This is a genomic window from Desulfofustis glycolicus DSM 9705, from assembly GCF_900130015.1.
Classification (GTDB): Bacteria; Desulfobacterota; Desulfobulbia; order Desulfobulbales; family Desulfocapsaceae; genus Desulfofustis; species Desulfofustis glycolicus.
Genome location: NZ_FQXS01000002.1, coordinates 56,051 through 113,721 on the forward strand (window position 1 = coordinate 56,051; position 57,671 = coordinate 113,721).

The 57,671-nt window shown below is 58.7% G+C and carries 45 protein-coding genes, 1 tRNA gene and 1 pseudogene (2 of these 47 running past the window's edge); 25 read left to right on the forward strand and 22 right to left on the reverse strand.

Going from position 1 to position 57,671, the window contains the following annotated elements; translation table 11 throughout:
* From BUC26_RS02550 to BUC26_RS02570, 5 genes are all read left to right on the forward strand, one after another.
* On the forward strand, positions 1-176 hold the end of the coding sequence (locus BUC26_RS02550) for a sigma-54-dependent transcriptional regulator (RefSeq protein ID WP_073373267.1). Its footprint begins 1,171 nt before the window's first position; the window shows 176 of its 1,347 coding nt (coding positions 1,172-1,347); its start codon lies beyond the left edge, outside the window; it ends in the stop codon at positions 174-176.
* A gap of 327 nt (positions 177-503) precedes the next feature.
* Positions 504-3,056: a molybdopterin-dependent oxidoreductase gene (locus BUC26_RS02555; protein WP_073373268.1), complete on the forward strand. Its 2,553-nt coding sequence runs from the start codon at positions 504-506 to the stop codon at positions 3,054-3,056.
* Between the two features lie 20 nt (positions 3,057-3,076).
* Positions 3,077-3,841 carry a 4Fe-4S dicluster domain-containing protein gene (locus BUC26_RS02560; RefSeq protein WP_073373269.1) on the forward strand — a complete coding sequence of 255 codons (765 nt, stop codon included), beginning with the start codon at positions 3,077-3,079 and terminating at the stop codon, positions 3,839-3,841.
* 72 nt (positions 3,842-3,913) lie between these two features.
* Positions 3,914-4,573 carry a TorD/DmsD family molecular chaperone gene (locus BUC26_RS02565; protein WP_073373270.1) on the forward strand — a complete coding sequence of 220 codons (660 nt, stop codon included), beginning with the start codon at positions 3,914-3,916 and terminating at the stop codon, positions 4,571-4,573.
* Entirely contained in the window at positions 4,570-5,550 is a 981-nt protein-coding gene (locus tag BUC26_RS02570; RefSeq protein WP_073373271.1) for a 4Fe-4S binding protein, read from the forward strand. The genes BUC26_RS02565 and BUC26_RS02570 overlap by 4 nt, the downstream gene beginning before the upstream one ends.
* An 85-nt stretch (positions 5,551-5,635) precedes the next feature.
* Here BUC26_RS02570 and arsB read toward each other — a convergent pair whose 3' ends face one another.
* The 6 genes and pseudogenes from arsB to BUC26_RS02600 all read right to left on the reverse strand — a co-directional run bounded on the left by arsB (position 5,636) and on the right by BUC26_RS02600 (position 14,856).
* A complete protein-coding gene (arsB, locus tag BUC26_RS02575) occupies positions 5,636-6,823 on the reverse strand; it encodes an ACR3 family arsenite efflux transporter (protein WP_143165887.1) in 1,188 nt (395 codons plus the stop codon).
* Between the two features lie 70 nt (positions 6,824-6,893).
* A pseudogene (locus BUC26_RS02580) lies at positions 6,894-7,339 on the reverse strand (arsenate reductase ArsC).
* Entirely contained in the window at positions 7,336-7,704 is a 369-nt protein-coding gene (locus BUC26_RS02585; protein ID WP_073373272.1) for an ArsR/SmtB family transcription factor, read from the reverse strand. The pseudogene BUC26_RS02580 and the gene BUC26_RS02585 overlap by 4 nt, the downstream one beginning before the upstream one ends.
* A gap of 256 nt (positions 7,705-7,960) precedes the next feature.
* Positions 7,961-9,196, reverse strand: coding sequence for a hypothetical protein (locus BUC26_RS02590; RefSeq protein ID WP_073373273.1), 1,236 nt, complete (start codon positions 9,194-9,196; stop codon positions 7,961-7,963).
* Positions 9,197-9,325: 129 nt separating this feature from the next.
* Entirely contained in the window at positions 9,326-11,209 is a 1,884-nt protein-coding gene (locus BUC26_RS02595; RefSeq protein ID WP_073373274.1) for a tetratricopeptide repeat protein, read from the reverse strand.
* A gap of 251 nt (positions 11,210-11,460) precedes the next feature.
* A complete protein-coding gene (locus BUC26_RS02600; protein WP_073373275.1) occupies positions 11,461-14,856 on the reverse strand; it encodes a transglycosylase domain-containing protein in 3,396 nt (1,131 codons plus the stop codon).
* A 439-nt stretch (positions 14,857-15,295) separates the two neighbouring features.
* Here BUC26_RS02600 and BUC26_RS02605 point away from each other — a divergent pair, with 439 nt between their 5' ends.
* The 3 genes from BUC26_RS02605 (at position 15,296) to yhbY (ending at position 18,577) form a co-directional block, all read left to right on the forward strand.
* Entirely contained in the window at positions 15,296-16,945 is a 1,650-nt protein-coding gene (locus BUC26_RS02605; protein ID WP_073373276.1) for a LysM peptidoglycan-binding domain-containing protein, read from the forward strand.
* 66 nt (positions 16,946-17,011) lie between these two features.
* Positions 17,012-18,208 carry a TraB/GumN family protein gene (locus BUC26_RS02610; RefSeq protein ID WP_073373277.1) on the forward strand — a complete coding sequence of 399 codons (1,197 nt, stop codon included), beginning with the start codon at positions 17,012-17,014 and terminating at the stop codon, positions 18,206-18,208.
* 36 nt (positions 18,209-18,244) lie between these two features.
* Entirely contained in the window at positions 18,245-18,577 is a 333-nt protein-coding gene (gene yhbY, locus BUC26_RS02615; protein WP_073373278.1) for a ribosome assembly RNA-binding protein YhbY, read from the forward strand.
* Between the two features lie 159 nt (positions 18,578-18,736).
* Here yhbY and BUC26_RS02620 read toward each other — a convergent pair whose 3' ends face one another.
* A complete protein-coding gene (locus tag BUC26_RS02620; protein WP_263577201.1) occupies positions 18,737-19,132 on the reverse strand; it encodes a rhodanese-related (seleno)protein in 396 nt (131 codons plus the stop codon).
* A gap of 239 nt (positions 19,133-19,371) precedes the next feature.
* Here BUC26_RS02620 and BUC26_RS02625 point away from each other — a divergent pair, with 239 nt between their 5' ends.
* Positions 19,372-20,586 (forward strand): CaiB/BaiF CoA transferase family protein, encoded by a 1,215-nt coding sequence (locus BUC26_RS02625; protein WP_073373280.1) that lies wholly within the window; start codon positions 19,372-19,374, stop codon positions 20,584-20,586.
* 351 nt (positions 20,587-20,937) lie between these two features.
* Here the strand turns inward: BUC26_RS02625 and BUC26_RS02630 are convergent, their stop codons facing one another.
* The 12 genes from BUC26_RS02630 to BUC26_RS02685 all read right to left on the reverse strand — a co-directional run bounded on the left by BUC26_RS02630 (position 20,938) and on the right by BUC26_RS02685 (position 32,686).
* Entirely contained in the window at positions 20,938-21,711 is a 774-nt protein-coding gene (locus BUC26_RS02630; RefSeq protein WP_073373281.1) for an MBL fold metallo-hydrolase, read from the reverse strand.
* Positions 21,711-22,184 (reverse strand): dUTP diphosphatase, encoded by a 474-nt coding sequence (dut, locus tag BUC26_RS02635; protein WP_073373282.1) that lies wholly within the window; start codon positions 22,182-22,184, stop codon positions 21,711-21,713. Before dut ends, BUC26_RS02630 begins: the two co-directional genes overlap by 1 nt.
* 65 nt (positions 22,185-22,249) lie before the next feature.
* Positions 22,250-24,331 (reverse strand): polyribonucleotide nucleotidyltransferase, encoded by a 2,082-nt coding sequence (gene pnp, locus BUC26_RS02640; RefSeq protein ID WP_073373283.1) that lies wholly within the window; start codon positions 24,329-24,331, stop codon positions 22,250-22,252.
* Positions 24,332-24,651: 320 nt separating this feature from the next.
* Positions 24,652-24,921, reverse strand: coding sequence for a 30S ribosomal protein S15 (gene rpsO / locus BUC26_RS02645; RefSeq protein WP_073373284.1), 270 nt, complete (start codon positions 24,919-24,921; stop codon positions 24,652-24,654).
* 127 nt (positions 24,922-25,048) lie between these two features.
* Positions 25,049-25,825: a tRNA pseudouridine(55) synthase TruB gene (gene truB / locus BUC26_RS02650; protein ID WP_073373285.1), complete on the reverse strand. Its 777-nt coding sequence runs from the start codon at positions 25,823-25,825 to the stop codon at positions 25,049-25,051.
* 16 nt (positions 25,826-25,841) lie between these two features.
* The gene (locus BUC26_RS02655; RefSeq protein ID WP_073373286.1) at positions 25,842-26,852 is read right to left on the reverse strand and encodes a DHH family phosphoesterase; all 1,011 of its coding nucleotides are present in this window, start codon (positions 26,850-26,852) and stop codon (positions 25,842-25,844) included.
* A complete protein-coding gene (gene rbfA, locus BUC26_RS02660) occupies positions 26,830-27,255 on the reverse strand; it encodes a 30S ribosome-binding factor RbfA (RefSeq protein WP_073373287.1) in 426 nt (141 codons plus the stop codon). Before rbfA ends, BUC26_RS02655 begins: the two co-directional genes overlap by 23 nt.
* 12 nt (positions 27,256-27,267) lie before the next feature.
* Entirely contained in the window at positions 27,268-30,000 is a 2,733-nt protein-coding gene (gene infB / locus BUC26_RS02665; protein WP_073373288.1) for a translation initiation factor IF-2, read from the reverse strand.
* A 78-nt stretch (positions 30,001-30,078) separates the two neighbouring features.
* Positions 30,079-30,291: a DUF448 domain-containing protein gene (locus BUC26_RS24485; protein WP_208609697.1), complete on the reverse strand. Its 213-nt coding sequence runs from the start codon at positions 30,289-30,291 to the stop codon at positions 30,079-30,081.
* A gap of 8 nt (positions 30,292-30,299) precedes the next feature.
* A complete protein-coding gene (gene nusA, locus BUC26_RS02675; protein ID WP_073373290.1) occupies positions 30,300-31,844 on the reverse strand; it encodes a transcription termination factor NusA in 1,545 nt (514 codons plus the stop codon).
* Between the two features lie 77 nt (positions 31,845-31,921).
* A complete protein-coding gene (locus BUC26_RS02680; protein ID WP_073373291.1) occupies positions 31,922-32,377 on the reverse strand; it encodes a ribosome maturation factor RimP in 456 nt (151 codons plus the stop codon).
* Between the two features lie 233 nt (positions 32,378-32,610).
* Positions 32,611-32,686: transfer RNA gene (locus tag BUC26_RS02685), tRNA-Gly, on the reverse strand.
* 726 nt (positions 32,687-33,412) lie between these two features.
* Between BUC26_RS02685 and BUC26_RS02690 the strand changes: the two genes are divergently transcribed.
* The 10 genes from BUC26_RS02690 to BUC26_RS02735 all read left to right on the forward strand — a co-directional run bounded on the left by BUC26_RS02690 (position 33,413) and on the right by BUC26_RS02735 (position 46,139).
* Positions 33,413-35,875: a DNA topoisomerase III gene (locus BUC26_RS02690; RefSeq protein WP_073373292.1), complete on the forward strand. Its 2,463-nt coding sequence runs from the start codon at positions 33,413-33,415 to the stop codon at positions 35,873-35,875.
* A 32-nt stretch (positions 35,876-35,907) separates the two neighbouring features.
* A complete protein-coding gene (gene rsfS / locus BUC26_RS02695; protein ID WP_073373293.1) occupies positions 35,908-36,294 on the forward strand; it encodes a ribosome silencing factor in 387 nt (128 codons plus the stop codon).
* 83 nt (positions 36,295-36,377) lie between these two features.
* Complete coding sequence (thrC, locus tag BUC26_RS02700; RefSeq protein ID WP_073373294.1) at positions 36,378-37,775, forward strand: threonine synthase; 1,398 nt, start codon at positions 36,378-36,380, stop codon at positions 37,773-37,775.
* Positions 37,775-38,626, forward strand: coding sequence for a purine-nucleoside phosphorylase (locus BUC26_RS02705; RefSeq protein ID WP_073373295.1), 852 nt, complete (start codon positions 37,775-37,777; stop codon positions 38,624-38,626). The genes thrC and BUC26_RS02705 overlap by 1 nt, the downstream gene beginning before the upstream one ends.
* Before the next feature lie 10 nt (positions 38,627-38,636).
* A complete protein-coding gene (locus BUC26_RS02710; protein WP_073373296.1) occupies positions 38,637-39,986 on the forward strand; it encodes an amidohydrolase family protein in 1,350 nt (449 codons plus the stop codon).
* 167 nt (positions 39,987-40,153) lie between these two features.
* Positions 40,154-40,348: a twin-arginine translocase TatA/TatE family subunit gene (tatA, locus tag BUC26_RS02715; RefSeq protein WP_073373297.1), complete on the forward strand. Its 195-nt coding sequence runs from the start codon at positions 40,154-40,156 to the stop codon at positions 40,346-40,348.
* A 36-nt stretch (positions 40,349-40,384) separates the two neighbouring features.
* Positions 40,385-40,630 carry a Sec-independent protein translocase subunit TatA/TatB gene (locus tag BUC26_RS02720; RefSeq protein WP_073373298.1) on the forward strand — a complete coding sequence of 82 codons (246 nt, stop codon included), beginning with the start codon at positions 40,385-40,387 and terminating at the stop codon, positions 40,628-40,630.
* Positions 40,631-41,001: 371 nt separating this feature from the next.
* Positions 41,002-42,144, forward strand: a complete 1,143-nt coding sequence (locus BUC26_RS02725; protein WP_073373423.1) for a class II glutamine amidotransferase domain-containing protein — start codon at positions 41,002-41,004, stop codon at positions 42,142-42,144.
* Positions 42,102-43,742 (forward strand): glutamate synthase-related protein, encoded by a 1,641-nt coding sequence (locus BUC26_RS02730; RefSeq protein WP_073373299.1) that lies wholly within the window; start codon positions 42,102-42,104, stop codon positions 43,740-43,742. Before BUC26_RS02725 ends, BUC26_RS02730 begins: the two co-directional genes overlap by 43 nt.
* Positions 43,743-43,802: 60 nt before the next feature.
* Positions 43,803-46,139, forward strand: a complete 2,337-nt coding sequence (locus BUC26_RS02735; protein ID WP_208609699.1) for an FAD-dependent oxidoreductase — start codon at positions 43,803-43,805, stop codon at positions 46,137-46,139.
* Between the two features lie 240 nt (positions 46,140-46,379).
* On the opposite strand, the gene BUC26_RS02740 is transcribed toward BUC26_RS02735, so the two are convergent.
* Positions 46,380-46,655 carry a hypothetical protein gene (locus BUC26_RS02740; RefSeq protein ID WP_073373300.1) on the reverse strand — a complete coding sequence of 92 codons (276 nt, stop codon included), beginning with the start codon at positions 46,653-46,655 and terminating at the stop codon, positions 46,380-46,382.
* 202 nt (positions 46,656-46,857) lie between these two features.
* Here BUC26_RS02740 and BUC26_RS02745 point away from each other — a divergent pair, with 202 nt between their 5' ends.
* The 3 genes from BUC26_RS02745 (at position 46,858) to BUC26_RS02755 (ending at position 51,369) form a co-directional block, all read left to right on the forward strand.
* Positions 46,858-49,029, forward strand: a complete 2,172-nt coding sequence (locus BUC26_RS02745; protein WP_244155766.1) for a metallophosphoesterase — start codon at positions 46,858-46,860, stop codon at positions 49,027-49,029.
* Between the two features lie 375 nt (positions 49,030-49,404).
* Positions 49,405-50,091 (forward strand): TIGR00153 family protein, encoded by a 687-nt coding sequence (locus BUC26_RS02750; protein ID WP_073373301.1) that lies wholly within the window; start codon positions 49,405-49,407, stop codon positions 50,089-50,091.
* A 12-nt stretch (positions 50,092-50,103) separates the two neighbouring features.
* The gene (locus BUC26_RS02755; RefSeq protein WP_073373302.1) at positions 50,104-51,369 is read left to right on the forward strand and encodes an inorganic phosphate transporter; all 1,266 of its coding nucleotides are present in this window, start codon (positions 50,104-50,106) and stop codon (positions 51,367-51,369) included.
* 42 nt (positions 51,370-51,411) lie between these two features.
* Here the strand turns inward: BUC26_RS02755 and BUC26_RS02760 are convergent, their stop codons facing one another.
* Positions 51,412-53,265 (reverse strand): transglycosylase domain-containing protein, encoded by a 1,854-nt coding sequence (locus BUC26_RS02760; RefSeq protein WP_073373303.1) that lies wholly within the window; start codon positions 53,263-53,265, stop codon positions 51,412-51,414.
* Positions 53,266-53,370: 105 nt separating this feature from the next.
* On the opposite strand from BUC26_RS02760, the gene mutL reads away from it, so the two are divergent.
* Genes mutL through trmFO form a run of 3 tightly spaced genes read left to right on the forward strand, consistent with a single transcriptional unit; the run spans position 53,371 to position 57,113 of the window.
* Positions 53,371-55,212 (forward strand): DNA mismatch repair endonuclease MutL, encoded by a 1,842-nt coding sequence (gene mutL, locus BUC26_RS02765; protein ID WP_073373304.1) that lies wholly within the window; start codon positions 53,371-53,373, stop codon positions 55,210-55,212.
* Positions 55,194-55,763, forward strand: a complete 570-nt coding sequence (locus BUC26_RS02770) for a 3D domain-containing protein (protein ID WP_244155767.1) — start codon at positions 55,194-55,196, stop codon at positions 55,761-55,763. The genes mutL and BUC26_RS02770 overlap by 19 nt, the downstream gene beginning before the upstream one ends.
* Before the next feature lie 12 nt (positions 55,764-55,775).
* Positions 55,776-57,113 carry a methylenetetrahydrofolate--tRNA-(uracil(54)-C(5))-methyltransferase (FADH(2)-oxidizing) TrmFO gene (gene trmFO, locus BUC26_RS02775; RefSeq protein ID WP_073373305.1) on the forward strand — a complete coding sequence of 446 codons (1,338 nt, stop codon included), beginning with the start codon at positions 55,776-55,778 and terminating at the stop codon, positions 57,111-57,113.
* Positions 57,114-57,287: 174 nt separating this feature from the next.
* Here trmFO and BUC26_RS02780 read toward each other — a convergent pair whose 3' ends face one another.
* Positions 57,288-57,671, reverse strand: partial view of a bifunctional DNA primase/helicase gene (locus BUC26_RS02780; RefSeq protein ID WP_073373306.1) — the final stretch only. The gene runs 1,392 nt beyond the window's last position; the window shows 384 of its 1,776 coding nt (coding positions 1,393-1,776); its start codon lies off the right edge, out of view — the gene reads right to left on this strand; the stop codon is at positions 57,288-57,290.

The following is a 57,671-nucleotide window of genomic DNA, read 5'->3' on the forward strand; positions in this document are numbered from 1 at the left end:
GTCGCGATAAAGCCCGGGTCGCCACGTTGCACGAGATCACCGCTGAAGCAGAGAAAAAACATATCAACACCATCTTGAAGCTGACCCAGGGCAACCGGTCCCGAGCGGCGGAGATCCTCGGAATCAGCCGAAAGACCTTGTGGGAAAAAATTAACGCCCATCGTCTCGATCTTTAGGCGGCCCGCCTGTCACAGCGGACAGAGCGGCGAATCAACTGTTTCTTTTTCGTAACACTCCGATTACCGCTCTGTTCAGCTTCTCCCCAATTTTAGGTTCTTTTTTTTAATCAGGTCACGAAAGTGACCGTTTTCTCAGGCGGCCGTTTCACTAGGTCGCCAACAGACTGTATTCCGAAGATCTTTTGACGTATCCGGCCAATGCTGTTTCGCTATCGTAACACTTTACGCGCTGAGCCCCATGGCACGAAAAATGCTACCACCAGGTGGTATTGCAGATGCAGAACGTATGGTCCACCCAACGAACCGTTACTCACGGAGGTAGCAATGAAAATCAAGAGAAGGGACTTTCTCAAACTGACGGCGGCCGCTGGCGCGACTGCAGCCTTGACCGGATGCGGCACCGCAGACATGAACGCACTGAAAGCGGCGGGCTCGACCAAAAACATCGGTGAAGCTCCGGGCCAATGGCTTCCGACCACCTGCCAGGGCTGTACCACCTGGTGCCCGGTCGAAGTCTTCGTCCAGGACGGCCGGGCGGTCAAGGTGCGCGGCAATCGTTATTCGAAACAAAACGACGGCAATGTCTGCCCGCGAGGACATCTCTCGCTGCAGCAGCTCTACGATCCGGACCGGATCAAGCTGCCGATGAAGCGAACCAACCCGAAAAAGGGCAGAAACGAAGATCCGATGTTCGTGCCGATCAGCTGGGACGAAGCATTGAACACCATCGCCGACAAGATGATGGAGCTGCGCACCAACAGTGAACCGGAGAAATTCTGCCTGATGCGCGGCCGTTATACCTATCATCGTGATGTGATCTACGACGTACTGCCGAAGGTATTCGGCTCGCCGAACAATATCTCGCACAGCTCCACCTGCGCCGAGGCGGAGAAGTTCGGTTCCTACTACACCGAAGGGTACTGGGACTATCGCGATTACGATATCGACAACGCCCGGTACATCCTGATCTGGGGCTGCGATCCGGTGGCCAGCAATCGCATGGTACCGGCCGCCATCAAACGGCTCGGCAACGCCCTCGACCGAGCCACCGTAGCCGCCGTCGACCCACGCCTGACCACCAGCGCCGCCAAGGCCCAGGAGTGGCTGCCACTGCAACCGGGTACCGACGGCGCCCTGGCCCTCGGCATCGCCCACGTCATCCTCACCGACGGCGGTTGGGACCGCGACTTCGTCGGTGATTTCAAAGACGGATTCAATCGGTTCAAACCGGGGGCAATGGTAGATGAGGCTGATTTTGTCGAAAAAGAGACCTACGGCCTGGTCAAGTGGTGGAATCTGGCGGTCAAAGACATGACCGCCGCCAAGGCCGCTGAAATCAGCGGCGTGCCGGCCGAGCAGATTATCCGGGTAGCCCGCGGCCTGGCCGCGGCGGCCCCCAATGTCTGTGTCTGGATGGGACCGGGTGCGGCAATGCATGCCCGCGGCGGCTATTCGGGCATGGCCGTGCACGCCCTCGGCGGTCTGGTCGGCGGCATCGACAATGTCGGCGGCTCATTGCAGACCGCTAAGATCCCGGTCAACAAACTCGACGGGGACATCCTGAAAAAGCACCAGGACGAGCTGGCCAAAAAGCACACCAAGAAGGAGAAAATCGATCAGCGTGGCCGCCTTGAACTGCCGACCATCAACAAAGGAAAATCGGGCGGAGGCGTATCGACGAACAACGCACCGAACGGCATCATCAACAAGGATCCGTACGAGATCAAGATGCTGGTCGGCTATATGAACAACTTCGTTTTTTCCAGCAACGGCACCGATCGCTGGGAAAAGGCCCTGTCGATGGTCCCTTTTACCGTCCATCTGACGACCCATGCCTCGGAGTTCTCGATGTTCTCCGACATCCTGCTGCCGTGTGCGATCAGCAAGTACGAACGGCACGGATTCCTCAAGACCAAGGCCAACCGCTATGCCACCTGCACCATCCAGCAACCGGTGGTCCAGCCGATCTGGCAGGTCATCGAAGACGAAACGGAGTTTCCTTTCCTGATCGCGGAAAAGCTCAAGGAACGCGGCTTTTCAAATCTCCACGACTGTCTGGTCGAGATGTACGCCGACCCGGAAACCGGCGCGGCTCCGAAGACCGCCCAGGAGCTGTCGCTCAATGCGCTGAAGTATTACACGAAACCCCTCTGGGACGGCAAGAAGGACACTCACGGCGACACGATCAACGGCTGGAACGAGATGCTGAGCCGGGGCATGTGGAATTCCGAACCGTATGCTTACAAGTCACACTGGGGCGGAAAGTTCTCCACCGAGACCAAGAAGTTCGAGTTCTACAGCGAGACCCTGAAAAAGGCGTTGACTGCGCATGCCGAGAGGCACAAGGTCGACGTGGATACGGTGATGGAAAAGGTCAATTACACCGCCCGTGGCGAAATGGCCTTCGTTCCGCATCACGAACCACCGCTGCGGCACGGCAGCGAGGCCGAGTACCCGCTGCTCTTTATCGACTACAAGTCGCGCCTCAACCGTGAAGGGCGCAGCCAGAACGCCCCCTGGTACTATGAGTTCAAACATGTCGACCCGGGCGATGTCGGTGGCCAGGACACGTTGCGGCTGCACCCGACCGATGCCACACAGCTGGGCATCAAGGACGGCGATCGAGTGCGTATCACCTCGATGGGCGGCAGCGGCGAAGCCGTCGCCCGCGTCTGGGAGGGCGTCCGCCCCGGCACGGTCAGCAAATCCTACGGCCAGGGGCACTGGGCCTACGGCCGGACCGCAGCTAGCGATTTTGCCAAGGGAACCGCCCGCGGCATCAACAACAACACCATCATTCCCTGGGAGCTTGAACGCCTCTCCGGTTCAAATGCCCGAAACGGCGGCCACGCAGCCGTTCGCGTGGAAAAGATATAAGGTAAGAGGAGGACCAATCAATGACACAATATGCGATGGTAATCGATTTGAGAAAATGTGTTGGCTGCGGTGCCTGCGCTCTTGCCTGCAAGACGGAGAACAACACGGCCGCCCGTAAATATGGGCAGACCCATAACTGGGCGGATTTCATCCACGAGACGACCGGTTCTTTTCCCAACACCGGCTTTCGGACCCTGCCGGTACTCTGTAACCACTGCTCCAATGCCCCGTGCGTCGAAGCCTGCCCGGTGGAACCCAAGGCGATGTACAAAACCGCCGACGGTATCACCATGCACAACGACGAGCGCTGCATCGGCTGCCGCGCCTGTCAGGATGCCTGCCCCTACAGCATGGACGAGGTAACCAAGGACGGCGCCTACGGTGAATACAGCGTTATCAGTTATAACGAAGAAGGTGAATCGACCCAGCCGTTTTTCACGGATAAAACCGAATTGATCAAGGGCTGCACGACATCCGGCGCCGAACTGGTCGCCCTGACCGGGGCCATTCCGCCGCACCAGACCCGCTATCAGCATCCGGATTACGAGAGCGTCCGGCGGGATAACATCGTCGAAAAATGCATCTTCTGCGATCACCGGATAAAAAACGACGAGCTGCCCTATTGTGTGTCGGCCTGCCCGTCGAGCGCCCGGATCTTCGGCGACCTCGACGATGCCGGCAGCGACGTGGCCAAGCTCCTGAAACAGCACCAATCGTTCGTGCTGAAAGAGGAAGAAGGCACCAAACCCAACGTCTACTATATCCGCGACTACTCGGCACGGTAGTCGTCACCTTCAACCGGCCGGGAGAATCGGCACCGTTTGATTCTCCCGGCCTACTTGCGGACATTGAATATTATGAATAGCGCCACGGAGCAGGAACTGATCAGGCGGGGCGACACGTTCAAACTACTCGCCGCCTGTTTTTACGAGCCGGACAAGGAATTGCTGCAGGGAAAGCACGTCTGCGCAAACCTGGCCGGGCTGCTGCGGGAAATCGACCCGTCGGCGGCAGCGGCCGCCGAAGCGATGGTAACGGCCCTGGCCGCGACTGAGCAACAACAGCTTTCCATCGACCACGCCGCCCTGTTTGTCGGCCCTTTCGAATTGCCGGCCGCTCCTTACGGCTCCGTGTACCTGGAACGACAGCGGCGGACGATGGGCGATTCGACGATGATGGTGCAGCGGTTTTATCGGGAAGCGGGTCTCAGCATCGATGTCGCCGAACCCCCTGACCATATCGCCATCGAACTTGAGTTTCTCTTCTATCTTTGCAGAAAGGAGGCCGAAGCCGACGCTTCCGAGCAGACCCAGCGCTACCGAACGCTGCAGGCCGCGTTCTTCAACCAGGCCCTGCTGCCCTGGATGAAACCGTTCTGTTCGGCCATCCGTTCGGCCACCGGCAACCCCTTTTATCTCGCCCTCGCCGCCTGTCTTGAGCAGTTTATCGAGTCCTGTCGCCCAATCTATCGGCAAAGGCGCGAAGGAACCGATCGAGTTGTACCGCAAACCGTATGATCTCGCTGTCCTCGCTGGCCGAACGCTTCTGCAGCAACGATACCGAAGGTGTCGTGCAGTTGGTTGCCGAGCGCTGCCTGAGGTCCCGACTCAACAGCAATGAATGCCGGCGCTGCCTGGAGGTTTGCCCCGGTTCGGCCCTGCGCCTGGAAAACCGGCGCATTCTGCTTGATGCCGAACGCTGCAGCGGCTGCGGGCGATGCCGGGCCGTCTGCCCGAGCGATGCCTTCACCTCTGTCGTTGATATTACTCAGCTCATCGGTAGCCTGGCAGGTAAAGACCGGGCCATGATCTCCTGCAGCCGTCAGCCGCGGCTGACAGAAGACGAGTTGGTCCTGCCCTGCCTGGGCTTGCTTTCGCCACCGGCACTGCTGGCCATTGGCAGTGGCGGCTGTCCGGCAATCACCTTCCAGACCGGCGGCTGCGCAGCATGCGTCAATGCTCGGGCCACAGGTGCATTCCTGGATGATCTCCGCGCCGTCGCCGGACAGATCGAACACTGCTGCGGCACCCGGTTGGAAACATCGCCCCATGGAGCCCCGGAGCCATATCTCCCGCCACCATCCCGTCGAACCTATTTGCGCGACCTGAAGACATCGGTACGCCCGCTGCCGGCAGCCCCTCCTTCGCCATCGTTAGCGAACAACTCCGCCACTTCCCCGTCAGGTCGGCATATCCCGGAAAAGATTCGCTTTGTCAACCAGTTGCTGGCAACTGTCGACGAATCGATGGAGCAGGAACTTCGTTCGGCCCTGCTCCCCCACCTCTCGGTCACTCCTGACTGCACCCGTTGTCCGCGCTGTGCCGGCATCTGCCCGACCGGCGCCCTGAAACGAAAAACCGGCGAATCCGGCAAACAGCTGGTGTTCAACGCGTCTCGCTGCAGCAATTGCCGGCTGTGCATGGAGTTCTGCCCGGAATCGGCAATTACCGTCAGCGAACCAGCGTTGCCGCCTCCCCGGCCGCCCCACGGGTAAGACGGCTCACCTCCCCCTGCCCAAGAGCGATTACCAAGAGTATTTCATCTGCCGTCAACAAAACGGCTTGATCACCGGCTTGATCTCAAGCCGTAAACCAGTGCCTCGTCTTCAGGCAGAACTTCACCAGCATCAGCATCACCGGCACCTCGATCAATACCCCTACCACCGTGGCCAAGGCCGCACCTGATGAGAGTCCGAAAAGCATGACCGCGGTAGCAATAGCGACCTCAAAATGATTCGAGGCGCCGATCATCGCCGCCGGCGCAGCATCCTCGTAGTTCAAGCGCAGCAGGCGGGCAGCACCATAGCCGATGATGAAGATAAGCACGGTCTGCAAAAAGAGCGGGATCGAGATCCACAGTATGGTCAACGGGTTGGCCAGAATCACCTTGCCCTTGAAGCTGAACAGCAGCACCAGGGTCACCAGCAGGGCTCCGATGGTGATCGGCGTCAGCACGTGCAGGAATTTCTCCTTGAACCAGGCCTCGCCTTTGGCCCTGATCAACCAGGTTCGGGAAAAATAGCCGGCGACCAGGGGCAGCGCGACGTAGATACCGACCGACAGCAACAGTGCCTGCCAGGGAATCGGCAGCCGGCCGACCCCGAGGAGAAAACCGCCGAGCACACCGTAGAGCACGAGCATCACCAGAGAGTTGATGGCCACCATGACCAGGGTCAGGCCGTCGTTGCCGCGTGACAGATATCCCCAAACCAGCACCATCGCCGTGCAGGGCGCGATACCGAGCAGGATGCATCCGGCGAAGTAACTGCGCCAGAGCGGCACCTCCAGCATTTTTACGCCGTCCTGCAGGACCACGGTGCCGGCGCCGTGCTCGGCGCCCACCGGCAAATTCAGGCCGAATGGCATCTTCACCAGATCGACCGCCTCGGCGCCGATCAGCCCCCTGAAGACGACGCCGAGAAAGAACAGGGAAATGGCATACATGGTAAACGGCTTGACCGCCCAGTTGATGAACAGCGTCAGCAAAACCGGGGTCCCGCTCTTGCCGGCCCTGATGACCGCGGCAAAATCGATCTTGACCATGATCGGGTACATCATGAAGAACAAGCAGACGGCAATCGGGATCGACACCACCGGGGCGCCGTTCACGGTCAGAGCCATGTTGTCGAGTGACCGGGCCAGATTCGGCGCCCACGTGCCGAGCAGAATGCCGCCGACGATGCACAACCCGACCCAGACGGTCAGATAGCGCTCGAAGATGCTCGACATGCGCCGCTGATTCATTGAATCGTGTTCGTTACCAGCCATTTTCTCCTCCTTGTTTCTATCTCACGTTTTTTCAGTTACCCGGCAGGTGTCCGGTGGTGAGATAAGGCCTCTATCGCCCGGGCAACGATCCGGGCAGGGAGGCAACCCAATCCCGGATCTCGTCGCGCACCCGGCGGTAACAGGCCAGGATCTGCTGCTCATCGCCGCCATGCTCGGCGACCTCCCGTGCCAGACCCGCGGATCGGCAAAACCGACATGGACCACGCTAGTGGTGCCGGGAAAGAGCGGGCACGATTCATGGGCGTGGTCGCAGACGGTGATCACGTAGTCGAAGCGCTGATCACCCAGCTCTTCCATGGTCTTGGAACGCTGCGTCGAGATGTCGACACCGCCCTCGGCCATCACCGTCACCGCCCGCTCGTTGAGGCCATGCTTCTCGATACCGGCCGAATACGCTTGAATCTTGTCTGGATGCAGATGCCTGGCCCAGCCTTCGGCCATCTGGCTGCGGCAGGAGTTGCCGGTACAGAGAAAGAGGATCTTCAGGATGCTCATTGACGGGTGCCCCTCATTTTTTGCTTTCTGCATAGTTCCGCCCGTTCGCAGGTCACGATATCGGCAAGCAGTTGCCGGTCCGCCGCGATTTCCGCCGTAGCCATCACCGTCTGCTCGAGCCAGCGGCGAATGGGTTGGGGAAACGAGGGGTCGAGTCGATAGTAGACCCAGCGTTCCTCCTTGCGGGAGAGAACGAGGCGTGCTTTCTGGAGGATGCTCAGATGCCGCGAAACGGTCGGGGTGGCCACGTCGAGCATCTCGACGAGCTGACAGACACAGAGTTCATCGTGCTCCAGCAACGCAGCTACGACCCGTAGACGGTTACCGTCGGCAAAGGCCTTCAATGCTTCCAGATAGGTGCGCACGAGAAACCTCGAAAAGGTGTATTTGTTTATTTAGCTAAATATGTATTCAAGAGTACGATTCGAAGGTTGAACTGTCAAGCTTTTCATCAGCGAAGGACATCTTCATCGCCACTGGCAGGTTTCTTTGTGAAACTCGCTCCTCCGTGCTGACCGGTCCTGCCGGAGGCTGCATCGCGAAGGCCCTTCGGGCCGGAGAATCAGGCCGGAAGAGCTGCGGACAGGACGTCCGCTGCCATGATAGTGAGCGGGGGACAGGTTAAAACCTGTCCGGCCGTTGGTCGAGATTGATGGTTTTCAGGCAGAAGGCGTCGAGCATGCCTGCGTCGATGTCGTAACCGAACAACGTGCACTTGGCACTATCGATTGTTTCGGGGAGGTAGCGACCGTACATCTTGATCGGTAACTCGACGATATCGGTCGTCGGTGACGAGGCAAGGGCCAGCAGATACTCGATCAGGTAGGCGCCGTTATGGGCGATCGGACCGTTGTAGGCCTGCCGCTGCCGCAGGCGCAATACCCGGAGTTCATGGGTCGAGCGGCCGAATTCCGACTCCATCAGTTCGTCGTACGTGGTCAGGATAATCTCCATCCGAACCGTATCGGCGCCCCGCGCCAGATAATCGGCAAATCCCCGCTGCGTTTCCTCCGGATCGAGGCCGCGCTGCCGGGCAATGGACCAGTCGAATTTGTTCAGTTGGGCGGCCAGGGCAGCCGGCTCCGGCAGCGTGATTTCCACCAGCAGATTGGTGGCGTTGTAGTCACCGCTGTGTCGTTCGGTCTCGATCAGCGCCACACCAGGCTGCTGCTGCAACAGGAGCGGCACCCTATCGATCAGTTCCTGATCGCCGATGATCTTGAAGCCGATCAGATCGTTGACGGTCATCGCCCGGCGAGGAATCCAGACATTGTGGTTGCGAAAGCGTCGGGCCACCTCGGTTTCGGCGGCGGTAAAGTCGGTGTACATTTCACGTTCCGAACTGACCAGATCGATCAGGGATACTCCGGACGAGGCGGCCCGGCGGCCGGCAATGACCCGAGCCTCCGCCTGGATCTCCTTGAACAGAGCGTCCACCAGGCGAAACGATACTTTTTCCGCAACCCGCGACAAACGCTTGATACGGCCGATCGCCAGCAAACGGAGACCGGGACCGGTTACCAACAACGCATCAATGGGCAATCGGGGGAAAAAGTATTCGGGATTGTCGGTAAAACGCCGGATCAAGAAACCGGTGCGCTCGCTGTTCCGGGGTAGGTAGTGGATCAGGCGTTGGCGCAGCTCCTGCTTCTGCCAGATGCGCTCAATCTGCAGCGGGCCGCTGAACAATCTGGTCAGCAGACCAGTCACCCGCTCGACAAGCACGGCAGAGACGGCACTTTCGTAGAGAAAAATCCGGGTGACGATCTTCCCGTCCTGCGGCTCGAACCGATCGTTGAGCCAACGCAATGTCAGGTCGAAGAGTTCGTCCCGGTGGGTCATTGTCGTCAGATACATCGTTCCCCCCGGTTCACTCGGTCCAACACTGTCCCGGCAGATTCCTGCCGACGCGATCGCCGACGGCAACGAACTGACGGGAAACAGGTGCTTGTTCCCGATTTATGCTGCCGGCGGGGGTGCTGACGCCTACAGCTGATCCGGAGTTCGTACCGGCAGCGGTTCCGACGAAGCCGGCGGAGCCGGCTGCTCCGGCGCCGACAACGGCAGATCGAAAACATCGACACCGACGGGTACGACCTGCTGATCTTCTTCCCGCAGCAGTTCTTGGCGCTGTTCTTGTTCTTTGATAATCGGCAGCAATTGCGGGTCCAGGGCATTCATCTCCTGCTCGACCCGGTTGATATTGCCTACGACTTTGTCGGCGATTTCGACCTCGGGATACTTTACCAGGATATCCTTGAGCACTTGTCGGGATTCGACGAGCAGCCGTTTTTTGCTCTCGATATCCGTTGTCTTTGAAAAACGGATAAAAAGGTCGGCGGCCTTGCGACGTTCGATCATAGCCGCCTTGAGCGACAATTCCTTGATTTTTTCCGCCGCCCGGGCACCGAATTCACTATCGAGCAAGGTGGTGAACACCTCGATCGCACCTTCATAATCCTCGGCCTCGGCGCGCAGCATACCGTCGTTCCAGGTCCGTTGCAGCTCCTGCATCTGCTCGATTTTATGGGTCTCCCGCGCAACTTCCTCGGCGAGTACCAGTTCGTCCAAGCGGGCCTGCACCTGCTGGCGATGCTCATCACCGACGAGATCTTCAGGAATCGTCTGTAGGAGCTCCATCGCATCCTGAAATTTCCTCTCCTCGGCAAGCTCGGCGGAACGCGACAGATAGTTGTTAAACCAAGCGTCAGCCCGCCGCTGTGCATCTTCCCTGATCGCATCGACATTGGATGAAACTGGCGAGTAGGGATACGTCTGCAGAAATGTGTCGGCCTGCCAGACGATCGAGTAACCGTCACGGCGCGGCAGATAACCGAGATAACCGCGCAGCAGCGAGGAATATTCGTTTAATTCCGGACTGCCCGTTTCGCTCCTTTCGAGAATGGATAATTGCAGGTTCGCCCACTGCTTGATCGAACCGATCGCGTCATAATCGTCGTCGATTTGGTTATATTGCTTCCGAGCGGCGGGGTAATTGCCATAGGAGGTATAGAGATCGGCGAGGACCTTGCGCAGGGAGAGAATGTCGGTTGGTTGCTCGTCGGAGGCCGACATCGCATCGACGATCTGTTGATAGATCCGGGCCGCCTGTTCCGGTTGATCAAGAAACATCAACGCATTACCATAAAGAATCCTGGTCTTGAGACTGACCCGATCGACTTGATGTTCCGGTATTTTCAGCCAGACCTGCACGACCTCGCTATATTCACCGTTGGCGGAATATCTCTCGATCAGAGTCTCCACCTGGTTGAGGTCCGCCCCTTCCTGCCGCTGCTGCCAGCCGGCATCCTCGTCGTGCGCTTCACCGAGCATCCTGCCGCAGATCCCCTCGAGAAAGTCGATATCCTGTCGCTGAAGGTCCAGTACCTGTTCGGGACCGATCACTTCCGGGACAATGACATTTCTCTGGAGCAGAGTGTCGCGCAGCTGCTGGTAACCGTTCAAGACCGTTTGCAGGTCACGAAAACAGCGAACCATCGTGTCGCTTTGCTCCTTGTCGAGCTGTACAACAACCGCCTGATTGTCCAGCTCTTTCCAGCGTTCCAGCTTCCTGCCATACTCGAAAATCCGATCGTTGATGTAACCGACCGGCAGCAGTGGTGCCTGATCCGCAACGTCGGGCCGGACCGTTTCGACCGGCTCGAGTACCGGCCGGGCAATCGGCTGGGGACCGCTCTTCGCCGGGTCGGCAGTTCGGCTACCCGGAGTCTCGATACTGCGTTCGGTGATCGCCGGCGGCCGGCGGCTGACGGCGGAATCAGCGTCGTTTCGCGGCAGCGATTTCTGGGCACAACCGCTGAACAAGAGGGCAAAAGACAGTACAACAACAAGACAGGATGCCGATTTCATGGAACAGTTTTCCTCTCTGTGCGTCACCTGATGACGATTCAATTCATGGGTCATGAAGATACTGTAAGGGAACTTGAAAAATTCGGAATTTCGTTCAAGATCGAGGCGCGCAAGAAAATTTTACCGCAGGCATATACAAGATATTCCATAGATAAAATTTGATTGTGCAACGATGAGATCGGGCGGAATGACATTTTTTCAAGGTTCCCTACAGTAAGTTTACTAACCTATCGGAGAAAAAGCAAAAGAGTTTAACGACCTGCGGCAAGATCGACGCCACCGGAAAAGGAAGTGGTTTCGGCGGAAACATCCGAGGCGGACTGAACCGGCACGCTGAGCGACCAGAAGGGCGCGACGATTCGCTGCACCTGAAATCCCTGCTCGGCTCCGATCGAGCCGAAGGTCATAATCGCCGGTTGATAGCGATCAAGTGGATCCACCAGTCGCAGCGGCACACTCGGGATTCCGCCCTGCTCGACATCGATCGCAAGGTTTTTCTGGCCGAGATCCGGTCGTTTGATCGTCAGCCCATAAAATGACAGGTCTACCGGATCGAGATCGGCGGCGTAGCCATGCTGGTCAACGATGTCGGTAACGATGGCGGTCCAGGCCGGCAATGCCCCGAGAGAACCGGTAACACGAGTGGAACCGCGGCGCATCGGCTTGTTATCATCATAGCCGACATAGACGCCGACGCTCCAGCCGTCTTCCAGAGTCAAACCATTCCCGTTATCGCCGATACCCGGCAGATACCCGAGAAACGAGGCGTTGGTGTAACGATTGGCCGTCCCGGTCTTACCGAGCAACGGGACGGACAGTTCCATTCCATCGATAATCTCATCACCGGTATCGGTGAGCTTGACCTGCCGATCGGCATACCGACCTGTACCGAATTTGATAGTGTTCTCAAGTATATGACCGAGAGACAACGAAGTTTTCGGGTCGACCAGGAAACGGCTGCTCCGCTGTGGCCGGAAGAGAACCGCGCCGTCTTCGGACTCGATACGATCGATAATCGCCAGACTCTCATTGATCGTGCCATCTTCCTCGGTGAAGAAATGGCTCTCGCCGCTGACCATGGTTTCGTAAACCCTGGTCGTTTCCAGCAGCGTAACCGAATTGGAACCGAGCGGGAAAGAGAGGACCGGTTCAAGCTCACTCCTGATTCCCATCGCTTCCCCGAGGGACAGCAAGTAGTGCAGACCGACGAGGATTCGGTAATCGTCAACATACTCGAGGACTTCCATACTGTAAGGGAGGTGCTCGAGCAGCCGTTGAAATTCCGATTCCAGATGACGCTCGACGACATCGAAGGCCGCCACGGAGATCAGGTTACCCAGCCTGATATCGCCGATAAAAGCATGGCGTTGGCTGTCGTCCATGTCGGCCAGATAGCGTTGCACCCGCTGCCGACTCAACAGCACCGTTTCCCCACCACCAGGCGCCGAACGGGCAAAGCTGTAGCTGTCACTGGGGCGGTGGTAAAACAGCTGCGACCGTCCGACCGCCGCCGGAGACCCAAAATCGTCGGACAGTACCGGCATCGACTGCCGCTCATCGAGATAAGCGGCAAGCTGGTTGCGTAGGTTCGAGAGACTCAGAAACGTGGTGCTGAGCAGGCGCCGACGCAGGCGCAACTCCTCTTCCCCGCCATCTTCATAGATTCCTTTTTCGAGATCGCGATCGATTTCCGCAAGAAACGAATCGTAGCCAAGACCGTAGTGCAAGGACCTGATTGTTTCCGTTTCGTTATCGAGCCCTTCGAAGATCAGGTCTGTCTCGATCGTCTGCATGGTCTTTCGGTACGCCGCCTGGCGGATCGTCTCCCGGTTGAGGACGATGCCGTAGCGGTCACGGATACGCGCCCGGAATAATCGGTATGGTTCGGCTTCGCCGTCGACAACTCGCGGGGTCAGGCCAAGCCCCTCGGCCACCGCATTGAATTCGCTGCCGTCGAGTCGGTCGCATAGATGGGCGGTGAGCCAGACCGAGGCCAGGTTTTCGGATTTTACGCCGGCCCAGCTCATGCTGACCTGCTCCTGTTCAATCGCGTGATCGGGGCGAGGGAAATAGGGACGGTTCTGGTAAACGAAGACCTCCCGTTTATTGCTTAACAAATCGGCGGCGTTCCAGCCGAGCTGCAGCGCTGCGGTATAGACAAACGGTTTATAGGATGACCCCATGGTCCGCCTGCCGTAAACGGCACGGTTGAAGAACCGGTTCTCCGCACCGCCGGCAACGGCCAGGATCCGCCCCTGCCTGAGCACCACGGCGGCACCCTGAACCTCCGGAAAACGTGCCAGATCAAGCAGCATCCGCCCGTCTTCGCCGATTTCCCTGACTCGCACCCAAACCTTGTCGTACTCTTTGATCTGCGCCAGTAACTCGTCGACATCTTTATCGCCAGCCTCGGTCCAGCGATGTTGTTGCCATTTGACGCGGGCATCGGCCAACTCAAGAAGCCCCTGGCGATCGATGATGCCCACACCTCGTTTTCTGCCGAAATCGACACTGACACCAAGATCTTCGCCAGCCCCGGCAATTGAAAGGACCGTGCCGAACAGGAAGGCTCCCTTCTCGACCACCGTGTCACCCGCGTAATCCAGCTGCTTCAGCTCCGCCTGCACCTCATCATGCTCATAGCCGCGCAGGCGAACATCGAGGTAGGACAGATGAGCTCGCAGTGCCTCCAGGCTTGAGCGCTGTACGTCACGGTCGACCGTGGTGACGATCCTGACCCCGGACGTGGCAATGTTGTCGATACCATGCGCGGCAAGGGCCGTTGTCACCCGGTCCGAGGAGACCGCATCGGTAACCATGGCCATTACGTAGTCGAGGGGATAGCCGACCGTACCCTGATTGAACGGAATCGACCCGGCCCGAGCCCGTTTAAAGTCGGCTTCGCTGATCATCTTGAGCTCCCGCATCTTGCCCAGCACGTAGCGCATCCGCTCCACGGCACGCTGCTCGGCCTGCGCCGCCTCTGCCCTCGACTTCTTGATAAACGGGTTATAGGCATTGGGACGCTTCACGCTGCCGGCGATAAAGGCCGACTCGACCAGCGTCAGCTCTTCGGGTTTTTTGTCGAAATAGTAACGGGCCGCAACCCCGAGACCGAGGCCGTTGCCACTGACATAAAACTGGTTGACATAAAACTCGAGAATCTGTTCCTTGCTGTAATGGTATTCCAGGCGGAGCGCGTAGAGCAGCTCCTTCAATTTCGCCTGGAACGAACGTTCCTCCCGCTTGAACAGGTTTTTCGCCGTCTGTTGGGTCAGCGTGCTACCCCCCTGAACGATCCGTCCGGCCTGGATATTTTTGATCGCCGCTCGACTGATGCCGACGATATCAAACCCGAAATGACTGAAGAAACGATTGTCTTCAGCGGCAACAAGCGCGTTGACAAAGACATCGGGAACCTCCCGATACTCGATGTAGCGCCGGTGAGCGTCGGCGAAGAACACGCCGAGCGGGGTTACCCCGTCGTTATAGAGAACCGGACTCTCACGGCCGAGAATGGTCCGGATATTGTCCAGCGAGATCTCTTCTCCCGGTTCTAAGGCAATCAACCAATACAGGAAACCACCGCCGGCAAGAGCGGCCAACAGCAGCAAAGCCGCCAGCGTGAGGAAGAATTTTTTGATCATTGTCGTGAAGATCGGAGGGGTCTGCAGACGATATCGGACGCGAAACGACCGGATGAAGCGGTTATCGGGAACAATTTTCTTGCGATAAAAGTCACTTCAGGGTCTATTATGGCAGTTTTGCGCTCGGCCTACAAATGGGCTGAATGTACCTTGTTGACGGCGATAACTCAAGGGAACCCTGAAAAATTGTCATTTCGCCCAATTTCATCGTTGCGCAATCAAATTTTATCCTCGGAATATCATGTATATGCCTGCGATAAAATCTTCTTGCGCGCCTTGATCTTGAACGAAATTCCGATTTTTTCAAACTCCCCTCAGGCCGGTTTTACCAAACATCGGTGATTCTGGCCGGAATCAATACACCCACCAGGCGATGCTACGATCATTCTTATTGTCCACCGCAGTTCGTCCTTTTTATTATTGTGCACTGATCGTAATCATGATTTCCAGTTCAGGGTGCGCGATCAACGAAAATCTGGCTTGGCTCGATGTCGATTTTCTCTCTTCGGACGAAACCGCAGCGGCGGCTCAGGACCCGGAGCTGCAACCGGTTGTCGCCGAATCGGAAATCTGTCTCGACCAGGAACTCGAAGCGCTCGCCTCCACCGGCAGTTGGGACGCACCGCAGACCGAGCACCCTGCCCCGGCCATCGAAACAGAATCGGAACCGGCTATAACATACGACTTTCCGATCGTCATCAATCGCCAGGTCGAAATGTACCTCGACTTGTTCCAGGGTAAACTGCGCCCCTATTTCAGCCAATGGCTGGCCCGCTCCGGTCGCTATCTGCCGCTGATGAAGACGGAACTGGAGGGAGCCGGTCTGCCGCTCGATCTGGTTTACCTGTCAATGATAGAAAGCGGCTTCAGCCAACGTGCCTACTCGCGTGCCAGAGCCGTCGGACTGTGGCAGTTTATGGCCGGCACCGGGCGCGATTACGGCCTGAGCGTTTCAAGCTATATCGATGAGCGGCGTGATGCCGAAAAATCGACGCGAGCCGCCGTCAGCTACCTCAAACACCTCTACAATGAGTTCGGGGACTGGTATCTGGCGGTAGCGGCCTACAACGGCGGGCCGGGCACCATGCGCAACGCGCTCAAACGCTCGGGCAGTTCCGATTTCTGGGAGATCGCCGAGGGTAAATATCTCCGCCTGGAGACCAAGCGGTACGTCCCGAAGCTGATTGCCGCCATTATCATCGCCAAAGATCCGGCAACCTACGGTTTTGATGATATCACCTACGAGACCCCGCTGGCCTATGAAACGATGACCGTCGGTCCGGGGCTCAGCCTTCAGGCCGCCGCGCTGCTCACCGATTCCGAAGACTCCGTGATCAAACAGCTCAACCAGGAACTACTCAGCGGTAAAACCCCGCTGGATTGCGAACAATACGAACTGAAGATCCCGCCCGGTACCCGGGAGCTGGCCGAACACAACCTCCCCCGCTTGCACAGCATTGCCACGACCGACTACAAAACCCACATCGTCAGGAAAAACGAGACGCTGGCACAGATCACCAGGAAATACAACATCAACACCACCACCCTGCTCAAGGTCAACAACCTGAAGAGCAACAAACTGACGATCGACAGCCGGCTGCGTATCCCCTACCGGACCGTGGCCTATCGTTTGCTGCCGGAAGGAATGGATCCGCGTCGTGCCGCCGGAGACGAACTGCAGCTGCACACCGTCAAGAGAGGGGACACCATCTCGAAGATCGCCCGCCAATACCAGGTGCCAGCCGAGCTGATCGTCTCCTGGAACGGCCTGCCTAACGCGCACCAAATCACCGCCGGACAGCAGCTCGCCCTCTACATCGGCAGCAGTGAACCGACGACGACCGTCGAAACCGTCGCAAACGACTCCGCAGCCGAGGTCATGGTGCTGACGGCGGTAAAAAAATTACCTCCGCAGCAGAAGCTGCAACAACCGGCAGCCGTCGAGCAATGGTACCGGGTACGCAACGGCGATTCGCTATGGACCATTTCCCGACGCTTCAACACCTCGCCGGCCGACATCAAGAAATGGAACAACCTGAAAACAAACCTCATCCATCCCGGCAACCGGCTCAAGCTGATTGATGTCTGAACCCCGACAGCCGAGCGATCTCCCGGCCCCTCCGCACGGCGGTGCCGCGTTGCAGCGTAATTTCCAATGAATGATACAGTCTTCCCGGGGCAGACCTACCCTTCCGATGTCCACCTGCTTGCTGACGGAGAGCGCACCGTTCTGCTCATCGGTACCGCCCATGTTTCTCAGCTGTCCGTCGATCTGGTGACCCGCGTCATCACGGCCGAGCAGCCCGATGGCGTCTGCCTTGAACTGGACGAACGGAGATACCAGGCACTAACCGATCCGCGACGTTGGCAGCGGTTGGATCTGAAAACGATCATCAAGAAGAAGCAGCTGTCAACGCTGCTCATTTCCCTGCTGATGGCCTCCTACCAGCGGCGGCTCGGCGACCAGCTCGGCGTCACCCCCGGAGCGGAATTGGTCGCCGCGGCACGATCTGCCGAAACAACCGGTGCACAGGTGTTTCTCTGTGATCGTGACATTCGTATCACCATGCGGCGAGCCTGGAAATCAACGTCTTTTTTTCGAAAAATGACGTTGCTCTCATCCCTGCTCGTCAGCCTGTTCGATACTGAAAAAATCGACGAAAAGCGGCTTGAGGAATTGAAACACCACGACAGCCTCGGCGAGCTGATGGCGGAACTCGGCGATTCACTGCCTGAACTGAAGCGGGTATTGATCGATGAACGAGATATCTATCTGGCAGAAAAGATCAAACAGACATCCGGCTCGCGGATCGTTGCCGTGGTCGGTGCCGGCCATGTTCCCGGCATCAAGCGCTGCTGGCCTCTCGATCAGCAAGGCCGGATGACGGAACTATCCACCATTCCCCCGGTTTCCCCTACCTGGAAAGTAGTCGGATGGTTGATCCCGATCCTGATCCTGACGGCCATCGGTCTGATCGGGTACCGGCACGGCGCCCAGGCTGCCGGCGACAACATCATCTATTGGATCCTCGCCAACGGCATCCCGTCGGCGATCGGTGCCCTGATCGCCCTGGCTCATCCGGCAACAACGCTGTCCGCTTTTGCCGCCGCGCCGCTGACCAGCCTGACGCCGGTCATCGGTGCCGGCTACGTCACCGCGTTTGTCCAGGTCATGGTACGGCCGCCGGTGGTCCGTGAGTTCGAGACGGTCACCACGGATATGGCCAGCCTGTTCGGCTGGTGGCGCAACAAGCTGCTGCGCGTCTTTCTCGTTTTTCTGCTGACTGGCCTCGGTTCCGCCGTCGGCACTTATATCGGCGGGTATGAAATTCTCAAGAACCTGACCGGATAACTGCTCCCTACCCGCTCCCGACCGCTCGGAGATCATATGCCTGACGACAAACAAACACCAAATCCACCCGCCTTGTCCAACGCCCAGAAAAAAGCGTTGCGGCGTCTCGGGCATGAATTGACACCGCTGGTGACCATCGGCAAAGAGGGCCTTACCGACAGCGTCATCGAAGCGATCGATTCGGTGCTCACCTCGTTTGAGTTGATCAAAGTGAAACTGCTCAACACCACACCACTGGACAAGAAAAGCGCCGCCGATGTCATCCCGAAACGCACCGGCAGCAATCTGGTGCAACTGATCGGCAAGACCCTGCTGCTCTATCGACCCAACCCCAAACGCCCCAAGGATAAACAGGTCAAGCTTTCTTAAGTGTTTGTCGCCGGCAACCGGTTGCGTCCTGCGCAGTATTTATATGAAAATCGGCGGGACAGGGTTTAACCTGTCCCCCGCTCACTTTCAAAAACCAACCAGCCATTCCGACCACGATACCGATTTTCATGCTTCGTTGTGATCATCAGTCATAGACGGTTACTTCTTCTCGGTCGGAAAATCATTGCTCAGCCACTGCCGCCATCCCCCTTTAAGGGCAAAGACGTTGCCGAACCCCTGATCCATCATGATCCGTGCCACACTGGCACTGGTATATTCATTGGGTCAGGCACAATAGAGGACAATGGTCTTGGTCGTGTCGTAGGATTTCGCCCAGGAAAAGGCCTGGTTCGGGTCTTCCCGGACCGCCCCGGCGATTTTGCGGTCGCTCGCGTCCCAATCTCGGCTGGTACGCACGTCGATTACCACCAGATCAGCCGATCCGAGACGGTCTTTCAACTCCTGCTGATCCATGGTCGGCACCTCGGCGGCCATGAGAGGCCCGGCCAGGCCGATCAGAAGGACCGCAACCAGTTTCAACAAATGTTTCATCATCATCGCTCCCGATAGAGATGGTTGTCTGAAATGCGGCATCCGTTCGGGTGCCACATGGCGTTTCTACTATAAGACCGATACCGGCCGTTGTCTCGATGACTATCAGGCTGCCACAACATGATCGACCAATTACCCTTGACCTTCACGAGACCAGTCGGTAAAATTGTCGACAATTGCATTATCGACAATAATCCACCCAGGGCCTCTTGCCCCCACACCGTCTCCAGGAGGAGCAGATTATGACCACAGGACTCGAAGGTATCAAGGTGATTGAAGTCGGCGGCGCCTTCGCCATGCCGCTGGCCGGTATGCTCATGGGCAGCTGGGGCGCCGACGTGATCCACGTCGAACCGCCGAAACGGGGCGACCTACAACGTTATCTGCTGGCCGCCGGTATGGCCGGCTGGGCACGGCCGCATGAGGTCAACTATATCTGGGAGCACGTCGATAGAAACAAGAAAAGTCTGACTGTCAATCTCGGTTCTCCTGAGGGCCAGCAGATCATCCACGACCTGGTGGCCGGCGGCGATGTCTTCCTGAACAATCTGCGTCCCTACGAGATGGAAAAATTCAATCTCGACTACGAGACCTTGCAAGCCATCAACCCGAAGATCGTCTACGCCAACCTGACGGGATACGGCCAGCGCGGACCGGAAAAAAACGTCGGCGGTTACGATTCGGTCGCATTCTGGGCCCGCAGCGGTGTCATGGATCTGATGCACGAGGCCGACAGCCCACCCAACATTTCACGACCGGCCTACGGCGACAGCCTCACCTCACAAAGTCTGCTGGCCGGCGTGATGGCCGCCCTGTTCATCAGGGAACGCACCGGCCAAGGTCAGGAGGTGGAAGTCTCTCTATTCAACACGGCCACCTTCGCACTCGGCACCGATATCACCGGCTGCCTGATCAGCGGCGAAGACTCGGTCCGGCCGGCGCGCAAAGCGATGGGCAACCCGATCCGCAATATCTATCCGACCAGCGACGGGCGCTGGATCATGCTCGGCATGACCAATTCGCAACACTATTGGCCGGCTTTCTGTCAGGCGATCGAGCACCCGGAGCTGGAAAACGATCCACGCTTTGCCACCCAGGAGGAGCGCTCCGGCCATGCGGCTGAACTGGTGGCTATCCTGGAAGAGATATTTCTTATGAAAACCTATGAGCAGTGGATGGATATCCTCAGCCGCAACAAGCTGGTCTGGTCCCCGGTCAAGACGCCGCTTGAGGTCATCGCCGACGAGCAGGCCATCGCCAATGACTTTTACGGCGACTGGGACCACCCGACCTACGGCCCGATCAAGCTGCTCAACAACCCGATCAAGCTCTCCAAGACACCGGCGGACAATCGCTGCAAGGCTCCGGATCTCGGTGAACATACCGACCAGATTCTGGCCGGTCTCGGCTATTCGCAGGAGAAAATCGACGAGTTGCGGGCGAACGGTATAATCTAGCGTGCCATTTTTAAAAAAGCTTACTTCAGGAAATTTCTCCGACCAGAATTATCGGAAATCCGGAGCCATGGTTCGCAGTGCCGGAGGCTGCATCGCGAAGGTCCGGCGGGCCGAAGTATCAGGCCCGTAGGGCTGCGGACAGGACGTCCGCAGCCGGCGGCCAGGCCATGGATGGCCTGTCTGCCGGCCTCGTAGGCCAGCCGATCAGGCCACAGCGCAGCAGCCGGAGGTAGTGTGAACCATGGCGGCTACTCAATCCGTTACGAGCAGCATTCCGGCGTTGCTTTTTAATAGTTACTGACGCACCCCGCAGTGTTCGCAAGGCACTTCAGAAACAGAGGAAGAGAACGTTCAGGTCAGCTCGAAAAGTCGGGTCGGGATTGTCTGGCAGGCACAATCAAGGATACTGCTTCGGCCGATTGGTTGCAGCACCGCCGCCGCTTCCCGGTAGGCCAGCTCCGGCAGGTTGTTGGTCTCGCTGAGGTGAGCCAACACCACCTGCTGCAACCCTTCGTGATCGAGCGCTGCCAGCAGTTCGGCGCCCTCGCCGTTGGACAGATGTCCCCGGCTAGAGCGCACCCGTTGCTGCAGCGCCACCGGATAGGGGCCGTTTTTCAGCAGCAGCGGATCGTGATTGAATTCCAGGATCAGGGCCTGACAGTCGCTCAAACGGCGCCGGATCAGCCGGGAGACCGCCCCGGTGTCGGTGCAGATGCCGAGGCGGTGAACGCCGTCATCGACAATAAAACCGACCGGATCACCGGCATCATGGGAAATGGCAAAGGAGCGGATTTCAAGATTGCGAAAACAAATGGGCTCGCCGGTTTGAAATTCATCACGGCGAAACGGTTTCGCCAGTGTCTTTCCGGCCCCCTGGTAGGTCCGCTCGTTGGCAAAGAGCGGAATCCGGCAGCGCCGCGACAGGACGCCGGCACCGCTGATATGATCCTGATGTTCGTGCGTGATGAAAACGGCGGCGAGCGATTCCACGGAACGGTCGATCAGCGCCAGGCGGGCCGCGGTTTCCCGGCCTGAAAAACCTGAGTCGACAAGCAGAGCAGTGTTATTGGACTCAATATAGACGCAATTACCGCCGCTGCCGCTGCCGAGGACGGAAAAGCGCATCAGCGCACCCCGGTGTGACCGAAACCGCCGTCGCCACGCCGAGTCTGTTCAAGCTTTGGTTGGAGCCGCAGGGTGGCGGCAGCAACCGGGGCGACTACCAATTGGGCGATGCGGTCACCACGTTTGATCAGATAGGGATCCCGCCCCAGGTTGATCAGGGCGATCTTGACTTCGCCCCGATAGTCGGAGTCGATGGTGCCCGGGGCGTTGAGGATGGTCACGCCATGACGAACTGCCAGCCCGCTACGCGGCCTGACCTGAATCTCATAGCCTTTCGGGATGGCGACCGCCAACCCGGTGGGTATCAGAGCCCGCTCGCCGGGGTGCAGGAGATGATCGGCGTCCAGTGCGGCACAGACATCCATGCCGGCCGCTCCGTCGGTTTCATAGCAAGGCAGCGGCAGATCGCCGCTCTTTTCGCGGTCGAGCCAGCACACGGCAACGACCACCCGGTCGGCAGAAGAAGACGTCATGGCCATTGCTCCAGGCGAGGGGGCAGGACCGCCCCGAACACCGTGGGACGGTCCTGCCGATCAGATCAGTCGTCCTGCAGCAGGGCCTTGCGGCTCAATCGGATACGACCGCGACCGTCGATCTCCAGGACTTTCACCTCGATTTCGTCACCTTCCTTGACGATATCGGTCACCTTGTTGACCCGGCTCTTGTCCAGCTCCGAAATATGGACCAGACCGTCGGTTCCAGGCAGGATCTCGACAAACGCACCGAAGTCCTTAATGGTCTTGACCACCCCTTTGTAAACGGCGCCGATTTCCGGTTCGGCGGTGATCGTCTTGATCCGGTAGAGCAGTTCCTCGAAATTGGTACCGTCGATGGTAAAAATCTTGACCAGGCCGCTATCCTCAACTTCGATCTTGGCATCGTAGTCGGACGACAATTCCTTGATCACCTTACCGCCGGGACCGATCAAATCCCTGATCTTATCGGGGTTGATCTGCAGGGAGTGAAATTTCGGCGCATACTCGGATATTTCCTTGCGCGCTTCCGAAATGCCTTTGTTCATTTCCGAGAGGATATGCAGCCGGCCGGCCTTGGCTTGGGCCAGCGCCCTGCCCATGATGTCCCGGTCGACGCCGTCGATCTTGATATCCATCTGCAGCGAGGTGACCCCTTCGGCGGTCCCGACGACCTTGAAGTCCATATCGCCGAGATGATCTTCGTCGCCGAGAATATCGGAGAGAATTACCACCTTGTCGTTTTCCTTGATCAACCCCATGGCTATCCCCGACACCGGTGCGGAGATCGGCACGCCGGCATCCATCAGCGCCATGCTGCCGCCGCAGACGGTGGCCATCGAGGACGAGCCGTTCGATTCGAGCACTTCGGATACCACCCTGATCGAATAGGGAAATTCGGTGTCGGCCGGCAGCACCGCTTCAATGCCGCGCATCGCCAGCGTCCCGTGGCCGATATCGCGACGGGACGGACCGGTCATGCGCCGCACTTCGCCGACACAAAACGGCGGGAAGTTGTAATGCAGCATGAACCGCTTGTTCTCCTCGCCGCCCAGGGTTTCCACCCGCTGCTGGTCGCGCTCGCTGCCCAAAGTGGCGGTAACCAGCGCCTGCGTCTCGCCGCGTGTAAACAGTGCCGAGCCGTGAGTCCGCGGCAGATATCCGGCCTCGCAGCTGATCGGCCGTACTTCGTCGAAGGCGCGGCCGTCAATGCGCTGATCCTGTTCAACGATCATCGCCCGCATCCGTTTCTTCCGGAAACGCGACAAGAGGTCGACGATTTCGCCGCTTCGCTCGCCGTCCGGGTCCATCTCCTCAAGAATCTGAGTCACCAGTTGATCGTAGACGCGGCTGCGGTCAACCTTATCGGACGTGGCGATCACCGAGTTCATGCGCTCCGAGGCCCGATCGACAACCTGCTGGTAGAGCGTTTCGTCGATGGTTTTCGGTTCGACGACGCGCTTTTCTTTACCGTTGCCGGCCTGCAATTGTTTCTGAATTTCGATCAAGGGCTGCAATTGTTTGAAGGCAAAGAAAATCGCCTCAAGGACAACATCTTCGGCAAGGGTTCCGGTCTTGCCTTCGACCATGACCACCGCCTTTTCGGTGCAGGCCACGACGATATCCATCGTCGACTGCTCCAGCTCCGTTCTGGTCGGATTCATCACGTAGGCACCGTCGATATAGCCGACCCGGCCGCCGGCAACAGGTCCAGCAAACGGGATATCGGAGAGCATCAGGGCGCAACTGGCCCCGGTCAGCGCAAGAATGTCGGGCTCATGCTCCTGATCTGCCGACAGCACCGAGGCAATGACCTGCGTTTCGGCACTGTAGCCGTCGGCAAAAAGCGGCCGCAACGGGCGGTCGATGATCCTGCAGGTCAGGACCTCGCGATCGCTCGGGCGACCGATCTCACGGCGAAAGTAGTTACCGGGGATGCGGCCGACCGAGGCCATCTTTTCCTGGTATTCAATGGTAAGCGGCAAAAACCCCAATTCCGGTTTGTTGCGTTTATCTCCGACAGCGGTCACAAGCACGACCGTTTCGCCGCATCGTACGACAACCGACCCGGAGGCCTGTTTTGCCAATTTGCCGGTTTCAATAGAAATAGTTTTCGTTCCGATAGTGGCTTCAACTGTTTGCATCATGTATTCTCCATGATTCAGACCCTCTTTCGGGTCCGATGTTCTCCGATCGGATTATCCACCGAACGGATTTTCCTGCTTTAATGAAACGATCTGAGATAATTTCATCGCGGACCATTCCGCCCTATTGCGGAACAGCTTCATACTCTTCGTTGTTACTATATGGTGAAAAAAACGACGGATCCGGACGATCGCCACCACAGCCGGTGGAGCGACTCGCCCGGAACGGAGATATCTGTCTCTGTCGCGACGGAAACGACGGCGGGCTACTGCTCGCATCGTTTCCGCACCGACAGGAGACACGATTGGCTGGCAGGAAGGTGTTACTTGCGTATGCCCAGTTCCTTGATCAGTTCCCGGTACTTACCGATGTCTTTTTTCTTGAGGTAATCGAGCAGACTCCGTCGTTGTCCGACCAGTTTGAGCAATCCCTGACGGGAATGGTGGTCTTTGGCATGCACCTTGAAGTGTTCTGTCAGGTATTGGATGCGGTCGGTCAACAAGGCAATCTGGACTTCTGACGAACCGGTATCCGACGGGTGCGTTTTAAATTTCTCGATAATCTCGTTTTTCTTTACTGCCGACTGTGCCACAGTAATCCTCCTGTATCGTTCAGAACTCTAGTAGTTGTTCAATTATACTGCAATGCCGAATCGACGGCAAATCCGATCTGCCATGCCGACGACGTTGAATGACAGCAGTTCTCATTCGCGATCCGTTTCAACCGTAACAGGTAATATTATCGCTTTTCCCTGAAGACTGCAAGCATTTCTGCACTTCATCCACATCGACAAACGCCTGGCGCAACAGTTCGGGACCATTCTCTGCGGCCAGGGCCTGGCCGCAGACACTCTGCTCCACGGAAAAAGAGCCACTGGCAAGACGGCGCAGCGCCGTGAGGTAGGCCCCGCATCCCAGGGCAGCACCGATATCGGCGGCCAATGTCCTGATATAGGTACCCTTGCTGCACTCTACCAGTAACTCGAGCGTCGGGGCGCTCATCGTTACCTGCTCGCGGGGATCCAGCCAACGCAACAAGGAGATCGTTACCGGCCGCGGCGGTTTCTCGATGATGATGCCGTTCCGGGCGTAATGATACAGCGGCTTGCCCTGGTGCTTCACGGCGGAAAAGGCCGGCGGCGATTGCATGATCGGACCGCGAAAGCGGTCCAGTACCTGCTCTATGGTCTGGTGCTCAATCGGCGGCCACGGTTCGCTGCGTATCAACTGGCCTTCCGGATCCTGGGTCGACGAAACCGTGCCCAAGACCAGCGTCGCCAGGTACTGTTTCTCCCCGGCCATGATCCGATCGATCAACCGGGTGGCCGGCCGGCCGATGCAGACGACGAGCAGGCCGGTGGCAAAAGGATCGAGCGTACCGGCGTGACCGACTTTCTTGACGCCGCTGAGCCGGCGTACCAAGCGCACCATTGCAAAAGAAGTCTTGCCGGCCGGTTTGTCAACCAGCACCATCCCGGGCGCAAAAGGTACGGTCATCGGTTCGTGTCAACGATCAGGGAAGATGGCTGGCCAGTCGTTCGGCAATAACCTGGTGCAGGCGTTGCCGGGCCTCTTCGAGAGAAAGTCCGCAAAACCGGCAACCGGCGGCATTGCGGTGCCCACCTCCGCCAAACTCCTTGGCGATATCGGCCACATCGACAGCCCCCTTGGCCCTGAGACTGACCGAGACCCGGTTGTCGTCAAGCTCCTTGAGAAAAACCGCCACCCGGACTGAACGGATGGCCCGCGGGAAATCGACAAAGCCTTCGATATCCTGGATCGCGGCACCGGCGCGGTCCAACATATCATTAGTGACATGAATGCAGGCGATCTGTTCGTCGTCGGACAGATCGAGCGTACCGAGAACCAATTGCAGCAGCTTCAGTCGTCCGGGACTGAAGTTATCGTAAATCTGGGCGGCTACCTGCTCGGGCTTGACGCCGCTCGCCAGCAGCCGGCCGGCAATCTCCAGCGTCCGGGCACCGGTGCAATCATAGCGGAAAGAGCCGGTATCGGTGACGATCGCAACATAGATGTTAAAAGCGCCATCCAGAGAGAATTCCTGTCCGAGAGCGGTGCCGATCTCGTACACCATCTCACCGGTGGAGGAACGTAACGGATCGACCCAACGCAGATGTCCGTAGTTGCGATGGGACCGATGATGATCGACGACCACCAGTGGTTCGCTGTCGAGCAACAGGTGCTTATCCTTGCCGAGTCGTTCATCCTCACCGCAGTCGAGGACGATAGTCACCAGGTCTTTTCTCCCGGCCTGCCGGCGAAAGTCTTGTAATGCCTCAAGACTGCAACGAATCCGCTCGCAGCCGGGCAAAAAGTCATAGAGATGCGAAACCGGCTGATCGAGGTAGGCAAAGACCGTTTTCCCCATCGCCGACAGCATATCGGCCAGCCCGAGCAAGGAGCCGAGCGCGTCACCATCCGGATGGATGTGGGTCAACAGGACAAAATGACCTCGGTCTCTGATCAAGCGAAGAATATCTTCAGGAACGACGTTCTCGCTCATACTTCTCCCTGGCTATCTCTGCCAGTAGTTTTTCCACTTCAGACACTCTTTCCGCTCCCTCATCATACCAGAAGCGCAACTCCGGAGTAAATCTCAGATTGATGGTCCTGGCCAGATGACTGCGCATGAAACCGGCAGCCCGTTCCAACGCCTGCCGCGCCTCGTCGACAGTGCAGCCCCCCGGCAGGGTGGTAAAATAAATTTTGGCGTGACGCAGGTCATCGGTAACCGTTACCCGGTTGATCTGCACGTCATGCAACCGGGGATCGCTGCTGCGTTGCACCAGCAGCATGGACAATTCGTTACGGATTGCATCGGCGACCCGGACGGCACGCTTGGGAGGCTGCGAGCGGACCGCCCCGAGTGCCTCAAGTTCCTGTTTTGGATGCCATGGCTTCTTCATTGCGGCACACTGCTAGTCCAGCTTTGCTTCAACCTGCTGCATGACGAATGCCTCAAGCTGATCGCCCACCTTGATATCGTTGAAATGCTCAACGCCGATACCGCATTCGTAACCGGCGACGACTTCCTTGGCGTCGTCCTTGAACCGGCGCAACGAGCTGATCTTGCCGGTATAGACAACCACCCCGTCACGAACGACGCGTACACCGGCATTTCTCCTGATCGCCCCATCGGTGACGAAGCAACCGGCGATCTTGCCGACTTTCGGAACGCTGAAGGTATCGCGAATCTCGGCAGTACCGATGACCTCTTCCTCAAACGTCGGGTCGAGCATGCCGAGCATCGCCTTGCGGATGTCGTCCAAGGCATGATAAATGACGTCATACGAGCGCAGGTCAACGTTTTCCCGGCTGGCAAGATCCTTGATCTTGGCGGTCGGCCGAACATTGAACCCGATAATGATAGCATCGGAGGCCGAGGCGAGCAGGATGTCGGACTCGGTGATGGTACCGGTCCCCTCATGCAGGACCCGCACCTTGATCGTTTCGGTGGACAATTCCTCGGCAGCCTTGGCAAACGCCTCCAGGGTTCCCTGTACGTCAGCGCGAATGATCACCCGCAGTTCCTGTACGTCTCCCTCGGACATCTTCTCGAACAACTTATCCAGCGAAATCTTGCTGCCGGCTGCCAGTTCGGTCTCGCGCACCTTCATCGAGCGGGCCTGGCTGACGTTCTTGGCCATCTTCTCGTCGGTTACCACTATGAACTCGTCGCCGGCCAGCGGGACACCGGACAGTCCCTGGACCTCGATCGGGGCCGACGGTCCGGCCTCCCTGATCGGCCGCCCCTTGTCGTCGCGCATCGCCCGGACCTTGCCGCTGTACTGGCCGACGACGAAATAATCGCCGTTGCGCAGCGTTCCGTCCTGGATGAGCACCGTCGCAACCGCACCGCGCCCTTTATCCAGTTGCGCCTCGACGACGCGGCCTTTGGCCTTTCGTGATGCGTCGGCCTGCAGTTCCAGCATTTCGGCCATCAATTGAATGTTTTCCAGCAATTCGTCAATACCGACATTTTTCTTGGCCGAGGTTTCGCAATAGATGGTCTGTCCGCCCCAGTCTTCAGGGATCAAGCCGAAATCGGATAGTTCCCGCTTGACCCGATCCGGGTCGGCATTGTCCTTGTCTATTTTATTGACCGCCACCAGAATCGGTACACCGGCGGCCTGGGCATGATTGATCGCTTCTTTGGTCTGATCCATGACGCCGTCGTCAGCGGCCACCACCAGGATTACCAAGTCGGTGATCTGGGCACCACGGGAACGCATCTCGGTAAAGGCGGCATGCCCGGGCGTATCGACGAAGGTGACGTCACCGGCCTTGGAACGCACGTGATAAGCGCCGATATGCTGGGTAATGCCACCCGCTTCGCCCTCGGCGACATCGGTCTTTCTGATGGCATCGAGGATCGAGGTCTTGCCGTGATCGACATGGCCCATAACCGTGACCACCGGCGGCCGCATCTTCGTTTCTCCGCCCTCTTCCTGCGCATCGAGCAATTGGATACCGATCTCCTCGGTAATCCCCTGCTCGACCTCGTAACCGAAATCAGTTGCTATCAATGTCGCCGTCTCGATATCGACCACCTGATTCATCGTCGCCATGACACCGAGACCCATCAACTTGGCAATGACCTCGGAAGCCTTGACCTTCATCCGAGCCGCCAGATCGCCAACGGTAATGGTGTCGAAGACGGTGATCTTGCGTTTGCTGGCCTTCATCTCGATGGTCGACGGTGCGATTCGTTTGTCCGCTTTGCGGCCCCGTTTGCCACGCTTGCCGCCACGCTGATAGTCGGCGTCGAAATGGGTGAATTTAACGCTCTTCTTGCCCCCTTTACGGGCCCCTTTGCCGCGCCGGTCGCGGTCATCGTCGTCTGCGGTTCCAACTGCACGCTTGCCCTTTTTCCGGGCCCGCTCCGAGGCCTCAGCGGGCGTTTCCGGCTGGAATTCCACGGCGATTTTCGGTCGACCGGTCTTCGATGCGGTAGAGCGGGCCATCTTTTTCGGCCGGGACCGTTCAGCCGTGTCCGATTCATCAGGAACCGGCAGGTCGATCGAGCCGACCACCCGGGCGATGGTCTTGCGTTCCACTTTTTTCGACTTTGCCGGCGGTGCTGCAGCTTCCCGGTCATCCGGTTCGCCAGGTTGCGCAACAGAATCCTCAACCGTTTCGGCCAATGCGCCGTCATCGGTTTCGGTGCTCGGAGTCTCATCCCGATCCGCGTCGGCGGCCGGTTGCGCTACCTCCTCGGCCGGCTCGGCGGTCTCGCCTGCCGGAGACTGCTGCTCTTCCTCGGCTCCCGACTGTCTGAGGATCGACGCCTCTTCGGCTTCAGCCTGGACCGCCGTCCTATCGGCATCGCTGTCGCCGGTACCATCCTGTTCCGCCTGCTCGATCTCGGTCGTTTCTTCCGCGGCCTCTTCCTGCTCGGCCTTCGGACGCCGGCGAATAATGGTGGCCCGCCGCCTGATAACCGTCGCCCCCTGGGAAGCATCTATTCTCTTTTCGACCAGTTCGGTTTCCGAGTTCTGAAGCATCGTCCGGCGAATCTTTTCAGCGGTATCTTCATCGACTGTCGAACTATGGCCTTTGACGTCGTACCCTTCGGCAATCAACTTATCGGCCAGATCTTTGCCGGTCATCCCGGCTTCTTTCGCCAGTTCGTAAACCCTCACTCTGCTCATGCCTCACTCCTGGAAAACCACCTTCTGGGTTCTTCTTCGCTCTACCACAGCATCTATCACCAGGCAACAGCCGGGACATCATGTCCGGCGAAACAACCGCTGCCATCGTCTGCTGTCTGCGTAAAACCTGTTCATGCACGTCTCGTTACTGCACGTATAGACACCGCGCCCCGGTGCAACCTGGCGTTCATCGGCTACCGGACCGTCACCGCGCCAACAATGGCGCAGCAGTTCGCCCTTGCCTGCCTTCCTGCGGCAACTGACGCAGGTGCGAATCGGTCGCCGGGTCACGGACGATCTTATTCCGGCTTGGCCGCGGGCGACTGCTCTTCCTGCTCGTCAGCCTCGTCGGCCGCATCTTCGGTACCGGCTTCATCGGCTGTGTCTTCAGCTGCACCTTCGCCTGCTGCATCTTCTCCTGCGACTGCATCAATCGCATCTTCGGTACCGGCTTCATCGGCTGTGTCTTCAGCTTCAACTCCGCCTGTTGCGTCCGGAAGCGGACCGTCGCCGGCTTGGCTCTGACGGTCGGCAGCCTGCGCCTTCTCGCGTAACGCTGCCGCAGCCAACTCCTTCTCCTCCTGCTCGGCGGCCTCGGCAAGCGCCTCCTCACCGGCAAGATTGGCCGCCGCATCGATAAGCTGCGCCGCGTACTCTTCGTCGATGGCCCGAATAATCGTCAATGTTTCCGCCGAAGCACGGGCCAGATCGACGACCGACTTGATCTCCTTGGCCAGCAGTTGATCGGCCAGGTTTTCATCGATTCCCGGTACCTGCAGCAATGACTGGTAACCCTCGTCTTCCAGGTTGGCCCAGCGCTGTTCGCTCTTCACATCGATCCGCCAGCCCATCAGCTTCGAGGCCAGGCGGACGTTCTGTCCCTGTCTGCCGATAGCCAGCGACAGCTGGTCGTTGGGTACGACCACGAGCAGCGAGTTGGCGTCCTCGTCGACCATGACCATACTGACATGGGCGGGCGCCAGTGCATTATAAACATATTTTGCCGGATCGGGGCTCCAGGTGACGATATCGATGCGTTCACCCTGCAATTCCTGGACGACGTTCTGGACCCGGCTGCCCTTCATGCCGACGCAAGCGCCGACCGGATCGACATCGGACTCGGATGAACTGACCGCTATCTTTGCCCGAAATCCCGGCTCCCGGCTGACACCCATGATTTTAACGATGCCTTCGGCAATTTCCGGCACCTCGAGCTGGAACAACTTCTCGAGAAATTCATCGGCAGTGCGCGACAGGATCAACTGGGAATCACGGCTGTTCTGGCGAACCTCCAGCAAATAGGCACGTATCCGGTCGCCCTGCTTGAACGAGCGTTTCGGTATCTGGTGTTCTTTGGGTAGAATCGCATCGGTACGACCGAGATTGACCACCATGTTGCCGCGCTCGAAGCGTTGGACGATACCACTGACAACTTCACCCTGACGATCCTTGAACATGTCGTATATAACGTCACGCTCGGCATCCTTCATACGGTGAATGATGACCTGTTTGGCGGACTGAGCGGCGATGCGACCGAGTTCGGTAATGTTTTCCATTTTCTCGCCGAGTTCATCACCCAGCTGGACCTCGGGATCGAGCACTTTGGCGGCCTCGAAAGAGATCTCGGTCTGATCATCCTCGGCGACCTCGACAACACTGCGGAACTGGAACACTTCGACTTCACCCAATTCCTCGTTGTAGTGCACTTCGATGTCGCGCCTGCTGCCGTACTTCTTTCGGGCGGCGGAGGCTACCGCTTCCTCGATCGCCTCTACCAGAAGCCGACGGTCGAATCCGCGATCCCTGCTGATCTGGTCAATTATCCGTTTTAAGTCCGATACCATTATCCTACCTCACCATCAGCGCTTCCCATGCCAAGGAACCGGCCGTTGCGGTTGTGCGCCTCTGTCCTAAAACCACCCTAAAGAGTCAGACGGGCCTTGTTGATCTCATCCCAGGGAACGGTATGCAGCTCCCCGTTTTCAAGTTCAACGATCAGTGTCCCGTCGCCCACCTCTTGCAGCCGACCGATAAAAACCTTCTGGCCGTCTCGCTCCTGCGACAATTTCACGCGTATTTTTTCCCCGACAAACCGTCGGCATTCAGCTAGTGAACGCAGCATCCGTTCCGCCCCCGGCGAGGAAACCTCCAAATGATACTGGTGCTCGATCAGGTCTTCCACGTCAAGGAAATCGCTCACTTCCCGGCTCACCCGGGAACAATCGTCAAGCGACACGCCGCCGACCCGGTCGATGGTCAAACGCAGCACCCAGCCTTGGTTCTCCCGGCGGAACTGGACATCATAGAGCTCCAGCCCCATCGCCGGCAAGAGCGACTCGGCAAACTCACGAACACGGCTGACCACTCCTTCGTTCATCGTCCTTCAGTTGTTTCATTTGGCCTGTCACGACGCCGCGTTGCCGACTGCTGTCAGCGCCGGGTTATCCGACGGCCGCACATTGCTGTGCCGGTCATAAAAAAAAAAGCGGGCAAAGCCCACTTTCCTATTCCTGGCAACACACCCTGCGTTCCAGGTATAAGCAACCGTCCCTCGGCTCGTGCCCCAGGTGCAGGCTGTTGTCGATGACTGCAGACGGTTGGTCTTCGGTGTGGAGCGGGCAACGAGGCTCGAACTCGCGACCTCAAGCTTGGGAAGCTCGCGCTCTGCCAACTGAGCTATGCCCGCATCTATCAGACCGTAACGTGACTAAGTAACCACACGTTGCCTGACTTGTCAAGATGTTGCACCTAACAGAATGTTTCGGACTAGCTTCACTGGCTATATAAATACAACAGGCGACGACAATCCGTCTTCCCGACCTGGCCGATCCTGTCTGAGATTGCAGCACGAAGGCCCGGCAAGACAGAAAATTAGCTTCGAAGGGTTACTAAATGACCACCTTTGCCAGTGAGCGAGGACGGGTTGTAATATGCCCGGCCTTTGTTTTACCTGAATTCCATGTTCCCGGGCTGGCCGGTTCTGCCGGAGGCTGCATCGCGATGGCCCGGCTGGCCGGAGAATCAGGGCCGAAGGGCTGCGGACAGGACGTCCGCAGCCGGCGGTCAGGCCATGGATGGCCTGTCTGCCGGCCTCGGAGGCCAGTCGATCAGGCCGCAGCGCAGCAGCCGGAGGCAGGACCGGCCAGCCCTGCCGGCTGAGCTTATAGCGAGCGGAAGGCTTCATAGCCAGCGGGGAACAGGATTAAACCCGTCCTGCCGTTAAAGAGATTGACAAACCCGCGGCTGATTAATACAACAACGGGCAACTGTGCCTGAAAACATATCGTCCCGTCGTATCCAGGCCCCGCATTTGCATTGCAATTATCCTATTTATCTCCATAATTTGGGAAAAACATGCAGCACCGCACCGGGATGAATCGCCTGGCCGGAAACAGCCGACACATACGGATAAATGACTGAAAAAACATTAATCATTGCAGAAAAACCAAGCGTTGCCGGGGACCTGGTGAAGGTACTGCCCGGTCGCTTCAAGAAGACTCGCAGCCATTACGAGGGAGATCACTACATCGTTTCCTTCGCTATCGGGCATCTGGTTTCCATCTGTTATCCGGAAGAGATCGACCCCCGCTATCAGAAATGGCGTATGGAAGATCTGCCGATCCTGCCGCCAACCTTCCCGCTCAAAGTACTCGACTCGACCAAGTCTCAGTTTAATGCGCTGCAAAAACTGATTCGGCGCAACGACGTGGCGACCATTATCAATGCCTGCGATGCCGGCCGGGAAGGCGAGTTGATCTTCAAGTACATTATCAGCCTCGTCTGGAACAAATCGGTGGCCCAGAAAGTCCTCAAACGGCTCTGGCTGCAATCGATGACCGACGATGCGATCAAGAAGGGACTTGCGTCGTTGCGCAGCGATCCCGAGATGGTGCCGCTGGAGGACACCGCACGCTGCCGCTCCGAGTCCGACTGGCTGATCGGCATCAACGCCACCCGGGCGCTGACTGCCTACAAGTCCCGTTTCGGCGGATTTTTCAAGACCCCGTGCGGCCGGGTTCAGACACCGACTCTGTCTCTTCTCGTAAAGCGGGAGCAGGAGCGCCAGCGGTTTGTTCCGCGGCCCTATACCACGCTGCTCGCTACCTTTACCGCGGCAAGCGAAAGCTATTCCGGTAAGTGGATCGATATCGCCTTCAAAAAGGATCCTGCCGACCCCGACCGGCGGGCCGATCGTATCTGGGAGCCCGAGCGAGCCCAGGCCATTATCGACGCCTGCACCGGCCAACCCGGAGAGGCCGAAGACTCCTCAAAGGAAACGCAGCAGATAGCGCCACAGCTCTACGATCTTACGACACTGCAGCGGGAAGCCAACTCGCGCTTTGGCTTTTCGGCCCAGAATACGCTGAGCATCGCCCAATCACTCTATGAACGGCACAAGGTGCTTACCTATCCGCGGACCGACTCCCGCTATTTGACCCAGGATTACCGGGCGACGGCCACGTCCGTCTGCAAGACCCAGAAAAACTGGCAGTACGGGGTGCACGCCGAGACCGTTCTGGAGAAAAAATATATCGGCGCCAACCCGCGGGTTTTCAACGACGCCAAAGTCTCGGACCATCACGCCATAATCCCGACCAACAAACTGCCGGCCGATCTGAGCGAGGCCGAACTGAAGATCTATCGTATGGTCGTGCAGCGCTTTCTTGCCGTCTTTTTCCCACCGGCCCGCTACCTGCAGACCAGGCGAATCACCGTCGTCGCCGAGGAATCTTTTCTGACCGAAGGCAAAATCCTGCTCGATCCGGGCTGGAAAGCGGTCTACCTGGACGGCGGCAGCGAAAAGGGCGACGGGATGCTCAACGCCTTGCCCGCCGGCGCCACCATCACCTGCACGGCGGTCGAAGCCCAAGCCGCCGAGACCAAGCCACCGGCCCGTTTCAGTGAAGCGACCCTGCTGTCGGCCATGGAGAACTCCGGCAAACTGGTCGACGACGAGGAACTGGCCGAAGCGATGAAAGAACGCGGCCTCGGCACCCCGGCGACCCGGGCGGCGATCATCGAAAAATTGCTCAACGAGAAATACCTGGTTCGCGAAGGCAAGGAATTGACCCCGACCGGCAAGGCCTTCGAGCTCTTCGCTCTGCTCGAGGCTATGCACGTCGACGTGCTCGCTTCGCCGGAAATGACCGGCGATTGGGAGTTCAAGCTCAACCAGATCCTCAAGGGCCAACTCACCAGAGAGCAGTTCATGAAGGAGATCCGCGATCTGACCAGGCAGATCACTGAGCGGATCAAAGGGTACGAAGATAATCACGAACAACGGCAGGCCCCGTTCAGCCCGGTGGGCGATGTCGTTTTCTTCGAGACACCGACCGCCTATATCAGCGAGGATAAGCGGCTGACCATCCGCAAAATCCTCGGCGGCCGGGTCATGGAGCCGCAGGAGATCGTTGCTCTGATCAAGGGTGAGACGATCGGTCCGTTCAGCGACTTTCGCTCGAAAAAAGGCAAACCCTTCACCGCGTCGGTTCGCTTGACCAACAACAAGGTCGATTTCATCTTCGCCGATACCACCGACGGCCTCGATATCGATGCTATTAAAGAGGCCGGCTCGCTCGGCCCCTCGCCGATCGACAACACACCGGTATACGAGACACCGGCCGGCTATCTCTCTGAATCAGCTCTGGATAACGACGAAAAAAACGGCCTGAAAATCAGCAAAGTGATTCTCGGAAAAACCATCACCCCGGACGCCATCCGTCACCTCCTGACTGAAGGGAAAACACCGCTCATCAAAGGCTTTATCTCCAAGAAACGAAAACCGTTCGATGCCTACCTGCTGATCGACGGTCGCGGCAAGATCACCTTCGAGTTTCCACCGCGCCGTCCCCGACAAACCGCGAAAAAGCATTGACACTTCAGAATTTAAACGGCACAAAAGAAAAGATGAAACGTTTAAAGAAAGAGTTTCAGGCCCTCGACGGCCGGGAACTCGCCCTCACCTGCTCACGTATCGCCGAAAACGGCAAAGCGGATGACATCGCCGTCCTCGATGTCCGCGGCAAAGCCTCGTTCAGCGACTACTTCGTGATTATGAGCGGCCGCTCCACCCGGCACGTTCAGGCCCTGGCCGAGAGTATCGAAAACGAATTGCGTTCCAAACGGATCAAGACATCCCAGGCCGAAGGGCTGCAAGAGGGAACCTGGGTACTGCTCGATTTTGGCGATGTGGTCGTTCATGTATTTTATCACGAACAACGCTCATTCTATGATCTCGAAGGTCTCTGGCACGACGCTCCGCGCCTTGATCTGACGCCTGTTGCCAACGGCTGACCACCCCCGGCAACGGACCTGCGCGACGCCGCCTCGATCCCGTTGAACCACGAACCGACCTGAGCATCGAGCTCTCCGAAACCATGAAATATATCAGTACTCGCGGCGGTATCGCCGCCATCTCATTTACCGAAGCAGTCATGATGGGATTGGCCACCGACGGCGGTCTGCTATTGCCGCGGACCATTCCCCGCGTGGATCGACCCACGTTCGAGTCCTGGCAGGGACTGAGCTATCAGGAGCTGGCCTTTGAGGTCATGTCGCGCTTTATCGACGACATCCCGACTTCCGACCTGAAATCCCTGATCGCCGCATCCTACTCGAGTTTCGACCATCCCGACGTAACACCGCTCGTCCATCTCGACGACCTGCATATCCTCGAGCTCTTCCACGGTCCGACCTTCGCCTTCAAAGATATCGCGCTGCAGTTTCTCGGCAATCTCTTCGAGTATCTGCTGAGCAAAAATGACTCCTACCTGAACATCCTCGGCGCCACCTCGGGCGATACCGGCAGCGCCGCCATATACGGGGTCCGAGGCAAGGAACGGATTGCCATCTTCATCCTCCACCCGCACCGGCGCATCAGTTCGGTGCAGGAGCGGCAGATGACGACGGTAACCGACGCCAATGTCTTCAATATCGCCATTGAAGGAACCTTCGATGACGGGCAGGCTATCGTCAAGGAGATGTTCAGTGATGTGGTCTTCAAGCAAGCCCATCACCTCGGCGCCATCAACTCGATCAACTGGGCCCGGGTCCTTGCCCAGGTGGTCTACTACGTCGCCAGCTGTTTGCATATCGCCGGTCATGAAAACGACCGGGCCGCCACCTTTGCCGTACCGACCGGCAATTTCGGCGATATCTTCGCCGGCTACATCGCCAAAAAGATGCTGCCCGAAGGCTGTATCAGCAAACTGGTGCTGGCCACCAACGCCAACGACATCCTGACCCGGGCCATCAACAACGGCGACTACTCGCTGGGACAGGTGGTCGCCACGTCCAGTCCATCAATGGATATCCAGGTAGCCTCTAACTTTGAGCGCTATCTCTACTATCTGCTTGACAGTTCACCGGAACACGTCAGAGACGCGATGGCGCACCTCAAGGAAACGGGCGGCCTGCAACTCGACGATTGTCTCGGCCACATGCGGCGCGATTTTGTCGCCGTGGCAGTATCCGAAGACGACGTGCGAGCTACCATTGCCGACTACCACGAACGCTACGGTTACGTGCTTGACCCGCATACCGCCGTCGGCGTCCGGGCAGCTACCCAGCATCGAGCCAAAGGAATCTCGACGATCTGTCTGGCCACCGCACATCCGACCAAATTTTCGACGGTTGTCGAGGAGGCCACCGGCCGACCCGTCGATCTGCCGCCACCGCTGGCCGAACTGCAAGACAAGCCGACCCGCTGCGAAGTCATGCCTGCCGATCGAGCCGCTATTACCGCCTTTATCGAGCAACACGCCATCCGCCGGTAATGGGTTTTTCAATCACAACATATATCGACCAGGTCAACCGGGCCGCTGCCTACCTGCAGGCGCACCTCGGTCCTCTGCCCGATACCGCCATCCAGCTGGGAACCGGTCTCGGCGCTTTTGCCGACCATATCGAGACGGAACAAGTCATTGCCTACCGTGACATTCCCGGCTTTCCCCGGGCCACTGTACCCAGTCACCGAGGCAGTCTGATCGTCGGCACCGTCAATGGACGGCGACTGGTCGTCCTGTCCGGACGGTTCCACTATTACGAAGGCTACTCCACCAAGGAAGTGACCTTTCCGATCCGGGTCCTACAGATGCTCGGCCTGCAGCGGCTGATTATCACCAATGCCGCCGGCGGCCTGAACCCGGCCTTCATACCCGGCTCGATCATGATTATTCGCGATCACCTCAACTTTCTCGGCGAAAATCCGCTCCGCGGCCCGAACGTCGAAGCATGGGGGCCACGGTTTCCCGATTTCTCGCAGGCCTACCAACCACGGTTGATCGAGTTGGCCTTGGCCGGCGCCGAGAGTTGCGGCCTGAAGGATTTGATCACCACCGGCGTCTATGTCTGCATTCCCGGCCCAAGTTTGGAACCCCCCGCCGAGACCCGCTGGCTCAGGACCTGTGGGGCCGATGCCGTCGGCATGTCGTCGGTCCCGGAAGTTATCGTTGCCCACCATGGCGGCATCGAGGTCCTCGGCCTGTCCGCCGTTTCAAACGTCAACGACCCGGACGATTTCCAGCCGTTGTCGCTCGGTGCCATTATCGAGGAAGCCGCCGCCATCGCACCGAAGCTCGAACGGTTGGTCATCGACATCATCACCCGGTTGCACCCCCCAGCCTGACAGGATTTTCATGACGCTACCCGCCGCCCCGCCCCGCCAACTGATTTCTGCTCGCTACCTGTTGCCCACCTGGCGTCAGCAAGACTGCATCGAAGACGGGGCCGTCCTCGTCTACGGCGATACCATCGAGGCGATCGGCAGCCGCAGTGACCTGCACCGCCGCCATCCGGACCTGCCGGAACTGCATGAACCGCACGGTCTGATCATGCCTGGTCTGGTCAACACCCACACCCATGCACCGATGTCCTGTTTCCGAGGCCTGGCCGACGACCTGCCGCTGATGACCTGGCTGCAGGACCATATTTTTCCGGTCGAGGCCCGTCTTGACCGGGAAACGGTCCGGTTGGCCGCCGAATTGTCCATCGCCGAGATGATCAAATCCGGCACCACGAGTTTTTGCGACATGTACCTGTTCGCCGATCAGGTCGCCCAAGCGGCCGACGCGACCGGCATGCGCTGCTGGTTCGGCGAAGTGCTCTACGATTTCGACTCGCCGTGCTACGGCGCTCTCGAGAACGGACTGCGGTTGACCGGAGACCTGATCGAACAGTATCGCGATCACTCCCTCATCACCGCCACCGTCAATCCGCACAGCATCTATACCTGTGCTCCGGAACTGCTCGAACGATGCGGTGAACTTGCGGCCGACACCGTCAGCCTGCTGGTCATCCATCTGGCCGAGACCCAGTTCGAGGTGCAGACCTGCCGCGAGCGATACGGACTGACTCCGACCCGCCATCTCGACCGCCTCGGTCTGCTCGGCGAGCGCACCCTGGCCGCCCACTGCGTCTGGCTTGATGATGGAGACATCGAACTCTTGAGCAAGCGCGGCGTCAGCGTCGCCCATTGCGTCGAATCCAATCTGAAACTTGCCTCCGGGGTGGCCCCGATTCCTCGCCTGCTTGACCACGGTGTAACCGTCGCCCTCGGTACCGACGGCAGCGCCAGCAACAACGATGTCGATCTCTTCGCCGAAATGAGCAGTGTCGCCAAAGTCCACAAGGGAGTGAACCTGGACCCGACTGTGATGTCCGCCGAGACTACCCTGCGTGCGGCCACGCTCGGCGGCGCCGAAGCACTCGGAGCCGGGCAGCTGATCGGCACACTGGCACCGGGGAAACAGGCCGATCTGATCGTTCTCGATCTCGATCAACCGCACCTGACCCCGCTCTACAATATCCCGTCACACCTGGTCTACGCCGCCCGCGGCGCTGACGTGATCCATTCGCTGATTGCCGGCCGTCTCGTCATGAAGCAACGGCAACTGCAAACCATCGACGAAGCGGCAATCATCGCCGCAATGCAGGCCCTTGGCGACCGGGTTCAAGCTATCAGGAACACGGTGCGCACCTCTTGCTGACACGGCGATCGATTAACGATCGACAAAGAATTACGGAACACTCGCCCTGCTTGACTTTCTTGCCATACTGCTCTAAAGTCAGCGGTGAATCGTCGAGGGGTAATCGTCGCGCTCACCGACCTTTGTGGCCGAGAGCCGCCCCTGAACCGTTTTTAACGAGGTAGCGTATGTTCGGACTGGGAATGCCGGAACTCATCATTATACTGGTTATCATCGTCATCATTTTCGGGGCGGGTAAGCTTCCTGAAATCGGCTCCGGTATTGGCAAAGGCATCAAAAACTTCAAAGAAGCGACCAAACAGGAAGAGAAAAAAGCGCTCGACGAAGAAAAAACCGACAAGAACGATCCTCCGTCCCCTTGAAACACAGCCGCAAACCTTCACCCAGGAGTTTTCATCATGTTCGGACTCGGCACCCCAGAATTGGTCATCATCCTCGCCATTGCCTTTCTCGTCTTCGGTGGCAAGAAACTCCCGGAGATCGGTTCCGGGCTCGGCAAGGCCATTTCCTCATTCAAGAAAGGCGTCAGTGACGTCGAAGATACCGGCACCGGCCTGATTAACGATCTTCCCGGCGTCAAAGAGGTCAAGGACGTCAAGGAGCAGGTGGACCAGGTTAAAAATATCGGTAAGGTCCTCAAGTAGTTCCGGCCGGTCTCATTCTTGTGTAAGGCCGGCTGACTGCCGGTGCCCAGGCTTGCGGGCGTGTGTAGCACAAGCCGTTGCCACTTTTTTTCTGTCGTTTTCGCTCACTTCTTGACGATTATCTTGACGTGATCAGCGTTTTTGCGTCCCACCATTGACGATTCCGCACATTCCCTTCACACACCCCTCATCATCGGCTCGCCGCCGCTCCAGAGCTGCTTGACGAAGCCGTCTTTTTTTTGTATTCCTGCAGTTTCGCTTTACCCGACCGGCCGGCCGGCCGGCCCACAACACCCCTGCACGGTCCTCCCCGGAGCCGACAAGGAAACAGCCGCCACCGAGCGGTGCTACTCCCCTCAGGAGACAAACAGATGTGTCGATTAGCATTGAAAACAGCCAATGAACCGTTCTCACCCTTCGACGTGTTGATGGCCATGGAGGCCATGCAGGAGGGTTACGACGGCTCCGGTCTCGGCTTGTTGCTGCGGGGCATGGAATTCGAGGATTTTCGTTACAACCCGAAATTTCCGATCCTCTCCGGCATCGCCGAAAACGAAAAGGCCTGGCGCCGGCTGGACAACTTCATGGAAGAGCGCGGCTACGAGCTCAAATACGATCACAAGTTCCACATGAAGCGCTCCTTCATGGACGGCAAAGATCGCTATCGCTATTTCGTTCGGGCCTACCGCATGCCCGACCGGTTCGGTGACGCCAGTCGTGAAGACAGAGAGATGGAGTTGCTCAAAACCAGGCTGGCTCTACGCCAGGACGGTGAGGAACATGGCAATGACTTGTCGGTCTTTTCCTTCTGGCCCGATGTGACGATGATCAAGGAAGTCGGCTGGCCGTTGCAGGTCGGCAACCTGCTCAGCCTCCACGACGGCCAGATCAAGTCCCGCGTCTGCATGGCCCAGGGCCGGCAGAATACCAACTACGGCATCAATCTCTACGCCTGCCATCCCTTTTTCATTCAAGGCATCGCCACCATGACCAACGGCGAGAACACCGCCTTCGTGCCGATCCGTGACTGGCTGGTCGGCCGCAATCTGCCCGGTTATCTCGGCTACCAGAGCGACTCGGAGGTGTTCACCCATATTCTGCACTACACCCTGAACCATCTGAAACTGCCGCTGCAGACCTACAAGCATATCATCACGCCGCTCAGCGCCTTAGAACTGGAGCGCCACCCGCAAGGCGAATTTCTCAAGGGGTTGCGCAACGCCTGCCGACGGCTGATCATTGATGGGCCGAACGCAGTGATCGGCACCTTACCCGACGAGAGTTGCCTGCTGGTCATGGACCACAAAAAACTCCGCCCGGCCACTGTCGGTGGCCGCGAAGGCGTTTGGGCAATCGCCTCGGAAATGTGCGGCGTCGACGCGATGGTTCCCGACCGTGATCCGGCCCTCGACTTTCAACCGATGCGCGAGCACACCGTTATCATTCCTCCTGACAGAAAGGAACTCACCATATGGTCCCAATTCGAACAATTCCCGTTGAGCCAGGCAGCCTGACCTATCCGGACCTACCCTGGATCATTGAACACCGGGAAGATCGCTGCACTCTGTGCGGCCATTGCACCACTGTCTGCCCAAAGGAATCACTCTATCTGGCCTACCGGCGGCAGCGTATGCCGCAACTGCAGATCCTGAGCAAGAAGCGCGGCAATGAATACCGGACCTTTACCGGCATCCGCCAGCGTACCGATCCGGCCCATGCCTGTATCGGCTGCGGCATGTGCGCAATGGTCTGCCCGAACGAGGCGATAACTCCGGTACTCAACACCGTGGAACGCCGCTCCCAGTTCTTTGCCAACCAGAAGGGTGAGGCCTACAAACGCGGCGGCCGACGCAACGCCTCCGGAGCAACCCTGCTCGACCGGGTCATCTTCGATCGCATCTCGATGCTCACCGACCCGGCACTCGATGCCGGCCGGCACGAATTTACGGTAACCACCTCGATCGGCCGTATCCTGTCGCCGGAAGATTACCTGGACCGCCGTGTCAAAGGTGGCTGGATTCCGCCGACCCGGGAGGTGTTCCCGTTTATCATCGGATCGATGTCGTTCGGCGCGCTGTCGCCCAATATGTGGCTCGGACTGCTCCAGGGCGTCGCCTATTGCAATGAAGTCCTCGGCATACCGGTGGTCATGTGCACCGGCGAGGGTGGCTGTCCGCCGTGGGTGCTGAAGAGTCCGTACCTGAAATACATCGTGCTGCAGATCGCCTCCGGCTACTTCGGCTGGGACGAGATCATCCGGGCGATACCTGAGATGCAATGCGACCCGGCGGCGATCGAGATCAAGTACGGCCAGGGCGCCAAGCCCGGGGACGGTGGCCTGCTCATGTGGTACAAGGTCTCCAAGTTGATTGCCCGGTTGCGCGGCGTCCCGGAAGGCGTCGACCTGCCGTCGCCGCCGGTGCACCAGACGCTGTATTCGATCGAGGAGAGCGTCATGAAAATGATCCAGACCATGTCCATGGCTTTCGGCCACACGGTCCCGGTCTATCCCAAGATCTCCGCCTCGACCTCTGCCAAAGCGGTACTCAACAACCTGGTACGCAATCCCTATGCCGGCGGTCTGCTGATCGACGGTATTGATGGCGGCACCGGCGCCGCCTATCACGTATCGCTGGACGCCACCGGCCACCCGGTCGCTTCCAACGTCCGTGAGTGCTATCTCGATCTCTGCGCCCAGGGCATGCAGAACGAGGTACCGATCTATGCCGCAGGCGGCATCGGCAAGAACGGCAACGTCGCCCAGAACGGTATGGCCCTGATCATGCTCGGGGCCAGTGCCGTACATATCGGTAAATATATCATGCAATCCACCGCCGGTTGTCTGGGCAACGAACAGAACCGCTGCAACGTCTGCAACCTTGGCATTTGTCCGAAAGGCATCACCAGCCAGAACCCGAAACTCTACCGGCGCCTCGATCCGGACAAGGTCGCCGAGCGGGTGGCCGAAACCTTCATGGCCATCCAGACCGAGGTGAAAAAGATCATGGCCCCGCTCGGAAGGTCGCAATCGCTCCCCATCGGCATGTCTGATGCGATCGGCATCGGCGACAAGGATGCCGCCGATTTACTGCAGATCAAATATGTCTGCTGATCGACAGCTGCGCACAAAGGAATTGCTGTTATCGCTTATCATCTTGCAAGGAGTTCTTTAGTGACTACCACGGTCTTACACGGGCGGGACGAAAACGGCCTGCGCATCTCTTCCATGGATTTCGAACGGCTGGTCCGCGAAGCCGCCGTCCAGTCGCCCCAGTTGGTGCTGGAGACCTTCGGACAGCACAATATCGGCATCCGGCTGCAACGACCGGGTGGTCTGCACCTGCAGATCGAAGGCCCGTGCGGCCAGCGGCTCGGGGCGATGGGACAGCCGGGAACAACCATTTCCTGCCGGGGATCGGTCTCCGATGACCTGGGTTATCTCAATATCGGCGCGGACATCACCGTCCTCGGCGACGCGACCAACGGCGTCGGCAACGCCATGGCGGCAGGCAGGCTCTCCGTCGGCGGCTCCATCGGCGCCCGCGGCCTGACCATGACCAAATGGAATCCGGAGCATAGTCGTCCGGAACTGTGGATTCTCGGTTCGACCGGCGACTCGTTTGCCGAATTCAATTGCGGCGGCATCGCCGTGGTCTGCGGCCACGAAGCCAAAAACCCCGACAACGTGCTCGGCTATCGACCCTGCGTCGGCATGGTCGGCGGCCTCATTTATTTCCGCGGCCGGCACGACGATTCCTATGCCCAAACCAACGCCCGCCTGGCACCGCCCGACGACGAGCAATGGCAGTGGCTGATCGACAATCTGCCGCTCTACTTGGAGCGGATCGGTCATCCGGAATTGTTCGAGCTGCTCAGCGTGCGCGACGAGTGGCAGATGCTGATCGCCGTCACGCCGCAGGAACGAGCACTGATGTGGTCCGGCCCGATGCCCATGGCCGAGTTCCGCCGACAGTTCTGGAGCAAGGCCTTCGGTGGCGGCGACCCGCTGCGCGATCTGGCCCCTGACCAGGATCGTTCGCCAATCGGCACCATCGTCACCGGCGAGTTGCGCCGTCGGGCACCCTGGTGGGCCAACAATGAAGCGGCAGCACCCTGCACCTATTATTGCCCGATCCACATCCCCACCGTTGAGCGGCTACGCTTGATCAGGGAAGGGCGGATCGACGAGGCCTACGAATTGGTACTCGGCTATACGCCCCTGCCGGCCTCGGTGTGCGGGGCCATCTGCCCCAACCTGTGCATGGAAAACTGTACCCGGACCGGCATCGACGGCTCCATCGAAATGCAGATTCTCGGCCGCGCCGTCGCTCATTTCAAGGCACCCGCGGAGGCTCCACCGATCGGCAAAAGGGTCGCTGTCATCGGCGGCGGTCCGGCCGGACTCAACGCCGCCTGGCAGCTGGCCATCGCCGGTATCGAGGCGCACATCTTTGAAAAGGACAGCCGGCTCGGCGGCAAACTGGCCCAGGTCATTCCCTGGGAGCGGTTGCCGCAGGCCATCTGGGACGAGGAGATCAAACGATTCCGCTCGATGTCCAATATCACCGTCCATGAAAATAGCGGCATGGACCCGGACACCTTCGAGCGGCTCCTCCGGGAATTCGACTACGTGATCATTGCCGTCGGCACGCATCAGCCCCGCCGGCTAACCTTCCCCGGCCACGAACGGGTCGTTCCGGCACTTGATTTCCTCAAGGAGGCAAAAGGAAAAGAGACCATGAATATCGGTCCGCAGGTGGTGGTCATCGGTGCCGGCAACGTCGGCTGCGATGTAGCCTGCGAGGCCTACCGTCTCGGGGCGCAGCAGGTGACCCTGGTCGACATCCAGAAACCGCTCGCCTTCGGCAAGGAAAAGGAGGCGGCGGAAGCCCTCGGCGCCCAATTCCGCTGGCCGGTCGTCACCAAAGAGGTCACTACCGACGGCCTGGTCACCGACAGCGGGGAATTGATCCCTGCCCAGACGGTCTTTATTTCCATTGGCGACGTTCCGTCCCTGCCATTTTTGCCCGAGAGTGTGCAGACTCTGCAGGTCGGCGGTGCGAGTTGGATCAAGACCGACCCGTCACATCGGACGTCCGATGCCAAGGTATTGGCGGTCGGCGATGTGGAAAAACCCGGTCTGGCAACCGACGCCCTCGGCGCCGGCAAGGTTGCGGCCGAAACCATTATCGCTGAAATCAAAGGGGCGCCATACGTCCCGTTCAGCAAACAGCTGATTCCGCAGCGCGCCCTGACCATCACCCATTACAATCCGAGCGAGCGCGGCAGCACCGAAGCGGAACAGGCCGACCGGTGTCTCTCCTGCGCTACTTGCCGGGACTGTCACCTGTGCGAGACGATCTGCCCGACCGGGGCCATCAGTCGCCGGGACATCGAGGCCGGCGGGCAACGGAGTTTCGAGTACATCTCGGATGAAAACAAATGTATCGGCTGCGGCTTCTGTGCCGATACCTGCCCATGCGGCATCTGGCAAATCAACCCATTCTAAGCCACCGGCGGGACAGGTTTTAACCTGTCCCGCGCTAACTTCTGTCCTCCGCCTACCTTCAGCGTGGTCGGAAGGGCTGGCCGGGGGACTGATTTCCATTTTGAAAACGCAAAAAGGGACGGGTTTTTGCCTGCCCCTTGCCTTCACCACGGTCGGCACGAGTTTAACCCCATCCCGGCCGCTCACAATCACAACACACTCCGATAACACCCCAGATCCGATTGATTCCGAGACGACAACCTATTTCTGAAACCGCAGGTAGACTTTGTACGCGCCGCTGTCGATATCACGCGGCAGCAGATCGCCGTCGGGGACCATGATGGTCAGCACCCTGCCCTTGAGGGGGTCCTTGGTCTTCTTGCCGCGCCGTTCCATCCCAGACGGACCGGCAACACCTTTGCGGGGTGGACGGATGTGGAGCAGTTTGGCCTCAATAAAACCGCTCGGTGGGGGCGGTTCGGTCTTGGCAGGAAAATTCTGGCTCAGCGACGGGGTGGACCCGATGATTATTTCCATGACGGCGCTCCGGAGCGTTGGACCACGGCAGTGCCTGCGACGCTGCCTGTTATCTGTAGGAAATATAAGGCAGATAATACCCGATCAGACAATGTTGACAAGTTCTTCGACCACGGATGTGCGTCTTTTTCCATCCTCTCGGCCGACAACACCGTTGCCGCTGGGCTCACCGCGACCGCTCACGGCAGGAAAATGGCCGGTAATGATTCAGCAGGCATGCTATAGTAGATCAACCAAAGATCGTATCGTCAGCAGCATCAATACTCCGGCTCCAATGAAGAACCCACTCGCCAAAAAACTCAAGCCGATCAAAGAGGTCCAGACCATTCGCGGTGTGCAGCTACCGATCGGCCTGGAATTCAGACAATTGGTGATCACCGGCCCGCCGGGGGCAGGAAAAACCTATTATATCAACCAGATCCGAGGGTGGCCCAACGAAGGATACATCGACCTGAGCAGGAAAGGATGGTGGCGCGACCAAACCTTGATTTATCGTCCGCGTGAAATCAACCTCGGCATCCCCTATCGCGGCCGGAAAGAGGTGCTCACCGTTTTTGACCAGGAGTGGCGCGAATCTCCACCGGGATCGCTACAAATCGACTATCAGCGCATCAGAATTCCGCCACAGTCCCACAGTCTGCTGCGGACTAATTGGCGAGACCGCTATATTTTCGAATTCATCATCCCCGAACCGGAAGTGGTCTACGAGCGACGACGCAGCCGGCAAAAAGAAGGCTACTTCCCGGTAGATGCAAACTTGACCCTGGCCGAGGTGACCCGACAAATCCAGACCTATTGCGATATCGCCCTTTATCTCCATCGAGCCGGGGTCCATGTATGCATCAGGCACGATATCAGCGAGCCGCCGATGTTGATCAGCGAAAAAGGCGATGTGTCCCTGCCGCCTTGGGCCGTGGCAGACGCCAAGCCGCGGCCGAACCTGAAGACGTTGACCGGCTGGAAACAGCTGCTGCTCGGCCAGAGTCCGATTCCCTGGTTTTCGGTAACCGACAAAATACAGGAGTTGACCGGGCCGAGCCGGATTCCTCACGACGGCAAGAGCCTGGACATCCTCATCGGCGCCTTCCACCTCCGATTGTCTCCGGAAATACCGATGGGCACCAGCAAGGACTACCTGCGCTTCAACCGCAACTGGATCGTCAAGAAACCGGGCAGTTGCAGCGAGGTCAACATTCGCGGCTTTGCCCGTATCTGTCCCGGAGATACCGTTATCATCGGGCGTTCAAACAAAGATTATGACGATCTATTCTCTTTCACCAGAGAGGTGGCCAAACGCCAACTATCCGTTTCCAACCTCAAGGGCGATCTGCTGGTCAAGCCGCTCAGTGATCAGCAGCGGATCAGCGTCGTCCGGATCGAGGATCTGGACAGCAGGGAACAGATGGATGCCAGCCGGGTCATGGCGATGCGCCAGGTGCGCTCACTGCTGGGCGGAAAAATCGCCGATCTGGACCGAACCAGTGCGCTGTCCCTGATTCTCGAAGTCAATGAGATCCTGGCCACCGAATCCTATCGACCACTCGACGGTTATGACCTGCCCGGCGGCCTGGTGGAGTTACCGGACGAACCGACACCGGTCATCATCGGCGACCTGCATGCTCAGACCGACAACCTGCTCAAAATTCTCACCGAGAATTGTCTCTTCCAGGCCTTGAAAAGAAACAACGCGATTCTCTGCATCCTCGGTGACGCGGTCCACTCGGAAAACATCGAGGAGATGGAGAGGATGGACAGTTCGATCCTGATCATGGATCTGATCTTTTCCCTGAAACGACGGTTTCCCGCCAATGTTTTTTACCTGCGAGGCAACCACGACGATTTCAATCCGGAACTCTCCAAAAACGGTGTCGCCCAGGGACTCTTGTTGAAAATGGAACTCGAGCGGCAACGCGGCCACGCCTACGTCGAAGCGATGCAGACGTTTTATCACCGCCTGCCCTACATGATCGTCAGCCCCTCGTTTATCGCCACCCACGCCGGACCACCGCGGGCCGGAACCACCCGGGAACAGATCATCCAGATCAGATTGAACCGTCAGACCGGTGAGGAGTTGACCAAGAATCGTCTCAAACGGCCACACTATCTGAGTGGTTACGGCAAAGCCGATATCAAGACTCTGCGTCAGGCCTTTCAAGCCTCGAAGTCCACACCGATCATCGTCGGCCACACCCCGCTCGACCCGTTCGGCTCAGTCTGGCAGAATGTCGGCGGCATCAAGAATCATCACATCATCTGCAGTTCACACCAGAACGGCCCGGCCTGTTTCACGAGGATCAACGGCAAGATGGTGCCACTCACCTATTCCGCGGAACCGCTGACTAAATTGATCAACAAACTCAAACACAGGCCGTGATGGGTGGGCGGATGATCAGGCCGCAGCGCAGCAGCTGGAGACAGGACCGGCCAGACCTTCCGACCATGACGCCGATCTTCATTGTTCTTTCTGACGTCCCGTCATGGGAGTATATGAAATCGTTCTATCGAACTGGTTGGCTGCCCTGCCAGTGGCACCATTGATTTTCATGTTTTATTGTGACATTCCGTCATGGGGGTAATAAAGATTAGCAAGCAATGAAGCAGGGATGGATGTATAATTGTCTTGAAGAGAATCCTGATCATCTGCTAATCAGTCCCTAACTTTTCCGACGTTGGAAAAATCATCTCAATCGATACTCGCAGTCCGCCCGGTGTTGAGACTTGCTCCTGGCAGACTGTGATACAATCAGCCATGGATATCAAATCTACCACTCCGCTGTCCGGCCTGTTCAGGAAATCACCGTTCAAACCGGTGCAACAGCATATGCGCCTGGCATTCAACTGTATCTGCCTGTTGCCGCCACTGCTCGACGCCTTGTATCGCAAGGATTATGAACAGCTCAAGGAATTTGCCGAAGAAATCATCGCACTTGAATCGGAAGCCGACGAAATCAAACAGGCCTTTCGCCTAAACATGCCGAATACGCTGCTGCTGCCGGTCGATCGCAAAGACCTGCTCAGCCTGATGAGCGATCAGGACCATCTCGCCGACCTAGCCGAAGAAATCGCCAAGGTGCTGCTCTATCGAGACATGGAGGTGCCCGACGCCCTCAAGGTTATACTCGACGAACTGTTGGAAGGGACCATGGAGATCAGCGTAGCGGCCAAGGATCTGATCGAACAACTCGATGAGCTGCTGCAGGTCGGCTTTCGCGGCCGCGAGCAGGAGAAGGTCTCACTAATGATCGCCGGTGTTCGGCGCAGCGAACACAATATCGACGCCATCATCCATCGGGTCAAACGCACGCTGTTCGAACATGAGCGCCGGCTCGACCCGATTTCGGTCATGTTCTGGTATCAGTTGATCGATCTGCTTGGTGGCATCTCCGACCAGGCCGAAAACATAGCCGATCGGCTTCTGCTCTTCCTCTCAAAATAATCAGCTATCAACATGGACATCATCGCATCGTACGGCACCGTTCTCGTGGCCCTGGCCGTAATTTTCGGCCTCTACATGACCTGGGGAATCGGTGCCAACGACCTGGCCAACGCCATGGGTACCTCGGTCGGTGCCGGAGCGGTCACGATCAAGCAGGCGATCTGCATCGCCATTGTCTTCGAATTCGCCGGTGCGGTACTGGCCGGCGGGCATGTAACCGGTACGATCAGGAAAGGGATTATCGACCCTTCGGCAATCACCGGTTCCCCGGAGATTCTTGTCTACGGAATGCTCGCCTCGCTACTGGCCGCCGCCTTCTGGCTGATGGTCGCCTCATGGAAGGGCTGGCCGGTATCGACCACCCACTCGATCGTCGGTGCCCTGATCGGCTTTGCCATCGTCGGTATCGGTCCGGAGTCGGTGAAGTGGGGCAAGGTCGGCAGTGTCGTCGCCAGCTGGCTGGTCAGCCCTGCTGTCGGCGGGACCATCAGTTTTCTGCTGGTAATGAGCACCAGAAAACTGATTTTCGACACCGACAACCCATTGCGTAACGCCAAACGATTCGCTCCCGGCTATGTCTTTCTGGTTGGCTTCATCATTTCCCTGGTCACCCTTTTCAAAGGTCTCAGCCATCTCAATATCGATCTGTCGGTACCGCAGAGCTTCGGCGTCGCTATCTGCTTTGGGTCGTTGACGTCCATCATCGGCTGGTATTTCATTCGCCGGATCAAGGAAGACCGTGTTGCCGACCGAGATTTTCATTTTGCCAGCGTGGAGAAGGTTTTTGCGCCGATGATGATTTTTACCGCCTGCGCCATGGCCTTCGCCCATGGCTCGAACGACGTGGCCAATGGCATCGGTCCGCTGGCAGCGGTAATCAGCATCGTCAGTTCCGGCGGCGAGGTCATGCAAAATTCACCGTTGCCGGTCTGGGTCCTGCTGATCGGCGGCGGTGGTATCGTGCTCGGCCTGGTGACCCTGGGCTACCGCGTCATGTTGACCGTCGGCCGCAAGATAACCGAACTCACCCCGTCACGCGGCTTCTGTGCCGAACTGGCCGCCGCAACGACAGTCGTCATCGCCAGCCGGACCGGCATGCCGGTATCGACCACCCATATTCTGGTCGGCGCCGTCCTCGGTGTCGGCCTGGCCCGCGGCATCGGCGCTCTCGATTTGCGGGTCGTCCTGAACATTATCGTCAGCTGGCTCGTCACCCTGCCGGCCGGAGCCATCATGGCGATGCTCTTCTTCTTCACCTTGAAGGGAATTTTCGGCTGAATCGCCCAGTCCGGAAAACCGATCTTCATACACAAGTCTCTTCTACTCACCGACTGCGACGGTGCTCATGAACCGGCGCCAGATCGGCGCCGCCGTCCGTCCTCCGTTCTCACCGTTGCCCAGACTCCGGTTACGGTCGTGACCGATCCAGACACCGGCCAGCCACCGGTCATGAAAGCCGATAAACCAGGCGTCCCGGTTGTCGTCCGAGGTGCCGGTCTTGCCGCCCGATGTCCCGACCAAACCGGCCGCCTGGCGACCGGTTCCTTCACCAATCACCCGAATGAGCAATTGTCTGACCTGATCGGCGCTGGCTTTTGACAAGACCTGTCGCCGCTCCGGTCGCGCCTGGTACAACTGCCGCCCGTCATGTTCAGTTATCCGCTCGATCAACATCGGCTGAACACCAACCCCATCACAGACAAACGGCAGGTAGGCCCCGGTCATTTCCAGCGGCGACACATCGACGGCACCGAGGGCAAGCGACAAGTCGGGCGGCAGGTCGCTGGAAATCCCGGCCTTTTTGGCCAGTTCGTGAACCGGCCTGATGCCGATCTGCTGCATGGTCTTGATCGCCGGGATATTGTAGGAATGGATAAGGGCCGTGCCGAGCGTCACCGAGCCGTGGAAGCGTCCGGAAAAATTCCGGGGTCGCCAGGGTCTGCCGTCGGCCCCGGTAATGGCGATCGGCTCATCCACCAGCCGGGTCTGCGGCGTCAACCGGCGTTCGAAGGCGGCCCCGTAGAGTAGTGGTTTGAATACCGATCCGGCCGGCCGCTGCGCCTGGACAGTGCGATTGAACGGGGTCTTGGAGAAATCGCTGCCGCCGACCAGGGCCCGTACTTTACCGGAACAGAGCTCAAGGCCAACCAGCGCTCCTTCCGGGTGCCCCGTTTGCTGGACGTCCGGTGATTGGCGAGAGGCAATCGCGTTGACCCCATCCCTGATGACCCGTTGGCCGGCCCGCTGCAAACGCTGATCAAGGTTGGTGTGGATCCTGACGGCAGCAGTCTCGAGCGGCCGAGAGATCATCTTCTGCGCGCGCCGGCGCACTTCGGCAAGATAGTAGCCGTTGGTCGACCCGGGCGATCCGGCACTGATCGTCGGTCGCCGCTGGTGGGCTGCCTGGGCCTGTTCGGGACTGATATACCCGTCGGCAACCATGCGGTTGAGCACATAGCGCTGGCGGGCATGGGCGCGTTGCCAGTGCTGTTTCGGAGAATAGCGACTCGGCGCCTGGGGCAGCCCGGCAAGCAGTGCCATCTCGGCCAGCTCGAGCCGCATCGCCGGCTTGCCGAAATAGGTCTGGGCGGCGGCCTCGACCCCGTAAGCACCGGCCCCGAGATAGATATGATTGAGATAGATATAGAGAATCTCGTCCTTGCTCAAGAGCGTGTCGATACGCCAGGCGAGCATGGCTTCCTTGAATTTGCGCAGGTAGGTCTTCTCCGAAGAGAGCAGCAGTCCTTTAGCAACCTGTTGGGTAATCGTCGATCCGCCCTGGCTTTTCCTCCCGGCCCGGACATTGTTGACCAACGCCCGCAGCACCGAATAGAAATCCAACCCCGGATGCTCGTAAAACCGGCCGTCCTCGGCGGCGACAAAGGCCTTGGGCAGCAGCGCCGGCATCTCGTCAAGACCGATAACAACCCGGTTTTCAGTGAAAATCCGATCGACGACGGCCCCATGGCGGTCGAGAATCAGCGTCGCCTGGAGTGGCTGATAATTGCTGACATTCCTTATGCCGGGTAGATTCAGCTGCTGGAAAAACCCGAGCAGGCCGGCGAGAAAGACGCTGAGCAGCAGTGCCACCGAAAAGAAAAAAGCGATGATGTGCTTCTCGCCCAGCACCTTTGTGCGCCTGGTCGCCGTCTTTTTTGTGCCAGAACTCGTCATCGTCCGCCGCCTGATATTGAATATTGCGCTGTTACCACCTATAGTAAAAACTTGTCTACTGTAGCCTCGAAGCAAAAAACGAGCAACCGCTATCAAGCCTGACGCATGTCCAAAATCCGTATCCTTCCCGAACACCTGGCCAACCAGATCGCCGCCGGCGAGGTGGTCGAACGACCCGCCTCAGTAGTCAAGGAGCTGTTGGAAAACAGTCTCGACGCCGGGGCAGACCGTATCGAGATAGAAATCGAGGGCGGCGGGACCCGGCTGATCCGGGTGGTAGACAACGGGGAGGGCATGGATGAAGACGACGTGCTCCTCTGCCTGGAACGGCACGGCACCTCCAAGCTCTTCGAGTCCGACCAGCTCAGCGAAATCGCCACCTTGGGTTTCCGTGGTGAAGCCATCCCCTCCATTGGTGCAGTTGCAAAACTGACGATTATCTCACGAACGCGTACCAGCGAGCTGGGTACCATGGTGGTTTCCCATTTCGGCACGGTCAAGACCGTCCGCGAGTGCGGGGCCAGGGTCGGGACCAGCATCGAAATCGCCAACCTGTTCGGCAACACCCCGGCCCGCCGGAAATTTCTTCGTACCGCCCGTACCGAGATCGCTCATATCGACGAGGCCGTCAGAAATTGCGCGCTGGCCCGGCCGGACGTTTGCTTCTCCCTGCACATCGACGGCAGGCAGACCCTGCGGCTTGAGCGTGAAACAACCATGGAGCGACGGTTGGCTCAACTGCTCAACTTTCACGACGAATTGATCACCATCGACAGCGGCCCGCCCGGACCGGACGGTATCTCCGTCCACGGACTGCTCGTCCCGCCGGAAGCGGCGGCACCGAGCTCAGGACGCCTGCGGTTGCTGGTAAACGGCAGAATCATCAGGGATCGACTTTTGACTCACGCAGTTGCTGAGGGTCTCCGCTCCTTCCTGCTCAAAGGCCGTTTTCCGGCCGGGGTTATCGACGTTACCCTGCCGCCCGCCGAAGTCGACGTCAATGTCCACCCGGCCAAGCAAGAAGTCCGCTTCCGCGACAGTCGAACCGTCCATCACCTGGTCAGCCAGGCGGTACGTGACGGCATGTTCGACCGTCAACAGCAACTACGCCGCGAGCTGTTCCAAGCCCCCGCGACACCGGTGCAGCAGGCCGACGAATCGATCACAGCGGCCGCTGCACCACCGGCCGGCAAACTGCCGGACGTGGCGTCGGCCGAGCCCCCGTCACGTCCGGCACCACCCTCCTGGCAGGCGGTATCAGCGGTTGCCTCCAGCTTCCAGCCGACCACCGGCGAGGCGGAACCGCCCCGCGCCTACGAAGAGCGACAAACCGCCGGCCTGCCGGCCGCCGACACCGAGGGCACAATTCGGGTCGATGAACTGCTGGTCATCGGCAGCTACCGGGATCTCTATATCTTCTGCCGGAACCGGGACCGGCTGGTGGTGATCGATCAGCATGCTGCCCACGAGCGCCTGCTCTTCGAGGAGCTACGCCGTCAATATGTCGTGGGACGGGTAGCCTCGCAGCAATTGCTCTTCCCGGTCACCGTCGAGCTCAGCGCCCGGCAGGCGCAGCTGGTGGAGGCCTCGCTTGATATTCTGAGTCAGATGGGCTTTACGCTGCGCGACTTCGGCGGTACCACCTGGGTGATCGGCGCCGTTCCGGCCCTGGCCGGCAGTTCTCACCCGCAGCACCTGTTACTCGACGTCCTCGACTCGCTCGGCGGCGACGATCAGGGCGGCGACGGATCCACGATCGATACCATCCTGGCGACCATGGCCTGCAAAGCCGCGGTCAAGGCCGGCGATCACCTTGACGATCGAGAGATCACCGCCCTGCTCAAGAAAATGGCCGAAGCCGACTTGTTCTCCCACTGCCCGCATGGCCGGCCGGTGGTAAAAATCTTCCGTGAAACGGATCTGAAAAAATGGTTTTCCCGCACGTAACTCCCGGCACCGCCTATCGAACGTGTCGCGGCCTGTCCCTGCTGTTGTCGCTCCTTCTGTTGCTGAGTGCCGGCTGCGCCAAACAACCGACTACGACGCTGATGGAAGTGACCGCCTATTGCGGCTGCTCGAGTTGCTGCGGCTGGGAGCGCGGCAGCTGGGCCTATCTCAAGCTCGATTTCTGGAACAAATACGTCAGCAGCGGGCCCCAACAAGGCGCGTCTTACTCCGGTCGCACGGCCAGCGGTACCTATCCGCGGGAACCCCAGCAAGGATTCTTCTCACTGGACAGTCTGCAACGCCCCTGGATGATCCCTGTCAGAGTGCTGCTGCCCTGGAAATTTCTGCCCAGTGACGGCACCATTGCCGCCGATACCGCCTATTACCCCTTCGGTACCAGGATGTATGTCCCCGATTACGGCTGGGGCACGGTCGAGGACCGGGGCAGTGCCATCAAAGGACCGACGCGGATCGACATCTTCTATCACTCCCACCGGAATGCCCTGCAGTGGGGCCGCCGCCGGGTCAACGTGACCATTGAACGCCAATGAGTGGAGGAACCGATGAACAGATCTGCTGACACCGAACCGGTAGTGATCATCGGCGGCGGCCTGGCCGGCTGCGAAGCGGCCTGGCAGATCGCCCGTGCCGGCAGCCGGGTCCGGCTCTACGACATGAAACCGCACCGCTTCAGTCCGGCCCATGGATCCCCGGATCTGGCCGAGTTGGTCTGCTCCAACTCCCTGCGCTCAAACGATCCCCATGCCGCGGTCGGCCTGCTCAAACATGAGATGCGTCGCCTGCAGTCACTGATCATGCAGGCCGCCGACGCCACCGCGGTGCCGGCCGGCAAAGCGCTGGCCGTCGACCGCGCCCGGTTTTCAGCGACCATCACCGCTGCCTTGGCCGACCACCCGCGTATCACTATCGTCAGGGAGGAGATCAACGATCTCCCGGAACCACGAGACGGCCGCGTGCTCATTCTGGCCACCGGCCCGCTGACCTCGGAGGCGCTCGCCGCAGCGCTGGCCGAGTTGACCGGCAGTGCGCGGCTTTACTTCTACGACGCCATCGCCCCGATTATCCATCATGAATCGCTCGATCTGTCGATCGTCTATCAGAAATCACGGTATGATGACGGACCGGGCGACTACCTCAACTGCCCTCTGGATCACCGGTCCTACGAGCGGTTCATCACCGAACTTGCCGGGGCCGCCTGCGTGCCTCTGCGGGAGTTCGAAGACCCCAAATATTTTGAAGGTTGTCTGCCAATCGAGGTGATCCGCGCCCGTGGCGACAATACCCTGCGCTTCGGTCCGATGAAGCCGGTCGGCCTGGAACATCCGCAGACCGGCGCGCTGCCCTATGCCGTGGTGCAGCTGCGCAAGGAGAATCGACAGGGAACCCTCTACAACATGGTAGGGTTCCAGACCAAGCTAACGTATCCTGAGCAGAAGCGGATTTTCCGGTTGATCCCCGGCCTGGAGCAGGCGGAGTTCGCCCGGCTCGGATCCATTCACCGCAACACGTTCCTGCGGGCGCCGGAGGTCTTGCTGCCGAGCTTGCAATTGCGCTGTCGGCCGGATATTCTGATCGCCGGGCAGCTCTCCGGGGTCGAAGGCTACGTCGAATCGACCGCCATCGGTCTGCTGGCCGGCCTCAACGGCTACCGGCTCGCCACCGGCCGCGCACCGCTTATGCCGCCTCCCGGCACCGGACTCGGCGCCCTGATCACTCACCTGACCGAAACGGACCCGCGCCATTTCCAGCCGTCGAACATCAATTTCGGGCTCTTTCCACCCTGGCCGAAAAAGGTGCCGAAACGGCTGCGCGGCTCCACCCGCGCCCAGCAATCTGATGAGGCCCTGACCGACTGGCTGGCGACGCACACCATCGACTGAACCGGGTCAGCAAGCGCTTTGGGTTACCCAGACAATTCGTTTGCCCGGCTGGGTTGTTGCTGTTCTTTGTATGAAAATCGGTCTTCCCGGGCTGGCCGGCCCTTCCGACCCAGGCAGAGATTCTCCCTATTTGTTTGGAAATATCGCCTTGGGACCGGGAGATATGGTGCTTGCTCAGATCTCGGTGAATCCCCAGAACGGGTAGTCGAGGCGATAGGTGGCGATCAGGCCGGGACTGTGCTCCCGGCTGGCGACCAGCCAGAGATGATTGTCGCGCCGACTGCCGTCCATGGCACTCTGCTGGTCCCAGTCTGGATGGAGGACAAAGGCATTGTCGGCACTGTACTCGATATCGCCTGATCCCTTGAAGACTCCCAGATGCGGAGTTTCCCGATAAGAGCCCTTGTCGCCGCGGGACAGCTCTGAAATAACGAGAAAGGAGACCTGCATCTCATCGCGGATCGACTCGAATTGACGGAGCCACGCGTCGATGCCGCTGCGCCGCTCGCTCAGATCCTTGAACGGGAGTTTGTGCAGGCTGTCGACGACGACCACGGT

Excerpts from the sequence above, each read along its gene's own strand:
- BUC26_RS02740 (WP_073373300.1), bottom strand. The coding sequence starts at position 46,655 with ATGGAAATAATCATCGGGTCCACCCCGTCGCTGAGCCAGAATTTTCCT.
- BUC26_RS02570 (WP_073373271.1), top strand. The coding sequence starts at position 4,570 with ATGATCTCGCTGTCCTCGCTGGCCGAACGCTTCTGCAGCAACGATACC.
- BUC26_RS02760 (WP_073373303.1), bottom strand. The coding sequence starts at position 53,265 with ATGACGAGTTCTGGCACAAAAAAGACGGCGACCAGGCGCACAAAGGTG.
- BUC26_RS02705 (WP_073373295.1), top strand. The coding sequence starts at position 37,775 with ATGGGTTTTTCAATCACAACATATATCGACCAGGTCAACCGGGCCGCT.
- BUC26_RS02655 (WP_073373286.1), bottom strand. The coding sequence starts at position 26,852 with ATGAGCGAGAACGTCGTTCCTGAAGATATTCTTCGCTTGATCAGAGAC.
- BUC26_RS02750 (WP_073373301.1), top strand. The coding sequence starts at position 49,405 with ATGGATATCAAATCTACCACTCCGCTGTCCGGCCTGTTCAGGAAATCA.
- mutL (WP_073373304.1), top strand. The coding sequence starts at position 53,371 with ATGTCCAAAATCCGTATCCTTCCCGAACACCTGGCCAACCAGATCGCC.
- BUC26_RS02755 (WP_073373302.1), top strand. The coding sequence starts at position 50,104 with ATGGACATCATCGCATCGTACGGCACCGTTCTCGTGGCCCTGGCCGTA.
- rsfS (WP_073373293.1), top strand. The coding sequence starts at position 35,908 with ATGAAACGTTTAAAGAAAGAGTTTCAGGCCCTCGACGGCCGGGAACTC.
- tatA (WP_073373297.1), top strand. The coding sequence starts at position 40,154 with ATGTTCGGACTGGGAATGCCGGAACTCATCATTATACTGGTTATCATC.
- pnp (WP_073373283.1), bottom strand. The coding sequence starts at position 24,331 with ATGATGCAAACAGTTGAAGCCACTATCGGAACGAAAACTATTTCTATT.
- BUC26_RS02730 (WP_073373299.1), top strand. The coding sequence starts at position 42,102 with ATGGTCCCAATTCGAACAATTCCCGTTGAGCCAGGCAGCCTGACCTAT.
- BUC26_RS02745 (WP_244155766.1), top strand. The coding sequence starts at position 46,858 with ATGATTCAGCAGGCATGCTATAGTAGATCAACCAAAGATCGTATCGTC.
- BUC26_RS02560 (WP_073373269.1), top strand. The coding sequence starts at position 3,077 with ATGACACAATATGCGATGGTAATCGATTTGAGAAAATGTGTTGGCTGC.
- BUC26_RS02690 (WP_073373292.1), top strand. The coding sequence starts at position 33,413 with ATGACTGAAAAAACATTAATCATTGCAGAAAAACCAAGCGTTGCCGGG.
- BUC26_RS02610 (WP_073373277.1), top strand. The coding sequence starts at position 17,012 with ATGAATGATACAGTCTTCCCGGGGCAGACCTACCCTTCCGATGTCCAC.
- BUC26_RS02600 (WP_073373275.1), bottom strand. The coding sequence starts at position 14,856 with ATGATCAAAAAATTCTTCCTCACGCTGGCGGCTTTGCTGCTGTTGGCC.
- nusA (WP_073373290.1), bottom strand. The coding sequence starts at position 31,844 with ATGGTATCGGACTTAAAACGGATAATTGACCAGATCAGCAGGGATCGC.
- arsB (WP_143165887.1), bottom strand. The coding sequence starts at position 6,823 with ATGGCTGGTAACGAACACGATTCAATGAATCAGCGGCGCATGTCGAGC.
- BUC26_RS02565 (WP_073373270.1), top strand. The coding sequence starts at position 3,914 with ATGAATAGCGCCACGGAGCAGGAACTGATCAGGCGGGGCGACACGTTC.
- BUC26_RS02555 (WP_073373268.1), top strand. The coding sequence starts at position 504 with ATGAAAATCAAGAGAAGGGACTTTCTCAAACTGACGGCGGCCGCTGGC.
- truB (WP_073373285.1), bottom strand. The coding sequence starts at position 25,825 with ATGACCGTACCTTTTGCGCCCGGGATGGTGCTGGTTGACAAACCGGCC.
- BUC26_RS02720 (WP_073373298.1), top strand. The coding sequence starts at position 40,385 with ATGTTCGGACTCGGCACCCCAGAATTGGTCATCATCCTCGCCATTGCC.
- BUC26_RS02630 (WP_073373281.1), bottom strand. The coding sequence starts at position 21,711 with ATGCGCTTTTCCGTCCTCGGCAGCGGCAGCGGCGGTAATTGCGTCTAT.
- BUC26_RS02770 (WP_244155767.1), top strand. The coding sequence starts at position 55,194 with ATGGTTTTCCCGCACGTAACTCCCGGCACCGCCTATCGAACGTGTCGC.
- dut (WP_073373282.1), bottom strand. The coding sequence starts at position 22,184 with ATGACGTCTTCTTCTGCCGACCGGGTGGTCGTTGCCGTGTGCTGGCTC.
- infB (WP_073373288.1), bottom strand. The coding sequence starts at position 30,000 with ATGAGCAGAGTGAGGGTTTACGAACTGGCGAAAGAAGCCGGGATGACC.
- rbfA (WP_073373287.1), bottom strand. The coding sequence starts at position 27,255 with ATGAAGAAGCCATGGCATCCAAAACAGGAACTTGAGGCACTCGGGGCG.
- BUC26_RS02625 (WP_073373280.1), top strand. The coding sequence starts at position 19,372 with ATGACCACAGGACTCGAAGGTATCAAGGTGATTGAAGTCGGCGGCGCC.
- BUC26_RS02595 (WP_073373274.1), bottom strand. The coding sequence starts at position 11,209 with ATGAAATCGGCATCCTGTCTTGTTGTTGTACTGTCTTTTGCCCTCTTG.
- BUC26_RS02605 (WP_073373276.1), top strand. The coding sequence starts at position 15,296 with ATGATTTCCAGTTCAGGGTGCGCGATCAACGAAAATCTGGCTTGGCTC.
- BUC26_RS02725 (WP_073373423.1), top strand. The coding sequence starts at position 41,002 with ATGTGTCGATTAGCATTGAAAACAGCCAATGAACCGTTCTCACCCTTC.
- thrC (WP_073373294.1), top strand. The coding sequence starts at position 36,378 with ATGAAATATATCAGTACTCGCGGCGGTATCGCCGCCATCTCATTTACC.
- BUC26_RS02590 (WP_073373273.1), bottom strand. The coding sequence starts at position 9,196 with ATGTATCTGACGACAATGACCCACCGGGACGAACTCTTCGACCTGACA.
- trmFO (WP_073373305.1), top strand. The coding sequence starts at position 55,776 with ATGAACAGATCTGCTGACACCGAACCGGTAGTGATCATCGGCGGCGGC.
- yhbY (WP_073373278.1), top strand. The coding sequence starts at position 18,245 with ATGCCTGACGACAAACAAACACCAAATCCACCCGCCTTGTCCAACGCC.
- BUC26_RS02680 (WP_073373291.1), bottom strand. The coding sequence starts at position 32,377 with ATGAACGAAGGAGTGGTCAGCCGTGTTCGTGAGTTTGCCGAGTCGCTC.
- BUC26_RS02710 (WP_073373296.1), top strand. The coding sequence starts at position 38,637 with ATGACGCTACCCGCCGCCCCGCCCCGCCAACTGATTTCTGCTCGCTAC.